Consider the following 55,977-nt stretch of genomic DNA (forward strand, 5'->3'; position numbering starts at 1 on the left):
CCAGAATCCAAAGCGCACTTATGTTTAACGCTGAGCGCTCCGGAGCATCCCGGTCGAATTCATACGCCTGCCCGCGGTCACATCTGATACCACCCGCCACGAGATCCGCTGCCCATGAGTTCGACCAAGAACCCCTGCATCAGCCTGTGCAAATTCGATGATGACATTTGCCTGGGCTGCGGTCGCAGCAAGCGGGAAATCAAAGCCTGGAAGAAGCTGGAGAAGGACGACAAGCGCACGGTACTCGAGGAGTCGGCCAAGCGTCTGGCGAAGCTCAAGACCGCCGGTCGTAAAAAGAAGAAGTGATTCTGGCTATTGCCGCTGCTGCTGGATGCTTAATCCGCCGCAGGGGCGTATGATGGCCGACCCTCGGCGAGCAGTGATCGCCAGGGTTTTCAAGTATTTCGCCTTGCCGCTCTCCACGGCGTGCCGGGCACAGGTCTCACCGGTTCTCGGTCAGCCCTGATTCGACACACCGGGAGGTGCCCAGATGAGTGAAAAAGACAAGCAGGACAGCCAGGAAATCGGACCCGCAGGCGAAAAGCTGCAGAAGGTTCTGGCGCGCATTGGCGTGGGTTCACGCCGTGACGTAGAAGCCTGGATTACCCAAGGCCGTATCAAGGTCAACGGCAAGGACGCGACCCTCGGTCAACGCGTCGACCTGCATGACGCCATCAGTGTCGATGGTCGCGTCATCAAGCGCGAAGAAGCGGCTGAAACAGTCCGCCGCGTCATCATGTACAACAAGCCCGATGGCGAAATCTGCACCCGTGACGACCCGGAAGGCCGTCCGACCGTGTTTGACCGTCTGCCGCGCCCTAAAGAAGGCCGCTGGATCAACATTGGTCGTCTCGACATCAACACCACCGGTCTGCTGATGTTCACCACCGACGGTGAACTCGCCAACCGCTTGATGCACCCGTCGTTCGAGATGGACCGTGAGTACGCGGTTCGTGTGCGTGGCGAAGTGGATGACGACATGCTGCTGCGCCTCAAGAACGGCGTGATCCTCGAAGACGGTCCTGCGCGCTTTACCGATATCAAGCAGGCCCCGGGCGGCGAAGGCTTCAACCACTGGTATCACTGCGTGGTGATGGAAGGCCGTAACCGCGAAGTGCGTCGTCTCTGGGAATCCCAGGGGCTGGTGGTCAGCCGTCTGAAGCGCGTGCGCTACGGGCCGGTGTTCCTCAACTCCGATCTGCCGATGGGCCGCTGGCGCGAAATGAGCCAGTACGAAGTCGACATTCTGGCAGCCGAAGTGGGTCTGCAGCCTGTGGCTCAGCCGCAGATGAACGCCAAGACCAAGGACAAGATGGAGCGTCTGCAACGTCAATCGTCGCGCCCGCTGGGCAAGGGCGAGCGTGTTGTTCGTACCCTGCGCCCTGCTGCGGGTGCCCCGACTGGCGAGCGCGCACCGCGTCAACCGCAGATCACCGGCAGCGAGCGCGATCGTCCGCGTGGCGGCGATTCGACTCAGCGTCCTTCGCCGCGCAAGGATTCGGGCAAGCCTGGATCGCGTGCGCCGCGCCCGGCCGACAACAGCCGTGGCACGCCGGTCGCCGAGCGTCCGAGCGACATGAACAAGCGTCCGGCCAAGCCTGGGCCGAAACGTGTCGGCATCAAGCTGGTCAACGATGACGCTCCGTCAGGCAAGCGTCGTGGTCCACCGGCCGGTTCAGGTCAGCGTCCCGGCTTCGGTCGTCGCAAGCCTGAGTGATTGCGTGGTGTGAATGATCGGCAACGCCAGTCCTCAGGGCTGGCGTTGTCGTTTCTGGCAACGTGAAAAGCGTTGTCACACAGCCGTCGCGCATCCAGCTCTCTGTTTTGAACCTCAATCTGGATGCAGGTGTACAATGCTGCGCTTTTTTCTGTGAATCATTGCTGTTCGACGCTTTGGGCCAACCGCCTCGAGTGCTGCAATTCTGCTGTACCACGAGTGCAGCGGGTTCTATTCCGTCACAGAACAAGAACAATCAGGTGGCTATTGAATGACTGAAACAACCGCACCTTCGGGCGAATTGAAACGCGGCCTGAAGAATCGACACATCCAGTTGATCGCCTTGGGTGGCGCCATCGGTACTGGCCTTTTTCTCGGCTCGGCGGGTGTATTGAAATCTGCCGGGCCGTCGATGATTCTCGGCTACGCCATCTGCGGCTTCATCGCCTTCATGATCATGCGCCAGCTCGGCGAGATGATCGTCGAAGAGCCGGTGGCCGGATCGTTCAGCCATTTCGCCCATAACTATTGGGGCGGTTTCGCCGGCTTTCTGTCGGGCTGGAACTGCTGGCTGTTGTACATTCTGGTGGGCATGTCGGAGCTGACCGCGGTCGGCAAATACATCCATTACTGGTTGCCTGACATCCCGAGCTGGGTGTCGGCAGCAGCCCTTTTCATCCTGATCAATGCCATCAACCTGACCAACGTCAAGGTGTTCGGTGAAACCGAGTTCTGGTTCGCGATCATCAAGGTGGTGGCAATCATCGGCATGATCGCGCTGGGCAGCTACATGCTGGTCAGCGGCAGCGGTGGCCCGCAGGCATCGGTCAGCAACCTCTGGGAGCATGGCGGATTCTTTCCCAATGGCGTCAGCGGGTTGGTGATGGCTCTGGCGATCATCATGTTCTCGTTCGGTGGTCTGGAGATGCTCGGCTTTACCGCTGCCGAGGCCGAACAGCCGAAGACCGTGATTCCCAAGGCGATCAACCAGGTCATCTACCGTATCCTGATTTTCTACATCGGCGCGCTGGTGGTGCTGTTGTCGCTGACGCCGTGGGACAGCCTGTTGGCCAGCCTCAATGCCTCGGGTGATTCCTACAGCGGCAGCCCGTTCGTGCAGGTGTTCTCGATGCTGGGCAGCGATGCGGCGGCGCACATTCTCAACTTCGTGGTGTTGACGGCCGCGCTGTCGGTCTATAACAGCGGCACCTATTGCAACAGCCGCATGCTGGTGGGCATGGCCGAGCAGGGCGATGCGCCCAAGGCGCTGGCGCAGGTCGATAAGCGCGGCGTGCCGGTCAAGGCGATTTTCGCCTCCGCTGCCGTGACGCTGGTGGCTGTGCTGCTCAACTATTTCGTGCCGCATCAGGCGCTGGAGCTGTTGATGTCGCTGGTGGTCGCCACACTGGTGATCAACTGGGCAATGATCAGCTACTCGCACCTGAAATTCCGTCAGCACCTGAACCGCACCGGGCAAGTGCCGCTGTTCAAGGCATTGTGGTATCCGTATGGCAACTACGTGTGTCTGGCGTTCGTGGTATTCATCCTCGGCATCATGCTGATGATCCCCGGCATTCAGATATCGGTCTATGCGATACCGGTATGGCTGGCGGTGATGTGGCTCTGTTATCGGGCCAAAAACAGGCGTAGCGTTGTCGTGCCTGCCGGTTCCGGCAAGTGAATACGCCTGTTCCAGAAAAGAAGATGCCCTGATGCTGGTGATTTCCAACAATGTCCATCTGCCGGACGCCGAGATCGAATTGACTGCCATCCGTGCGCAGGGCGCGGGTGGACAGAACGTCAACAAGGTTTCCAGTGCCGTGCACCTGCGCTTCGATATCAACGCTTCGTCGCTGCCGCCGTTCTACAAGGAGCGGCTACTGGCGCTGAGTGACAGCCGGATTACCAGCGATGGTGTGATTGTGCTCAAGGCCCAGCAATACCGGACTCAAGAGCAGAATCGCGCCGATGCGTTGCTGCGCCTGAGCGAACTGATCGTCAACGCCGCCAAAGTCGAAAAGAAACGCCGCCCGACTCGCCCGACACTGGGCTCCAAGACCCGTCGGCTGGAATCCAAGAGCAAACGCGGCTCGATCAAGGCCGGGCGTGGGAAAGTGGATTTCTAAGGTGTTTTTCGGTCTCGTGCCACGCCGGAGCGCTCAGCGTGATACACAGGTCCTGACAAGCTTGGAAGACGGTGTAGAGCGGACCGGGCGACGCTTCGCTTGTCCGCGAGCTGTGTGTTTTGTAGGAGTGGACTTGTCCGCGAAGAGGGTGGTACATCCTCAAAAAACTTGTCGCTCCCAATAGCCTTCGCGGACAAGTCCGACAAGTCCGCTCCCACACAAGCTAAGCGTCGCCCGGTTGTTCCTGCGCCCTTCGGGCAGAGGCCTGAAAAAATCGCGTTCCGGGCTCTTCAGGACCTGTATGACTATGAGCATGAGGCATCACTGGCGCAGCGCTTGCGCTTGTTTGTACAGATAAACGCTCAGCCCCAGCCCGGTGAGTGACGCCAGCGCCGCAAACAGGAAGATCGAGACAAAGCCAAACCCTGCGGCAATCGCGCCGGCCAGCGGGCCGGTGATGCCCAGTGACAGGTCGATGAACAGCGAGTAGGCGCCTACTGCTGCGCCGCGACTGGAGGCCGGGACCAGGTTCACCGCTTCCACGCCCAGCGCCGGGAATACCAGCGAGAAGCCGAAGCCGGTCAGGGCTGCGCCGGCCAATGCCAGGCCGGGCGTCGGTGCCATCCACAACAGTAGCAGCCCCAGTGTTTCCACCGACAGGCAGACAATCGCCACCCGAAAGCCGCCCAGGCGGTTGATCAGGTTGCCGAACAGCAGGCGTGCAGCGATGAAACTGCCACCAAACAGGGTCAGGCACAGCGCTGCATTCGGCCAGTGATTGCTGGCGTAATACAGGGTGATGAACGTCGCGATGGTGCCGAAACCGATGCCGCCCAGCGCCAGGCCCATGCCATGCGGAAACACCCGCCCCAGCACGTGCATGAACGGCAGCCGTTCGCCTTGCACAATGGGCGCGGCTTGCTTGTGCCAGGTCAGATAAAGCCCCAGTGCGCACAGCAGCATAATGCTCACGCCGACGGTCCACAGGCCGAGCGAGTCAACCATCCAGACGCCCAATGGCGCGCCGATTGCCAGTGCGCCATAACTGGCAATGCCGTTCCAGGAAATCACTTTGGCGGTGTTCTGCGCGCCGACCCGGCCGATGCCCCAGCCAATCGAGCCCGAACCGACCAAGCTTTCTGCGCTGCCGAGAATCACCCGGCCGATCAACAGAATCACCAGGCTTGCCATTGGCCAGCTTTCCAGCCAGATCGGCACCAGCATGAACACGCCGCTCACCCCGCAACCGGTCAGGCCGATCTGCACGGCTTTCTTGCTGCCCAGGTTGTCGATGATGCGGCTCGCCCATGGCCGGCTGATCAGCGTTGCCAGGTATTGCACGCTGATCACCAGCCCGGCGATCACTGCGCCAAAGCCCAGATCGCTGTGCACATAGCCGGGCAGAACGGCAAGCGGAATACCGATGTTCAGATAACCAATGAAGGTAAACATCACGATGGAAACGACGGTACGGGTGACGGCCATCGGGGTTTGCGGCGTGGTGTGCTGTGTCTCGGACATGGGGCAGGCTTTCGTTCTGTGTATGGCTTTCGAGCGGGCAGGGGAAACCCTTAGCAAGCTCTCGAAGTGCTTATCATACCGACGCATCGAGCGGTGCAGGTGCTACCGACGGAAATAAACCAGAAAAGGTCCGATAAGCGAGGGGTTATTCGGACGCTGGCGCCACGAGTTGTGTAGTCACGAGTGCGGCGAGAGCGTTTTCCTGCGTCCCGAAACGTGCGAGCAGGGCGCTCTGTTTTTCCGGGCTGAGGCGTGACCAGATTTCGATCATTTTCTCGGCTGTGCCAATCAGGGCACTGGCCTGGGTTTCGGTGAAGTCAGTCATAAATCTTCGGTTTGCCTGTTGCTGGTGTTCCAGGCGTATTGAAAATCGGCAAAACCGTTTTTCGATACGCCTGAAAACAATCGCCGTCAGTCTTTGCTGCCGGCTTTCTGGCTGTCTTGAGCCGAGGGTGCTGTTTTCATTGCGGCAGGTTGACCGAGCTCTTGCTGAGCCAGAATCGACTGCTGTGGTTCCTGTTGGCCTGGTGGGAAGTTTGGAATTTCATGCATCGTCATCGCTCCTCGCAAGGTATTGCAGAAAGAACCGTGCTTTAAAAAGCAGGGGCAGGATACCCCACTGAAAATGACAATCAGGATATTTTTTTACCCTGATTGCGCCTGTTGCGAAACAAAATCAATTTTTCAATGTCCCGGCTTTCACCTTGCGAGGTGCTGTACGGCTTGATTCTACTGGGCTGGCGCGCCTGAGCGCGGCTCATTGCGCTGAAGAAATTATTTTCGGCCTTCTGCATCTTTGGCCACTTCATCGGTACGCGCGGCCATGATGAAGTCGTTGCGATGCAGCCCTTTGATCGAATGGCTCCACCAGGTCACCGTCACTTTGCCCCATTCGGTGAGCAGGCCTGGGTGATGGCCTTCGGCTTCAGCGATTGCTCCGACAGCATTGGTAAACGCCAGTGCGTACTTGAAATTCTTGAACAGAAACACTTTTTCCAGCTGCATCACACTGTCGCGAACTTCAATGTTCCAGTCCGGGATCTGCTTGAGCAACGCTGGCAGTTCGTTTTCGCTGACCTGCGGGGCATCGGCGCTACAGGCTTCGCAGTGGGCTTGATTCAAGGTGCTCATAAACAGGGGTTCCTTTTCAGATACCTGGCCGCGGTCAGGCCGCGTGGCTTTTGGTTTTCGGTGGAAATTTGGGGGCGTGCAAGCCAGATTGCATACCTTGCTCGACCAGCGCCATGATGTCTTCCCGGGCCAGATCAAACAGACGCTTCAGGTTCGGCAGGACGAAATACAAGGGCTGCAGAATATCGATCCGATAGGGTGTGCGCATGGCTTCCAATGGATCGAAGGGCTGATGCTCCGGCGCTGAAGACACACTGTAAACCGCCTCTTTCGGTGAAGAAAGAATGCCTCCGCCGTAGATTCGCCGCCCTTGGGGGGTATCGACCAGGCCGAACTCGATGGTCATCCAGTACAGCCGCGCCAGATAGACCCGCTGCTCTTTGCTCGCGCTCAGCCCGAGTTTGCCGTAAGTGTGGGTGAATTCGGCAAACCATGGGTTGGTCAGTAGCGGGCAGTGGCCGAAGATTTCGTGGAAGATATCCGGCTCCTGCAAGTAATCCAGCTCTTCTTCGCTGCGAATGAACGTCGCCACTGGAAAGCGCTTGCTGGCCAGCAGTTCGAAAAACGTCTGAAACGGAATCAGCGCGGGCACTCGCTCCACTTGCCAGCCCGTGGCGGCGCCCAGCACGGTATTGATTTCGGCCAACTGCGGGATGCGATCAAGAGGCAGGCCCAGTTGCTCGATGCCGTCCAGGTACTCCTGGCAGGCGCGGCCTTCGATGATCTTCATCTGCCGGGTAATCAGGGTGTTCCAGACCGCGTGCTCGGCCGCAGGGTAATCAATGAAACCCGAGGCGTCCGGCTCGCGTGCCACGTAGTGCGTCTGGGCCATGCTGATGTCCTCGATTAAGGGTGTTGTTCTTGTAAGGCCTGACCTTAGAAATAACTCACTTTGGGCGGAGCTTCAGCGTACAGATGCTTCTGGATCAGCTTCATGGTACCCAATGTCGTAACGAAAACTTTACGAATGCTTTTCTTGAGCGTCGAATCCACGGCCGAACAGTCCTGCATTGAGCTGTGCTGTAACGTAATATTGACGCTAAACTTCAGCGCACGACAAAAAGTCAGAGCGGATCACCCATGCGCATCAAGGTGCATTGTCAAAACCGGATCGGCATCCTCCGCGACATCCTCGATCTGCTGGTCGCCTATGGCGTCAATGTGGCGCGCGGCGAGGTGGGCGGCGAGCATGGCGATGCGATCTATCTGTACTGCCCGAACCTGATCAACCTGCAATTTCAGGCATTGCGACCGAAGTTCGAAGCGATCACCGGCGTGTTCGGGGTCAAGCGTGTCGGGCTGATGCCCAGTGAGCGGCGGCACATGGAGTTGAATGCCTTGCTCGGTGCGCTGGAGTTTCCGGTGCTGTCCATCGACATGGCCGGCGCTATCGTGGCTGCCAATCGTGCCGCTGCGCAGTTGCTGGGCGTGCGGGTCGATGAAGTGCCGGGGATTCCGTTGTCGCGCTACGCCGAAGACTTCGACCTGCCTGAGCTGGTACGCGCCAGCAAGTCGCGCATCAATGGTTTGCGGGTCAAGGTGCGCGGCGATGTGTTTCTGGCCGACATCGCGCCGCTGCAATCCGAGCACGATGACAGTGAGGCCATGGCCGGTGCGGTATTGACCCTGCATCGCGCCGATCGGGTTGGCGAGCGTATCTATCATGTGCGCAAGCAAGAGCTGCGCGGCTTCGACAGCATTTTCCAGAGCTCGAAAGTCATGGCGGCGGTGGTTCGCGAGGCGCGGCGCATGGCACCGCTGGATGCTCCGTTGTTGATCGAAGGCGAAACCGGCACCGGCAAGGAACTGCTGGCCCGCGCCTGTCACCTCGCCAGCCCGCGCGGTCAGTCACCGCTGATGGCGCTCAACTGCGCCGGGCTGTCGGAGTCGATGGCCGAGATCGAGCTGTTCGGCTACGACCCGGGGGCTTTTGAGGGCGCGCGGCCGGAAGGCCGGCTCGGGCTGCTGGAGCTGACCGCAGGCGGCACGCTGTTTCTGGACGGCGTCGGCGAATTGAGCGCGCGGATGCAAGCCAAGCTGCTGCGTTTCATTCAGGACGGCAGCTTTCGTCGCGTGGGCAGCGACGAAGACATGTTTCTCGATGTGCGGGTGGTGTGTTCGACCCAGGTGGATCTGTCAGAGCTGTGCGCCCGAGGCGAGTTCAGGCAGGACCTTTACCATCGGCTCAACGTGCTGTCGCTGCACATACCGCCGTTTCGCGACTGCCTGGACGGCCTGGAACCGTTGATTGAGCACTTTCTCGATCACGCCAGCCGCCAGATCGGTTGCCCGCTGCCGGGCATCTCACCTGCGGCCATCAAGTGCCTGAGCCAATACCACTGGCCCGGCAACGTCCGGCAACTGGAAAACGTATTGTTTCAGGCCGTGTCACTGTGCGAGGGCGGCAAGGTGCAGGCCGAGCATATTCGCCTGCCGGATTACGGCATGCGTCCGGGGCTGGCCGAAGTTTCTCTGGACGGGGATCTCGATGCGATTATCGGGCGCTTTGAAAGGTCGGTGCTGGAGCAGTTATATGCACAGCACCCCAGCAGTCGGCAATTGGCAAAACGCCTGGGCGTGTCTCATACAACCATTGCCAACAAGTTGCGCGCCTATCAAATAAGCCAGGAAGCCAAATAAGCCGAATCAAGCAAAGAAGAAAAAACCGATGAGCAGACTGCCAGTCGAGCACATGACGAACATTGCCCGGCATGCGCCCCGCCACTGGATCTGCGAGGCGTCGTGCATCCGGTACAACGATGCGAACAATCAACCGTTGCTGCAGCCGTTGCCCATTACCTGATAGCTCATGACGTGCCGCGCGCCTTGCGAGTCTTCATAGACCATGCGCGCCGGCACCACTGCGCAGACACTGGGGATCTGGCTGGTGGAGATCACTCGGGCGATGTCCAGATGTGTGCCGTAAGTGTACTGCTCGACGCGGGACTGTTGCGCGGCCACTTTGGTTTGCGATTCTTCGGCCATCGCCAGGCTGCTGATACCGCACAGTGCCAATATCACTAATGTAGCTTTCATTGCGTTTTTACCTTTTTGAAAGTGAGCGCGGCCGCATCACGTTTTTGACGTCATGTGCGAACTCTGTCTGATAAGTTTTCTGATCCAGAACAACGCTGCGTGGGGGGCAACTGATGTTTGCCTTGTTGGCGGAACGAATTCTATGCCTGTTGCAAGACTGCATCTATAAAGGCTTTGGATAAGCGCTTTCATCAAAACGGTAATAATCCGGGAGCAGGTACAAGCCATTAGCTGCAAGCCGCAAGCTTGAAGCTTGCCGCTCACTAGCTTGCCGCTCCGGCCCCGCCCGGTAATACCAACGTCGAATGGTTCCCCGGGGGGTGGCGGGATACAACGTGTGCATAAAACAACAACTATCCACCGAGGTAACCAAGATGAGTGCAGCTTCCCTGTACCCCGTCCGCCCAGAAGTCGCAGCGACTACGCTGACGGATGAGGCGACCTACAAGGCCATGTACCAGCAGTCGGTGGTCAACCCGGATGGTTTCTGGCGTGAGCAGGCTCAGCGACTCGACTGGATCAAACCCTTCAGCGTCGTCAAACAGACCTCGTTCGACGATCACCGTGTCGACATCAAATGGTTTGCCGATGGCACGCTGAACGTTGCCTATAACTGCCTCGACCGCCATTTGGCCGAGCGTGGCGACAGCATTGCGATCATCTGGGAGGGCGATGACCCCTCCGAACATCGCGAAATCACCTACCGCGAGCTGCACGAAGAAGTCTGCAAATTCGCCAACGCCCTGCGTGGTCAGGACGTGCACCGTGGCGACGTTGTCACCATTTACATGCCGATGATCCCCGAGGCTGTGGTCGCCATGCTGGCGTGCGCCCGGATCGGTGCCATTCACTCGGTGGTATTCGGTGGTTTCTCGCCGGAAGCACTGGCGGGCCGCATCATCGATTGCAGCTCCAAAGTCGTTATCACGGCCGACGAAGGGCTGCGTGGCGGCAAGAAGACCGCGCTCAAGGCCAACGTCGACCGCGCGCTGACCAACCCCGAAACCAGCAGCGTGCAGAAGGTCATCGTCTGCAAGCGCACCGGCGGCGAGATCGAGTGGAACCGTCACCGTGACATCTGGTATCACGCTTTGCTCGAAGTGGCTTCCAGCACCTGCGCGCCGAAGGAAATGGGCGCTGAAGAGTCGCTGTTCATTCTCTACACCTCCGGCTCGACCGGTAAACCCAAGGGCGTGCTGCACACCACAGCAGGCTATCTGTTGTACGCCGCGCTGACCCACGAGCGCGTGTTCGACTATAAACCCGGCGAAATCTACTGGTGCACCGCCGACGTCGGCTGGGTCACCGGGCACAGTTACATCGTTTATGGCCCGCTGGCTAATGGCGCGACCACGCTGCTGTTCGAAGGCGTGCCGAACTACCCGGACATCACCCGCGTGTCGAAAATCATCGACAAGCACAAGGTCAATATCCTCTACACCGCACCCACCGCTATTCGCGCCATGATGGCCGAAGGCACCAAGTCCGTCGAAGGCGCTGACGGTTCCAGTCTACGCCTGCTGGGTTCGGTCGGAGAGCCGATCAACCCGGAAGCCTGGGGCTGGTACTACAACACGGTCGGCAAGCAAAACTGCCCGATTGTCGACACTTGGTGGCAGACCGAAACCGGCGGCATTCTGATCAGCCCGCTGCCGGGTGCAACGGCGCTGAAGCCAGGTTCGGCCACCCGGCCGTTCTTCGGCGTGATTCCGGCGCTGGTGGACAACCTGGGCAACCTGATCGAAGGTGCGGCCGAGGGTAACCTGGTGATTCTCGATTCCTGGCCGGGCCAGTCGCGCACGTTGTACGGCGATCACGACCGTTTCGTCGACACCTACTTCAAGACCTTTCGTGGCATGTATTTCACCGGTGACGGTGCGCGTCGCGACGAAGACGGCTATTACTGGATCACCGGACGCGTGGACGACGTACTCAACGTCTCTGGCCACCGCATGGGTACGGCCGAGATCGAAAGTGCGATGGTCGCCCACCCGAAAGTCGCGGAAGCTGCAGTGGTCGGCGTGCCGCATGATCTGAAAGGGCAGGGCATCTACGTTTACGTGACCCTCAACGCTGGCGAAGAGCCGAGCGATGCTCTGCGCACTGAACTGCGCAACTGGGTACGCAAGGAAATCGGCCCGATTGCTTCGCCGGACTTCATTCAGTGGGCACCCGGCCTGCCGAAAACCCGCTCGGGCAAGATCATGCGCCGCATTCTGCGCAAGATCGCGACCTCGGAATACGATGCGCTGGGCGACATCTCCACCCTGGCCGATCCAGGCGTGGTGCAGCACCTGATCGAAACGCACAAAACCATGAACGCTGCCTGATCCATTCAGCGTCAGTTGCGCCCCGTCCGGTGAAAGCCGGGCGGGGCGTTTTTGTATCCGGACGCGGCGCTGGCCGGAAAACGAGATATATATCGGGTTGTTACGGGTTTACACGGTGTGGACAAGGGTTGCTTCCTTGTAGGACGTGTTCCTCGGTTTGTGCGCGAAAAAGCGTCGAATCGAAGTGAATGTTTGTCAGACGAAAGGCCGGGCTTGCCGGATCAGAAGGGTTTGCCAATAATGGGCGCGCTTCTTGCTGCGCTAGCCGGTTAAGTCATCGCTCAAGGATCAGGTGAAACCTTTACCGTCAATAGGGTAAAGTGGCTTTTCCCGTGGTTCTGTAACTAGTTGTCGCATTGAAGAAATATCGACTTCGAGCCTGTCGTTAAAATGCCCCTCATTCGCCGAGGGCTGCGGGCCGCCAATGTGCTGTCCCACGTCTGGCGTCGTTCTCTCCGAGATAGTCCTTTCGCACATTGGGCGCTTGCTCACTTTGCCACTTGTCGTGCTTCACCGATGGAGTTCTTGAAATGAAAAAGCTCATGCTTATTGGCGCGCTGGCGTTGTCCGTGCTTGCCCAGCCGATTTTCGCTGACGAAAAACCGCTGAAAATCGGTATCGAAGCGGCTTACCCTCCATTCGCCTCCAAGGCCCCGGACGGCAGCATCGTCGGTTTCGACTACGACATCGGCAATGCGCTGTGCGAAGAAATGAAGGTCAAGTGCACTTGGGTCGAGCAGGAATTCGACGGCCTGATCCCGGCGCTCAAAGTGCGCAAGATCGACGCCATCCTGTCTTCCATGTCCATCACCGACGACCGCAAAAAGTCGGTGGATTTCACCGGCAAGTACTACAACTCTCCAGCGCGTCTGGTGATGAAGGACGGCACCACGGTCAGCGACAGCCTGGCAGAACTTAAAGGCAAGAAGATTGGCGTGCAGCGTGGTTCGATCCACGAGCGTTTCGCCCGTGAAGTGCTGGCCCCGCAGGGTGTTGTTGTGACCCCTTACGGTTCGCAGAACGAAATCTACCTGGACATCGGTGCAGGTCGTCTGGACGGCACCATCGCTGACGCCACGTTGCTGCAGGACGGTTTCCTCAAAACCGACGCAGGCAAAGGCTATGCATTTGTCGGCCCGTCGTTCGCTGACCCGAAATACTTCGGTGACGGCATCGGCATCGCCGTGCGCAAAGGTGACAAGGCCAACCTTGACCGCCTCAATGCTGCGATTGCCGCGATCCGCGCCAACGGCAAGTACAAGGCCATTCAGGACAAGTACTTCGACTTCGATATCTACGGCAAGTAATTCGCTGCAACGAAATGGCGCAAGCAGACCCTGGCTTGCGCCATTTTCATTCCACGCTTGAGGACCGCACATCATGTTGAAAGGTTACGGGGCTGTCATCCTCGAAGGTGCATGGCTGACATTGCAGCTGGCCCTGTCGTCGATGGCTCTGGCGATCGTTCTCGGTCTGATCGGCGTGGCGCTGCGTCTGTCGCCGGTGCGCTGGATCGCCTGGCTGGGCGATTTGTACAGCACGGTGATTCGTGGGATACCGGATCTGGTCCTGATCCTGCTGATCTTCTACGGCGGTCAGGACTTGCTCAATCGCGTCGCGCCGTTGCTGGGTTTCGACGACTACATCGACCTCGATCCGTTGCTGGCCGGTATCTGCACTCTGGGCTTTATATTTGGTGCGTACCTGTCGGAGACGTTTCGCGGTGCTTTCATGGCGATCCCCAAGGGTCAGGCCGAGGCAGGCATGGCATACGGCCTCAGTGGCGGCAAAGTGTTCTTCCGCATTCTGGTGCCGCAGATGATCCGTCTGGCGATACCCGGTTTCACCAACAACTGGCTGGTGCTGACCAAGGCCACCGCGCTGATTTCCGTGGTCGGCTTGCAGGACATGATGTTCAAGGCCAAGCAGGCGGCCGATGCCACCCGCGAACCCTTCACCTTCTTTCTGGCGGTTGCAGCGATGTACCTGGTGATTACCAGCGTTTCGCTGCTCGCTCTGCGTTATCTGGAAAAACGCTACTCGGTAGGCGTCAGGGCGGCTGACCTATGATCTTCGACTACAACATGATCTGGGAAAACCTGCCGCTGTATTTCGGCGGCCTGCTGACCACCCTCAAGCTGCTGGCGATTTCCCTCGCTTTCGGGCTGCTGGCCGCGTTGCCGCTGGGCCTGATGCGTGTCTCGAAAAACCCGTGGGTGAACCTGCCGGCCTGGCTGTACACCTACGTGATTCGCGGCACCCCGATGCTGGTGCAACTTTTCCTGATCTATTACGGGCTGGCGCAGTTCGACGCGGTACGTGAAAGCGTGTTCTGGCCGTGGCTGTCCAGCGCAACTTTTTGCGCCTGCCTGGCATTTTCCATCAACACCAGCGCTTACACCGCCGAGATCATCGCCGGCAGCCTCAAGGCCACACCGGCGGGCGAGATCGAGGCGGCGCGGGCCATGGGCATGTCGAAAGCCAAGATGTATCGCCGCATTCTGCTGCCGTCGGCCTTGCGCCGGGCGCTGCCGCAGTACAGTAACGAGGTGATCATGATGTTGCAGACCACCAGTCTGGCCTCCATCGTGACCCTTATCGATATCACCGGCGCGGCGCGGACAATCAACGCGCAGTTCTACCTGCCGTTCGAGGCTTACGTCACCGCAGGCGTTTTCTATCTGTGCCTGACCTTCATTCTGGTGCGGCTGTTCAAGATTGCCGAACGCCGCTGGCTGGGTTATCTCGCCCCAAGAAAGGCCTGACATGCAACGAATCGATCATGTATTGCCGTGGAGTACTCTTGGCACCGAGCGCACACTCAGTGTCTTTCGATTTGGTACCGGCGAGCGCAAGACCTATATCCAGGCCAGTCTGCACGCTGACGAGCTGCCAGGCATGCGCACCGCCTGGGAGCTGAAAAAGCGTCTGACCGATCTGGAACGGCAGGGCAGGCTCAAGGGGGTGATCGAGCTGGTGCCGGTTGCCAATCCGCTGGGCCTGGGCCAGTTGCTGCAAGGCGCGCATCAGGGGCGCTTCGAGCTCGGCAGCGGCAAGAACTTCAACCGCGACTTTACCGAGCTGAGCGAGCCGGTTGCCGAGTTGCTGGAAGGTCTGCTGGGCGATGACCCGCGCGCCAATACCCAGTTGATTCGTCAGGCGATGACCACTGCGCTGGAAAATCTGCCCGCAGCGCAATCCGAGTTGCAGGGCATGCAGCGCATTTTGCTCAAGCACGCCTGTATCGCCGATGTGGTGCTCGACCTGCATTGCGATGCCGACGCCGCACTGCACATGTATGCCCTGCCGCAGCACTGGCCGCAGTGGCGTTCGCTGTCTGCGCACCTGAATATTCAAGTGGCGTTGCTGGCCGAGGATTCCGGCGGCAGCTCGTTCGATGAAGCCTGCTCGCTGCCGTGGCTGCGTCTGTCGCGAGTTTTTCCGCAGGCGCAGATTCCGCTGGCCTGCCTATCCACGACCATCGAACTGGGTGGTCAGGCCGATACCGGCAAGCCGCAGGCTGAAGCGCATGCCGAGGGCATTCTGGCGTTTCTGGCCGAGCAGGGCTTCATCAGTGGCGACTGGCCGCAGCCCGCGCACCAAGCCTGCGAAGGCATGCCGTTCGAAGGCACGGAATTGCTTTATGCGCCGCATCCCGGTGTGGTGACGTTCCTGCGTGCTGCCGGCGACCCTGTGGAAGTCGGCGAGCCGTTGTTCGAGGTCATCGATCCGCTGTCCGATCAGGTCAGTACCATTTGCGCGAATACCGCCGGGGTGTTGTTCGCCATCGAGCGGCTTCGCTACGCTCAACCCGGTTTCTGGCTGGCCAAAGTGGCGGGGCGCACCGCGTTGCGTCATGGGCGTCTGCTCAGTGACTGACCGTTCTGTGAGAACCGAAAGCATGAACAAACTGGAAGTGCAGGACCTGCACAAGCGCTATGGCAGTCACGAAGTGATCAAAGGCGTGTCCCTGACTGCCAGGGCTGGCGATGTCATCAGTATCATCGGCTCCAGCGGCTCGGGCAAAAGCACCTTCCTGCGCTGCATCAATCTGCTCGAGCAGCCGCATGCCGGCAAGATTCTGCTCAACAACGAAGAGCTGAAGCTGGTGCCGAACAAGGACGGTGGCCTCAAGGCTGGCGATGCCAAACAGCTGCAGCGCATGCGTTCGCGGTTGTCGATGGTATTTCAGCACTTCAACCTGTGGTCGCACATGACGGCGCTGCAGAACGTCATCGAAGCGCCGGTTCACGTGCTGGGCGTTTCGAAAAAGGAAGCGCTGGAAAAGGCCGAGCACTATCTGGCCAAGGTCGGTGTGTCGCATCGTAAAGACGCTTACCCTGGACACATGTCCGGTGGCGAGCAGCAGCGTGTGGCGATTGCCCGCGCGCTGGCGATGGAGCCCGAAGTGATGCTGTTCGACGAGCCAACCTCGGCGCTCGACCCGGAGCTGGTTGGTGACGTGCTCAAGGTCATGCAGGGCCTGGCGCAGGAAGGCCGGACCATGGTGGTGGTGACCCACGAAATGGGCTTTGCCCGCGAAGTGTCCAACCAATTGGTGTTTCTGCATCAGGGCGTGGTGCTGGAGCGCGGTGATCCGCGTGAAGTGCTGGCTAACCCGCAAACCGAGCGTTTGCAACAGTTTCTGTCCGGCAGCCTCAAGTGACGGTCGGCATCGCCTGGCGGTGCCTTTTTACGGCAGAACAGGGCATGCTGCGCGGCGCGCAACCTGACCTGGATGTTCCAGATCGAGCCCTTTATCGCGGGCTTGGCTTTTGCGGCAATACGTAGCGGATGTTCCAATGACTGCCCATCGAATCGGTTTCCTTGTCTGGCCCGGCACCAAAGCCCTGACCCTGGCGCTTGCCGAGGAAGCCTTGCGCGTCGCTCAGCGGGTTCATCCTGAGGTGGTCTACGAGCTGGCGTTTCTGCAGGCCGAGGCGGGCGAGTCTGCGGCGCAGGCCGGTGCCTGGCAATTGCCGGGCAAACCCTGGGCAGGCCAACTGGACGGGTTTCAAAAGCTGTTTCTGCTGGCCGACGAGCCACCCGCATCAGTGGCCCCGGCGCTAGGCAGTGCGATCAAGCAATTGGTGCGCGCAGGCTGTTCGATTGGCGGGCTGTCGGCGGGCGTTTATCCGCTCGCGCAATTGGGCCTGCTGGATGGCTATCGCGCTGCCGTGCACTGGCGCTGGCAGGATGACTTCGCCGAGCGTTTCCCCAAAGTCATTGCCACCAGCCATCTGTTCGACTGGGATCGCGACCGCCTCACCGCCTGCGGTGGCATGTCGGTGCTCGACCTGCTGCTGGCGGTATTGTCTCGCGATCATGGCGCGGAGCTGGCCGGTGCGGTGTCTGAAGAGCTGGTGGTCGAGCGCATACGTGAAGGTGGCGAGCGGCAGCGCATTCCGCTCCAGAACCGTCTGGGCTCCAGCCATCCGAAGCTGACGCAGGCCGTGCTGTTGATGGAAGCCAACATCGAAGAGCCGCTGACCACCGACGAAATCGCCCAGCATGTGTGTGTGTCGCGCCGCCAGCTGGAGCGCATTTTCAAGCAGTACCTCAACCGCGTGCCCAGCCAGTACTACCTGGAACTGCGCCTGAACAAGGCGCGCCAGATGCTGATGCAGACCAGCAAATCGATCATCCAGATCGGCCTGTCCTGCGGATTTTCGTCAGGGCCGCATTTCTCCAGCGCCTACCGCAACTTCTTCGGTGCCACACCGCGTGAAGACCGCAACCAGCGACGCAGCAGCAGCCCGTTCGAGCTTTCGCCGGTGCCTGCCGAGCGCGGTTGATCTCGCCGTTGCAACAGATGCGTTGCCTCGGCAGTGCAGGTCCAGACACCCACGTTCAATCTGTTTAAACTGCGCCTTTGTGACGCAATATGTCGCATTGCCGAAAACCTTGAAAAAAACCGGTTTTGCGCTGTAACAAGTTGTCGCCTGGCGGCAAGGCCGAACAGAATTCAGTCCTTACAATCTTCCCATCGCTCGCCAGTTTCAGGCAGGCGTTCCTCATCAGGAGACTCCGATGTCCGTTGAGCATGCTGCGGTGCAACGCGCCGATTTCGACCAGGTAATGGTCCCCAATTACGCTCCAGCCGGGTTCATCCCTGTGCGCGGTGCGGGCTCCCGGGTCTGGGATCAGGCGGGGCGCGAACTGGTGGATTTCTCGGGCGGTATCGCCGTCAACGTTCTGGGCCACTGCCACCCGGCGCTGGTCGGTGCCTTGACCGAGCAGGCCAATAATCTCTGGCATGTGTCTAACGTGTTCACCAACGAGCCGACCCTGCGGCTGGCGAAAAAACTGGTGGACTCGACCTTCGCCGAGCGTGTGTTCTTCTGTAACTCCGGTGCCGAAGCCAACGAAGCCGCCTTCAAGCTGGCGCGCCGCGTGGCGCATGATCTGTACGGTCCCGACAAATACGAAATCATCGCTGCCGTGAACAGCTTTCACGGCCGCACCTTGTTCACCGTGAGCGTAGGCGGCCAGCCGAAGTACTCCGACGGTTTCGGGCCGAAGATCACCGGTATCAGCCATGTGCCGTACAACGATCTTGAAGCGCTGAAAGCGGCCGTGACCGACAAGACCTGCGCCGTGGTGCTCGAGCCGATTCAAGGCGAAGGCGGCGTGTTGCCGGGCCAGCTCGACTACCTGCAAGGTGCACGCAAATTGTGTGACGAGCACAACGCGCTGCTGGTGTTCGACGAAGTGCAGAGCGGTATGGGCCGTAGCGGCCATCTGTTTGCTTACATGCATTACGGCGTGACCCCGGACATTCTTTCCAGCGCAAAAAGCATCGGCGGCGGTTTCCCGCTGGCGGCCATGCTGACCACCGAAAAGCTCGCCAGGCACTTCGCTGTCGGCGTGCACGGCACCACGTATGGCGGGAACCCGCTGGCCTGTGCAGTGGGTGAAGCAGTGATCGACGTCATCAACACACCCCAAGTGCTGGCTGGCGTACAGCGCAAGCATCAGCAGTTCAAGACCCGTCTGGAACGCATCGGCCAGCAATACGGCGTGTTCACCGAAGTGCGCGGCCTGGGCCTGCTGATCGGTTGCGTGCTGTCCGAGCCCTGGAAAGGCAAGGCCAAGGACATCTTCAACGCCGCAGAAGCCCAGGATCTGATGATTCTGCAAGCCGGTCCTGACGTGATTCGTTTCGCGCCGAGCCTGGTGATCGAAGACGCGGACATCGAAGAAGGCCTGAACCGCTTCGAGCGCGCCATCGTCAAGCTGACGTCCTGATTCATCGGTTGTATTCCGGTGTCTGCCCCGTCGGGCGGCACCGGACATTTTTTCTGCGCTGTGCAGCCTTGACGCTGCCTGGCGCGTTTATCAGAGCCGGTCGTAGCGTCCGGTCGATCTACAAGGAGTGGCACCATGCTGATAATGCGCCCTGCGCAAATGGCTGATCTGGCCGAGGTCCAACGCCTCGCTGCCGACAGCCCTATCGGTGTCACATCCTTGCCCGACGATGCTGGCCGCCTGACCGACAAGATCAGCTCGTCGGAGGCATCGTTCGCCGCCGAAGTCAGCTTCAATGGCGAAGAAACCTACTTCTTCGTCCTGGAAGACAGCGAAAGCGGCAAGCTGGTGGGCTGTTCGGGCATCGTCGCGTCGGCGGGCTATTCCGAGCCGTTCTACAGCTTTCGTAACGAAACCTTCGTGCACGCTTCTCGCGAACTGAAGATCCACAACAAGATCCACGTCCTGTCGCAGTGCCACGACCTGACCGGCAACAGTTTGCTGACCAGCTTCTACGTGGTCCCGGAGCTGGTAGGCACGTCCTGGTCGGAACTCAATTCGCGCGGCCGTCTGCTGTTTGTCGCCAGCCACCCGGAGCGCTTTGCCGATTCAGTGGTCACCGAGATCGTCGGTTACAGTGACGAGCAGGGCGACTCGCCGTTCTGGGATGCCATCGGGCGCAACTTCTTCGACCTCAATTACGCCGCCGCCGAGCGCTTGTGCGGGCTGAAAAGCCGGACCTTTCTCGCCGAGCTGATGCCGCATTACCCGATCTACGTGCCGTTGCTGCCCGATGCTGCGCAGGAGGCCATGGGCCAGGTGCATCCGCGTGCGCAGATCACCTTCGACATCCTGATGCGCGAAGGTTTTGAAACCGATCATTACATCGACATCTTCGACGGCGGCCCGACCCTGCATGCCAAGGTGTCGGGGATTCGTTCCATCGCGCAGAGCCGTCTGGTGCCCGTCAAGATCGAGACTGCGAAAAGCAGCGACGTCGGCACAGGCGGACGGCTGTATCTGGTCGCCAATGGCCTGCTGCAGGATTACCGCGCTGTGCTGCTGGAACTCGACTGGGCGCCCGGCCGGCCGGTGGTGCTGAGCCTGCCGGCTGCCGACGCACTGGGCGTCGGTGAAGGTGCCAGCGTGCGGATCGTCGCGGTCTGAGCCTGACGTTCGATTGCTGATTAGCCAGTTTCAAGGCTCTCGATGAGCCGCTGAGGAGATACCATGATCGTTCGTCCCGTACGCAGCAGCGACCTGCCCGCGTTGATCGAACTGGCGCGCAGCACCGGTGCCGGTCTGACCACCCTGCCTGCCAACGAGCAGCGTTTGGCGCATCGCGTCGGCTGGGCTGAAAAGACCTTTCGCGGGGAGGCCGAGCGCGGCGACGCCGATTACCTGTTCGTGCTCGAAGATGACGACGGCAACGTGGTGGGCATTTCTGCCATCGCGGGCGCGGTCGGCCTGCGTGAGCCCTGGTACAACTACCGGGTCGGGCTGACGGTCAGCGCCTCGCAGGAACTGAACATCTACCGGGAAATCCCGACGCTGTTTCTGGCCAACGACCTGACCGGCAATTCCGAGTTGTGCTCGTTGTTCCTGCACAGAGATTCACGCAATGGCCTCAATGGGCGTTTGCTGTCGAAAGCGCGCATGTTGTTCATCGCCGAATTTCCCACGCTGTTCGGTAACAAAATCATTGCCGAAATGCGCGGCATGTCCGACGAGAGCGGCCGCTCGCCGTTCTGGGAAAGTCTTGGGCGGCATTTCTTCAAGATGGAATTCAGCCAGGCCGATTACCTTACCGGCGTCGGCAACAAGGCCTTCATCGCTGAACTGATGCCCAAGTTTCCGCTGTACAGCTGCTTTCTGTCCGAAGACGCGCGCAACGTGATCGGTCGTGTGCACGCCGACACCGAACCTGCGCTGGCCATGCTCAAGGCCGAGGGTTTCTCGTATCAGGGCTACGTCGACATCTTCGATGCGGGGCCGGCCATCGAGTGCGAGACCGGCAAGATCCGTGTGGTGAAGGACAGCCAGACCCTGGTGCTGGCCATTGGTACACCGGGTGACGATGCTCCGCAATTTCTGATTTACAACCGCAAGCGTGAAGACTGCCGGGTGACCGTCGGTGCTGCGCGCTTTGCCGCCGGTACGCTGGTGGTCAACCCGCAAACGGCCAGACGCCTGCGCATGAGTGCCGGTGACAATGTGCGCGCGGTGCCGCTGTCTGCGGCGCGGGAGGGCATTTGATGAGTACGCTCTATATCGCAGGTACCTGGCAGGCCGGGCAGGGCGAGCCGTTCAATTCGTTGAATCCGGTGACCCAGCAAACGCTGTGGTCCGGGCAAGGCGCGACGGCCGAGCAGGTCGAACAGGCAGTACAGGCAGCACGTCAGGCGTTTCCTGAGTGGGCACTTCGCTCGCTGGATCAGCGCATCGCCATGCTGGAAGCGTTCGCGACCAGCCTCAAGCAGCACGCTGACGAACTGGCACAGTGCATCGGTGAGGAAACCGGCAAGCCTTTGTGGGAATCGGCGACGGAAGTGACCAGCATGGTCAACAAGATCGCTATTTCAGTGCAAAGCTATCGTGAAAGAACCGGCGAGAAGAGCGGTCCTTTGGGCGACGCTACGGCAGTGCTGCGCCACAAGCCGCACGGCGTGGTCGCGGTGTTCGGACCGTACAACTTTCCCGGTCACCTGCCTAACGGTCATATCGTTCCCGCGCTGCTGGCCGGTAATACCGTGCTGTTCAAACCCAGCGAACTGACGCCGAAAGTCGCTGAACTGACGGTCAAGTGCTGGATCGAGGCCGGGCTGCCCACCGGCGTGCTGAACCTGCTGCAGGGTGGTCGCGAAACCGGTATCGCGCTGGCGGCCAATGCGGGTATCGATGGGCTGTTCTTTACTGGCTCGAGCCGCACCGGCAACGCGCTGCATCAGCAGTTCGCCGGGCGCCCGGACAAGATTCTCGCCCTGGAAACGGGGGGCAACAATCCGCTGGTGGTCGATCAGGTTCAAGACATCGAAGCGGCGGTATACACCATCATCCAGTCGGCTTTTATTTCGGCTGGCCAGCGTTGCACCTGTGCGCGTCGTTTGCTGGTTCCCGAGGGTGACTGGGGTGATGCCTTGCTGGCGCGACTGGTGGCGGTGAGTGCGAGCATTGAGGTGGGCGCGTTTGACCAGCAGCCTGCACCGTTCATGGGCTCGGTGATTTCGCTTGAAGTGGCGCGCGCTTTGCTCGACGCGCAGCGCGACCTGCTCGCCAACGGTGCCGTGACGTTGCTGGAAATGCGCCAGCCACAGGTTGGCGCCGCGTTGCTGACGCCGGGCATCGTCGATGTCAGCGCGGTGCCCGACAGGCCTGACGAAGAGCTGTTCGGTCCGTTGCTGCAGGTGATCCGCTACGCCGATTTCGATGCGGCCATCGCTGAAGCCAATGCCACTCGCTATGGGCTGGCGGCCGGTCTGCTCTCCGATTCCGCAGCGCGCTATCAGCAGTTCTGGCTGCAAAGCCGCGCCGGGATCGTCAACTGGAACAAGCAATTGACCGGAGCTGCCAGCAGCGCGCCGTTCGGCGGCGTCGGGGCCTCGGGCAATCACCGTGCGAGCGCCTATTACGCGGCCGATTATTGCGCGTATCCGGTCGCTTCGCTGGAAACCGGCAGCCTGACCTTGCCCGCGACCTTGACTCCCGGTATCAGGCTGAACTGACAGTGCGCGCCACGATTGCTTATAAAAACAGATCCACGGAGCCTTGCCGATGAAGTCCTGTGAAGTGAATTTTGACGGTCTGGTCGGGCCAACCCATAACTACGGCGGGTTGTCCTACGGTAACGTCGCCTCCCAGAGTAACAGCCAGCAGAGTGCGAACCCGCGCGAGGCGGCGCTGCAAGGCCTGGCAAAAATGAAAGCGCTGATGGACCTGGGTTTTACTCAGGGCGTGCTCGCGCCGCAGGAGCGCCCCGACGTTGCCGGTCTGCGGCAGCTGGGTTTCACCGGCAGCGACGCACAGGTGATCGAAAAAGCGGCCCGTCAGGACATGCCGTTGCTGGTCGCCAGTTGCTCGGCGTCGAGCATGTGGGTGGCCAATGCGGCGACGGTCAGCCCCAGCGCCGACACTGCCGATGGTCGCGTGCATTTCACCGCCGCCAACCTCAATTGCAAATACCACCGCAGCATCGAGCACCCGACCACCAGCCGCGTGCTGGGGGCGATGTTTGCCGATGCGCAGCATTTTGCCCATCACCCGGCGTTGCCGCCCGTGGCGCAGTTTGGCGACGAAGGCGCTGCCAACCACACGCGTTTCTGTCAGGACTACGGTCAGGCCGGGGTGGAGTTTTTTGTGTTTGGCCGCAGTGCTTTCGACACCCGTTACCCCGCGCCGCAGAAGTATCCCGCGCGCCAGACGCTCGAGGCGTCACGCGCCGTCGCGCGCCTGCACGGCTTGAGCGAAGAGGGTGTGGTCTACGGCCAGCAGAACCCTGCGGTTATCGACCAAGGCGTGTTTCACAATGACGTGATCGCGGTCGGTAATGGCGAGGTGCTGTTCTATCACGAGGATGCGTTTCTCCATACTGAGAAAATGCTCGGCGAGCTGCGCGATAAACTCGGCCGGGTGGGCGGCCAGTTGCAGGCGATCTGCGTGCCGCGTGCCGACGTCTCGGTTCAGGATGCAGTGCGTACGTACCTGTTCAACAGTCAGTTACTGTCGCGTGCTGATGGCTCGATGCTGCTGATCGTGCCGCAGGAATGCCAGGCCAACACCACTGTCTGGGGCTACCTGCAACGTTTGATCGCCGATGAAAGCCCTGTGGCCGAGGTCAAAGTATTCGACCTCAAGCAAAGCATGCAGAACGGTGGCGGTCCGGCGTGCCTGCGCTTGCGTGTGGCGCTCAATGAAGCCGAGCTGGCGGCGGTGAATCCGGGCGTGATCATGACCGCACCGTTGTACGAAACCCTGACGCAGTGGGTGGACCGGCATTACCGTGATCGCATGAGTGAAAACGATCTGGCCGACCCCCGATTGTTGACGGAATGCCGGACGGCATTGGATGAACTGACGCAAATCCTTAAACTGGGCTCCGTTTATCCGTTTCAGCTGAATTGAAATACCCTGCGCGCCGGGCAACTGCCCGGTGCACGATTTTCTTGATAGAGAGCATTCCGATATGAGCGACGCCCTGCAACTGATCCTTGAAGACACCGATGGCACCCAGCTGGAAACATCCTGCACCCGCGTTGCCATCATCTGGCAGGGCAAAGAGCTGTGGATTCAGCAAGACGGCCGTGGCCAGTTGCTGATCGGTGTTGACGTCGAAGAAGACGATGCCGAATACGCCAACCTGCTGTTGCGTCCGCTGGCGACTAATCTGGTCAGCCTGCAACTGGAAATGGAACCGGCCGATATCGGCGTGGAAGAAGATGATCACGTCCACGGTCCTGACTGCAATCACTGAGGAAACCCAGCATGCTCGCCCTCGGCAAACTGCTTGAACTGACCCTGGCTGGACGTGAGCCAGCGGAAAAGACTCAACTGACCGTCGACGGCGTGCGGATGCGCTGGCTGGGAGAGGGGGCTCTGGAAGTCCGCCCGCCGGAGGCTCGTGGCAATGGCAATGACCTGCTGCTGTCGGCCGGTATTCATGGCAACGAGACTGCACCTATCGAGCTGCTGGACGAACTGATCCGCAGCATCGCGCGCGGCGATCTGAAACCGCGCGCACGTATTCTGTTTCTGTTCGGCAACCCCGCCGCCATTCGGGCTGGCACGCGGTATGTCGAGCAGGACGTCAACCGGCTGTTCAACGGTCGGCACGAGCAAAGTGATGGCGCGGAAGCCCTGCGCGCTGGCGAACTGGAACGCCTGGCGGCGAGTTTTTTCATCCTGCCGGGCCGCTATCGCCTGCATTACGACCTGCACACTGCGATTCGTGGCTCGAAGATCGAGCAGTTTGCGCTGTACCCCTGGAAAGAGGGGCGCCAACACTCGCGTCGCGAACTGGCGCGGCTGCGCGCTGCGGGCATGAGCGCGGTACTGTTGCAGAACAAGCCGTCCATCGTGTTCAGCGCCTACACCTACGAGCAGTTGGGGGCCGAGGCGTTCACGCTGGAACTGGGCAAGGCGCGGCCGTTCGGCCAGAACCAGCAAGTGAACCTGGCGCCGTTGCGTCTGTGTCTGGAGCAGATCATCGAAGGCACCGAGCCTGAGCCGGATGAGCGCCTGGAGGGGCTGCAATTGTTCAGCGTCGCCCGGGAAGTGATCAAGCGCAGTGATGCGTTCACCTTCAACCTGGCCGATGACGTGGAAAACTTTTCCGAACTGGAAAAAGGCTACGTGCTGGCCGAAGATGTCAGCGATTCACGCTGGGTGGTGAAAGAAGAGGGCGCGCGAATCATCTTCCCCAACCCGAAGGTTAAAAACGGCCTGCGGGCGGGGATCGTGATTGTGCCGGCTGATGCGAACGGGCTTGGCTGACGCTTCGCCTGTGTGGGAGCTGACCGGGCGACGTTCCGCTTGTCCGCGAACTGCCTGTTTTTGCGGGAGCGGACTTGTCCGCGCACTGCCTGTTTTTGTGGGAGCGGACTTGTCCGCGAAGAGGTCCGGCCTGCCGCCCTCTGATGCGCAGCATGTGAGCAATATGTTTCTGGGTTTATGCCTGAACAGGTCTCTTCAATGACCCAGTCGGTGTTTGATAGTCAGTCTTCGTGGACAAGTCCACTCCCACAGGTGCGCGAACTGCCGGGAACCTGCAGCAAAGCCAGCACATGCGGTCCAACAGGTACAGCCGAAATGACCTGTTTCAGGGCCGCTTCGCAGCCCATCTCAGCCGTCGTAACCTCCTGAATCTCCCACGCCCTTCGGGCAGAAGCCCAGTTCTGCGCGCTCATCTGGAATTGTGCATACCGACGAGCGCGCAGGGTCTATACCTTAGCAGGCCGCTTTGTGCTGTGCTTCCAGGCGGCGCAGGCTGCGTACTTTATTCAAGGTATCCGCGCAGGTTTTGGCCGCTTCTTCGCCTTTGTGCGAGAAGTGATCGAAGAAGAATTTCTGGTGCTCTTCGCCTGCGTGGAAGTGGTGTGGTGTCAGGACTACCGAGAAGACCGGTACTTCGGTTTCCAGCTGGACCTGCATCAACGCGCTGACGACTGATTGCGCAACGAATTCGTGACGATAGATACCACCGTCCACCACCAGCGCGGCGCCAACGATGCCTGCGTAACGACCGGTGTTGGCGAGCAGTTTTGCGTGCAGCGGGATTTCGAAGGCGCCGCCGACTTCAAAGATGTCGATGTCACTTTCGGCATAGCCCTGATTGGCCATTTCAGCGATGAAGCCTTTACGGCTCTGGTCGACAATATCCTTGTGCCAGCAGGCCTGGATGAAAGCGACGCGTTCGTTCGAATGGCTTTTGCTTTTGCTGTCGATTGCAGTTGGTTGCACGTGTTCTGACTCCTGTTTATGAAAAAAACAGGGCATTCTGGATCGAAAGGGATTCAAGTCGCGTAGGAAAGCCTCCTGAACGATGTCGTTCATGATGAGGTTTTGCAGACGTTCTTGCAGACACCAATCCCGCTCTCTCTTCATCCGGACTATGACCGTCGGCCCCGGAATCACACCGGGTCTGCTGACCTTGCCGATCGCCAGCCAAAGCCGCGACCCCCAAGCGCTCGCGGGCTAGACGCATTGCGCGCCATTACCGCCGGTGGGGAATTGCACCCCGCCCTGAGAACGTTGCCGTCACTTTACGTGGCCGGCGGAGGATTTTTATCACAGATCCTCGTCACATGCTTGGACACTTTCGTACGGTGCACCTGCCTTTTTCTTCTAAGTGAACGGTGTATCGGCAGCGGCGGCGCTTGATTATCATGTGCTGCGGCTTGAGTAATGCCTTGTTGCAAGCCAAAGGTTGCATGCATTATCGACCTTCGAATTCAGGGAGCTTTCTTGTGACTGTCATCGATCTGCGCAGCGACACAGTGACTCTGCCTACGCCGGGCATGCTTCACGCCATGGCGAATGCGCCCGTGGGCGATGATGTGTACGGGGAAGACCCGACGGTCAACCTGCTCGAAGCGACCCTGGCCGGACGCCTCGGGTTTGACGCTGCGCTGTTCGTGCCTTCCGGCACCATGAGCAATCTGCTGGCGTTGATGGCGCATTGTGAGCGCGGCGATGAATACATCGTCGGCCAGCAGGCGCATACCTATAAATACGAAGGAGGCGGCGCGGCGGTGTTGGGGTCGATCCAGCCACAGCCGCTGGAGGTGCAGGCTGACGGTTCGCTCGACCTTCAGCATGTACTCGACACCATCAAGCCCGACGATTTTCACTTTGCCCGCACACGCTTGCTGGCACTGGAAAACACCATGCAGGGCAAAGTGCTGCCTCAGGCTTATCTGGCCGCAGCGCGCAAACTGACGCTGGATAATGGCATCGCGCTGCATCTCGACGGTGCCAGGCTGTATAACGCAGTGGTCAAACTGGGCGTCGGTGCGCGCGAGATTACCCGGCACTTCGATTCTGTGTCCGTGTGCCTGTCCAAGGGCCTGGGTGCGCCGGTCGGTTCGGTGCTGTGCGGCTCGCAGGCGCTGATCGCCAAGGCGCGGCGTTTGCGCAAGATGCTTGGCGGCGGCATGCGTCAGGCTGGCAGCCTTGCGGCGGCAGGGCTGTACGCGCTGGATCATCAGGTCGAGCGGCTGGCGGACGATCATGCCAACGCAGCACTTCTGGCCGAGGGCCTGAGCGAGCTGGGTTATAGCGTCGAGCCCGTACAGACCAACATGGTCTATGTGCAGATCGGTGATCGCGCCGCAGCGCTCAGGGCGTTTTGCGCCGAGCGTGGCATCGTGCTCACCGCAGCGCCGCGGCTGCGCATGGTCACTCACCTGAATGTTTCACGTGCTCAGACAGAGCAGGTGATTGCAGCATTCGCAGCCTTTGAACACCCATGACATGCCGATAATCCAGTTACTTGTTTCTATCGCACAAACACACTGTACCGAGGGCGCAACGCCTATATAATGCGGCCCTTTGCCGTTGCGACGTCAGTTGACGTCATGCACTAGCCTCTGGCCGCAGTCTCCGTGGAAGAACCTATGAAAAGCGCAGAAATCCGTGAAGCCTTCCTTGGCTTCTTCGAAGAGCAAGGCCACACCCGTGTCGCTTCAAGCTCCTTGATTCCGGGCAATGACCCGACCCTGCTGTTCACCAACGCAGGCATGAACCAGTTCAAGGACTGCTTCCTGGGCCAGGAAAAACGCGCCTACACCCGCGCAGTCACCAGTCAGAAATGCGTGCGCGCCGGTGGCAAGCACAATGACCTGGAAAACGTCGGCTATACCGCTCGTCACCACACTTTTTTCGAAATGCTGGGCAATTTCAGCTTCGGTGATTATTTCAAGCGTGACGCCATTACCTACGCCTGGACCTTCCTGACCTCCGAAAAGTGGCTGAACCTGCCCAAGGAAAAGCTCTGGGTCACGGTCTACGCGACTGACGATGAAGCCTACGATATCTGGACCAAAGACATCGGCGTGCCTGCCGAGCGGATGGTGCGTATCGGCGACAACAAAGGCGCGCCTTACGCTTCCGACAACTTCTGGACCATGGGCGACACCGGCCCGTGCGGTCCTTGCAGCGAGATCTTCTTCGACCACGGCCCAGACATCTGGGGTGGCCCGCCGGGCTCGCCGGAAGAAGACGGCGACCGTTACATCGAAATCTGGAACAACGTGTTCATGCAGTTCAACCGCACTGCCGATGGCGTGCTCCACCCGCTGCCAGCGCCGTCGGTTGACACCGGCATGGGCCTTGAGCGGGTCAGTGCCGTTTTGCAGCACGTGCATTCCAACTACGAAATCGACCTGTTCCAGAGCCTGCTGGCTGCTTCGGCCAAGGCCATCGGCTGCAGCAACGACAACCAGGCTTCGCTGAAAGTCGTGGCTGACCACATCCGTTCATGCGGCTTTCTGATCGCCGATGGTGTGCTGCCCTCCAACGAGGGCCGTGGCTATGTGCTGCGCCGCATCATTCGTCGCGCTTGCCGTCACGGCAACAAGCTCGGAGCCAAAGGCAGCTTCTTCTATCAGGTCGTGGCTGCGCTGGTTGCCGAGATGGGTTCTGCGTTCCCTGAGCTGGTGCAACAGCAGTCGCACATCGAACGTGTGCTGAAAGGCGAAGAAGAGCAGTTCGCCAAGACCCTTGAGCAGGGTCTGAAAATTCTTGAGCAGGACCTGGCGGATCTTCAGGGCACTGTGGTGCCCGGCGAAGTTGTGTTCAAACTGTATGACACCTACGGTTTCCCGATGGACCTGACCGGTGACATTGCCCGTGAGCGTAATCTGACCCTGGACGAAGAAGGTTTCGAGCGCGAAATGGAAGCGCAGCGTGTGCGCGCCCGTTCGGCAAGCTCGTTCGGCATGGACTACAACAGCCTGGTCAAGGTCGATGTGGCCACGCAGTTCACCGGCTACTCGGCGACCACTGGCAGCGCCACCGTCGTTGCTCTGTATAAAGAAGGCCGGTCGGTTACGCACCTGAACGAAGGCGAAGAGGGCGTTGTGATCCTCGACACCACGCCGTTCTATGCGGAATCCGGCGGCCAGATCGGCGACAGCGGCTTCCTGCTGGCCGGTGAAACACGTTTTGACGTCAGCGACACCACCAAGACTGGCGGCGCATTCCTGCACCACGGCGTGGTCGCCGCTGGCAGCCTGAGTGTGGGTGCTCAGGTGGATACACAAGTGTCCGATGAAGTGCGCAAAGCAACCGCATTGAACCATTCGGCCACTCACTTGCTGCACGCTGCACTGCGTCAGGTGCTGGGCGATCACGTTCAGCAGAAAGGCTCGTTGGTCGACAGTCAGCGTCTGCGCTTTGACTTCAGCCACTTTGAGGCCATCAAGCCCGAGCAGTTGCGTGCGCTGGAAGATATCGTCAACGCCGAAATTCGCAAGAACACGCCGGTGGTCACCGAAGAAACCGACATCGAAACCGCCAAAAAGAAAGGCGCCATGGCGCTGTTTGGCGAGAAGTACGGTGACAGTGTTCGCGTACTGAGCATGGGCGGCGAGTTTTCCGTCGAGCTGTGCGGTGGTATTCACGCCAGCCGCACCGGTGATATCGCGCTGTTCAAGATCGTCAGTGAAGGCGGCGTCGCTGCTGGCGTGCGTCGTATCGAAGCGGTGACCGGCGCGGCGGCGCTGGCCTGGCTGAATTCGGCCGAAGATCAACTCAAGGAAGCCGCGACGCTGGTCAAAGGCAATCGCGACAACTTGCTGGACAAGCTGACGGCGGTGCTCGAGCGCAATCGTCTGCTGGAAAAACAACTGGAACAGCTGCAAGCCAAGGCAGCCAGTGCCGCCGGTGACGATCTGTCTTCGGCCGCGCAGGATGTCAAGGGGGTCAAGGTTCTGGCCACGCGCCTGGATGGTCAGGACGGCAAAGCGCTTCTGGCGCTTGTCGACCAGTTGAAGAACAAACTCGGCCGCGCAGTGATCCTGCTCGGCAGTGTTCATGAAGACAAGGTTGTCTTGGTCGCAGGCGTGACCAAGGACCTGACTGGCCAACTCAAAGCCGGTGATTTGATGAAGCAGGCGGCCGCCGCAGTCGGTGGTAAAGGCGGTGGTCGTCCTGATATGGCTCAAGGCGGTGGTGTCGATGCAGGTGCGCTGGATGCAGCATTGGCACTGACCGTTCCTTTTGTAGAGCAAGGAATCTGATTCGAATCTGCCGGGCCGCTGCGATTACCTAGGGCAGCCCGGCGACGGATTCGAATATCAATGGGTGCTCTTAACGGGTTCTGAGGCGGCTTTGAGATGGCTTTAATCGTACAGAAATTTGGCGGCACCTCCGTGGGCTCCGTAGAGCGCATCGAGCAGGTGGCCGACAAGGTCAAGAAATTCCGCGAGGCGGGCGACGATCTGGTGGTCGTGCTGTCGGCCATGAGCGGCGAAACCAATCGTTTGATCGAACTGGCCAGGCAGATCAGTGATCAGCCGGTTCCCCGTGAGCTGGATGTTATTGTCTCGACGGGCGAGCAGGTCACCATCGCGCTGCTGGCGATGGCGCTGATCAAGCGTGGCGTGCCTGCGGTTTCCTACACCGGCAACCAGGTGCGGATTCTCACCGACAGCGCGCACAACAAGGCGCGTATTCTGCAAATCGACGATCAGAAAATCCGCACCGACCTGAAAGCAGGCCGTGTGGTGGTGGTTGCGGGTTTCCAGGGCGTCGACGAGAACGGCAACATCACCACGCTCGGTCGTGGCGGCTCTGATACCACCGGTGTGGCGCTGGCCGCCGCGCTGAAGGCGGACGAGTGCCAGATCTACACCGACGTCGATGGTGTCTACACCACCGATCCGCGTGTCGTGGCGCAGGCTCGGCGGCTGGACAAGATCACCTTCGAAGAGATGCTGGAAATGGCCAGCCTCGGTTCCAAGGTGCTGCAGATCCGGGCGGTCGAGTTTGCCGGCAAATACAACGTCCCGCTGCGCGTTCTGCACAGCTTCAAAGAGGGGCCGGGCACCCTTATTACCATTGATGAAGAGGAAACCATGGAACAGCCGATCATTTCCGGCATCGCTTTCAACCGCGATGAGGCCAAGCTGACCATCCGTGGTGTGCCAGACACCCCCGGTGTGGCGTTCAAGATTCTCGGCCCTATCAGTGCGGCAAACATCGAAGTGGACATGATCGTGCAGAATGTTTCGCACGATAACACCACCGATTTCACCTTCACGATCCACCGCAACGACTATCAGGCGGCCTTGCAGGTGCTGGAGACGACCGCGCGCGAGATCAGCGCTCGTGAAGTGTCCGGCGACACCAAGATTGCCAAGGTATCGATCGTCGGTGTTGGCATGCGTTCTCATGCAGGCGTTGCCAGCCGCATGTTCGAAGCACTGGCCAAGGAGAGCATCAATATCCAGATGATCTCCACGTCGGAGATCAAGGTCTCTGTGGTCATCGAGGAGAAGTATCTGGAGTTGGCTGTGCGCGCATTGCACACGGCATTCGAGCTGGATGCTCCTCGGCAGGGTGAATGACCCTGCCGTCTGAAGGTGCGGTCTGACCGTGTCTTCTGGATACTGCGCAGAAAGGCTGATGTTTTCTTTGCGTAAGTCGATACATCGGTAATGGCCATGGCGTTTTGCCACTTGCTATTGCTTATAGGTTTTGCAGACTGTTGTCCCTGAATAAAGGCGTAAGGAGAAAAGTATGCTGATTCTGACTCGTCGGTGCGCAGAAAGCCTGATCATCGGTGACGGTGAAATCACCGTCACTGTGCTGGGTGTGAAGGGTAATCAGGTGCGTATTGGTGTCAATGCGCCCAAGGAAGTCGCGGTCCATCGTGAAGAGATTTACCTGCGGATCAAGAAAGAGAAGGACGAAGAACCAAGCCATTAATTTTTATTGAATTTTTGGTTTGCAAACGGGGAAAAGGGTGGTTATTATACGCCCCGTGTTGCGGAGAGCTGGCCGAGTGGCCGAAGGCGCTCCCCTGCTAAGGGAGTACACCTCAAAAGGGTGTCGGGGGTTCGAATCCCCCGTTCTCCGCCATTATTTATGTAGTGCGTCAGATTGGGCTTGCTCTGTAAGTTGTTGAATTTACTAGAAAAAGCGCTTGACTAAACAATCTGACGACCTATAATGCGCGGCACCAACACATGCACTCGTAGCTCAGCTGGANCGAATCCTGTCGAGTGCACCATACATCGAAAAGCCCACATCGAAAGATGTGGGCTTTTTGCTTTTCTAGCGTTTTCCTTTAACGCATCCGTCTTCATCGAATGTCACGCTGTTGCTGCGGCCTTTTTTCTGCTCGTAGACATAGCGCAATTCGCCGTTGCGATTGGTGATCTTGTCCGGGCGGCCCAGCAGGCTTTCCACATCACGTTTTGTCATGCCTGGCGGGGTACGCTGGTTGATGATTGCCGCACGTCGCTGCTCTGCGCTGAGACGATTGCCACAGCCGTCGTCGCGTGTGCCGACCACGACCAGTTCCCTGGGTAAGGTTTTTCGCCGTTCGGCCTCTCGGCTATGGGCAGGCGCAGGCGGAAGCAATTCGATCCGCGTCCCGGGCGGAGCGTTGAAGGCTCTTTGCATCTGGGTGCTGTGGCCTTCGGGGCAGCCAAGGGTGGTGAAGGTGACTTTTCCTGCCGCATCCTCGCAACGCTGCACGGTGCTGGCCGCGACGTGAGCAGGCAGGTAGAGCAGGGCGCTGAACAAGGGTAAATGAATGATCAAACGCATGATCGAGTCCTCCATGACGGGGTGTTGTGAAAGCCTAACTGTGGTCTTTTCCGCAGGCGAGCGTGTTTTCTTGGCGGGATGTGACGTCGAACCTTTATCGCTTCATTTAACCTTGCAGCTTTGCGTTGCAAACGATTGTTATAAGCTGAATTTCTCGCGTGCGCTTCGCCCAAAGCGGTGTATCATTGCGCCCGTCAGCCCCGCCGGGGCTTGTGGAAAACCTCCATGGACTTACCCAGTCGTTACTCAATAGTGTTTTTTGACAATCATGACTTAACTGATTGATCTCCCGGCGTGCTCCGCTGCTGGGAGTGGAGTTCGCCTATGACCGAAAGAGAAGTAAAAAAAACGCAGGAAAGCTTGCAGGATCGCCTGGCTCAGGTCGTCGATCTGCTGCAGCGCCAGCGTATTGTTGAAGACCTGACCCATCGTCAGGAAGGTCAACACCAGGATCGGGTCGAAAACCTGGTTCATCGGCAGAACCTCGTCGAATTGCAGCGCAAGCTCGATGACCTCCACTCTGCCGACGTCGCTTACATCCTCGAAGCCCTTCCTCTGGAAGACCGTCTGACGGTCTGGCAGTTGGTTCAGGCTGATCGCGATGGCGACATTCTTCTCGAAGTATCCGATTCCGTTCGTGAAACCCTGATCGCTGACATGGACGATCACGAGTTGCTCGCGGCGGCACGGGACATGGACGCCGACGAATTGGCCGACCTTGCTCCCGAATTGCCCCGCGACGTTGTTCATGAGCTGATGGAAGCGCTGGATTCACAGCAGCGCGAGCGTGTGCGATCTGCCCTGTCCTACGACGAGGATCAGGTGGGTGCGCTGATGGACTTCGAGATGGTGACGATCCGTGAGGATGTCAGCCTTGAAGTGGTATTGCGCTACCTGCGTCGGCTCAAAGAGCTGCCGGGTCATACCGACAAACTGTTTGTGGTCGATTCTGAAGGCGTGCTCAAGGGTGTGCTGCCCATCAAGCGTCTGCTGGTCAATGACCCGGAGAAGCAGGTTGGCGAAGTCATGGCCAACGATCCCGTCAGCTTTCACCCTGAAGACGACGCTTACGAAGCCGCCCAGGCCTTCGAGCGCTATGACCTCATTTCCACTCCTGTCGTGGACAAGAACGGCAAACTGATCGGTCGACTGACCATCGATGAAATTGTCGACCTGATTCGTGAGGAAAGTGAAAACGAAGTCCTCAACATGGCCGGTCTGCGCGAAGAGGAAGATATCTTCGCCTCGGTCTGGCGCTCGCTGCGTAACCGCTGGGCCTGGCTGGCAGTCAACCTGGTGACAGCGTTTATGGCATCGCGCGTGATTGGCCTTTTCGAAGGCTCGATCGAGAAACTGGTGGCGCTCGCCGCACTGATGCCGATCGTTGCGGGCATTGGTGGCAACTCAGGTAATCAGACCATCACCATGATTGTTCGCGCCATGGCGCTGGATCAGGTCAATACCGGCAACACCTCGCGATTGTTGCGTAAAGAGCTGGCGGTAGGGCTGATCAACGGCTTGATCTGGGGAGGAGTGATCGGTGTGGTCGCCTACCTGCTTTACGGCAGTTGGTCGCTGGGTGTGGTGATGACCGCCGCAATGACGCTCAACCTGCTGCTCGCTGCCTTGATGGGGGTTTCCATCCCTATGGTGCTGGCACGCCTGGGGCGCGATCCGGCGATGGGGGCCAGCGTGATGATCACCGCCGTAACAGACAGCGGGGGGTTCTTCATCTTTCTTGGCCTGGCGACAATCTTTCTGCTCTAGACCTGCAAAGGGTCACACATAAAAAACCGCCTTGACCGGCGGTTTTTTATTGATGAATTAATCTTCATTTTTTTAAGCTGTCATTTGCTCATAACAGCATAGAAAGCGGACGCAAATAAAAAGGCCAGCTTTCGCTGGCCCTGGTCTTTAACACTAACGTTCAGTCTTCGGAAGCCATTTCCGTGTCGTGAGCAATCAGTGAAACAAGAGCGTTCTGTTGACGATGCGAAAGGTGACGAAAACGTTGCAGCAGCTCGCGCTCGTTCAGAGACAGCTCAGGGCTATCAAGGCGCAGGTTTGGCTCATCGCCAAGTGCACCCTCCTGGGTCAGACTCTGCTCAAGACGAGCAATAATCTCCGAGTTCATGCTGCGATGATGATTTTTGGCTACTTCTTGCACGCGATTACGCATGCCGTCTGGTAGGCGAACGACGAACTTGTCAGCCGTGCGGCTGGAATAGATAGCCTGTTTCATAGGGCTCATATATTTAACCGGTTAGTTCAGGGGAAGCGGTTCTAGCAAGTGGCCGCAAGATTGTGATTCTCAGACAATCGTTTTGGCCAAATGTTCAACCGCGAATCCAAGGGCCGACATAATGCCGTAATCCGTCGAATCCTTGGCGCCAATTCTGTGACAAATATTGACTCAGGTAGAGGCTATTTGCCAGCACCAATGATCAGAAATGCGACCGGCTTTGCAAATAACCCGTTTTTGCTCAGCCACAGACGAAGAACGGCTACCTGACAGGCTTTCGGCTGTCATGTCTATATATGAGTCCAAGCTTAGGCACTAATTCAACAAGGGCAGGCAGAAGCCGACCAGCGTGATGCTGGCAGGTGAAACAATGGCTCGGAGGTGACTGATGAGGGCGGAAACTGACTGGTTGGTCTAGCGGGATATCTGCAAATGACGATTGGGTCTAAGCACAATTCAACGCAAGACCGGATCGAACTTGAAGCGGCGGCCGACGAACAGGGCGACCAAAAAAAGACCGGCGAACAGACCCGCAATAATATTCGCGACGACGCTCACAACCTGTTCCTGCGGGGGCAGCAGGAGGCCGACAACCAAGGCCATGATTGCCAGAACAAGGAATGACAATGCGGGTTTGGACATGGCGACTTTCTTCTCTCAGGATTTGATAACGGTCAGGCAAGACGTTTTTAAAAAACCCAGCGTTGCTCGGCACGAGGTGCCTGCAAATCGGCTGCGTTTTCAGTCGCCAGAATAGCCGCGCTTTCGCTGCGGTCGGTCATCACCGCAAGCTTTGGCGCGTGACTGATGTGATGCTGCACGGACGTCTGAACGCTCACCTGAGCGCTCTGAGCACCGGAATCCTGAAAATGGAATGCAACCAGAGCCACCAGAGCCACCGCATTCAACGCTGTGAGAGTCTTGTTCATTTTCCAGTACCTGTGCCCGACCGTTTGGGATGAGATGTGTTCACTGCTACTGGTAATGCAGTCTGCATGCCAACGGTAAAATGTAATAAATTCCTTATAAATCAATAATTTAAATATCATAAAAAATGTGCTGGCAGTGCGTTTTGCAATGATGGCTTTTTGGTGTATTGCAAAATGCATGATGGGTTCACTGATTGGTGTCTTTCAGCGAAATCGGCTACAGCTTTAGAGGGCAATGACAACATGACAAGCGCGGCGCATCTCGCTAAGATGCACGCCGTCCTCGCTGGCACCGAACGGTGTGCCGGCACGCAGTGTCTCAGTAGCTCAATTGGATAGAGCATCCCCCTCCTAAGGGGAAGGTTGCAGGTTCGAACCCCGCCTGGGACACCATATTTTGTTTGGCTGACTCATCGCCTTGTTCGGCGTGGAAGTTAGCTGCCAAACGCTCACATCAGACCCAGACGCATCTCCCGCCTCAGTCCGTATTCGAAGCGAGCCGCCAGCTATTTGCTGACCTCGTTCCAGTCTTTCATCCATCCCTCACAACCTACCTGCCTGCACATCACTGCAATCAACCCTCTACAGGAACACCGGCCAGCTTCTGTCGAAGTAACTCAATCGCCTGTGCCTGGACTTCACCTTGCTGTCGTATATCGGACACGATCTCTTTTTCGCGCTTATACCCCGTCCACACCGGGGTCAACGTTCGACGTATGATACTTTTCACTGTTCCAAGATATTGATGATCTGCTGTATAATATTCTAACGCAAGATAAGAGGCGGGCTGCGAAGATCGGTCGTTGATAAGCCGCGCTTGCATATCCAGTTCTACAACGAGCTTGTTACCGCTGCGCGACGCTTCTTCAAATGACTGGAAGCGTTGTACCTTGCCTAATCGTGCCTCCAGCATTCGGGTGACCGCTGCGACACTGAGTTCCGGATCTGATGTTTCGACGTAGGCCCGGCGTATGGACTCGATATACAGGCTGCCAATCAACCCTGATGTGTAGCGACGATTATAGGCATCCAGCTCCTGAGCTGTTTCGGTCGCGGAAGGGCTCATTACAAGAGCGATCGGGCCTTTCGGCAGACTGGCAGGGGCCGTGGTATCAGCGAGTGTGTTATCGCCAAATTTATCGGTCGCACAGCCTGAAATTAATATCAGAAAGACTGCGATGCCTATGTTTTTTAAATGGCCAGGCAAGAAGTCAGCTTGCCACGAGCCCGGTGATCGCTGGGGGGTTACCATTCAAGAACTCCTGGTCATAAAGACAGTGAATTAAAAACTTCCAAGGCGGGCAAATAACAATTTCTGAATTTTGCAGTCGCTGTAATTATCGTAATCGAGGGTGCCGGGGAGACACTGCCAAAACGTTGATGATTTACGCCAAAAACCGCCCTCCCTATTGAGTCTGGAAACTAAGCTGCCTGTGACAAAATGGCGCACCCGTTTAAAATTTACAGACCTCGATATAACGGGCTAAATGGCAGCCCCTTTGCGGCGATTTCATTTATGAGTTCGTTGAAACGCATCAGCCCCTGGATTGCCTGTCTTGCGGTCTTGCTGAACATGTTCGCCATGCCGCTGAGCCGCGCGATGCAGTCGCCGGACCTGCGCCTGATGCTTTCGGGTGGGTTCTGCTCGAACGGGGGCTCGAAAGCGCTGCCTCAAGAATTCAGCAATATGCTGGATGCCTTGCAGCTACCCCAGTCCAAATCCGTCATGCAACACGGCGACTGCTGCTGTGGTCATGCGGGGTTGGTAGCATTACCTTCTAGCTACTACCGGCCTTTCCTGCCGCAGTACCCATCCAGTATCACTCTCGAAAACCCTGAACTGCCGACGCTGCATCCAAGGATTCGTTGGCCCAGCCTAAGTCCACGCGCCTCTCCTGTCGCCTGATCACAACACCGTTGAAATTGTGCGGTGCTGCTCTCTTTAAAACTTTTTAGCGGCCTGTGTCGGACGCTAAACGCCTTTGAAGTTTCTTGATCATCAGGAAGTGCGTGCTATGCCTGCTCCGTTTACTTTGCGTCACGCAAAGCGTTTGTCCGTGCCCCGTTCCATGTGGCCTTTTATGTCGGCTGGTCTATTCGCAATGAGCCCTTTGTGCTCTGCATTGGCCGACGCCGTTAAAGTCGAAGACTCGATGTTGACGCTTGGTACGGTCAATGTTCAGGGTGCGACCAGTGGTCCATTGAGCACCAGCAGCGTACTCAGCTCAGTGGATATCCTGGGGGGAGACATACTTAAAAAGATGCCGGTCAATTACAGCTGGGAGCTGTTCAGGCGCGCCCCGGGGGTGATGTTGGCCGAGTTCAATCAAGGCACCACATCCGGCAAAATCTCCTTTCGGGGCTTTAATGGCGAAGGGGAGGTGAACGCTGTCAAATTGTTGGTTGATGGAATTCCAGGCAACAGCAACGACGGCAACATGCCTTACATGGACATGATTTTCCCGATGGAGCTGGACAGCATTGAGGTTGTACGTGGCACCAGTGATGCGCGCTATGGGCTTAACAATATCGCCGGTAACGTCAACATGCTGACCCGAACGGGTGGCGACTACAACAAGGCGCGGCTTCGTTACGGCAGCTTCAATACTCAGGAAACCCAGCTCGCCAAGGGCATTGAGAGCGGCAACTGGACTCAGAATTACTTCTTCGCCTATCAAAAAACAGACGGCTACCGGGATCACGCCGAAGCAGACAAATTTTCAATGTCAGGCAAATGGTTTTTCACTCCGGACGATGACAGCTACCGAATCGGCCTGATCGCTCGTCATTATGAAACCGAGGCCCAGGAGCCGGGGTATCTGACCGAGGACGATGCACGTCATCATCCCGAAATGACCAATAGTTTCAACGCGACTGACAAAGGCACGCGACGCATGAATCAGGTCAGTCTGCATTTCGATACAGACCTGACTGATACACTCGCCTGGTCAGCGAAGGCCTATGTAAACACCCTCGATGACAGGCGCTGGACGCAATATTGGCGCACAAGCTCACAACAGGAGCGCGATACTTACGAGACTCAATACGGCGCCCTTACTTCATTGACTTGGCGTCCGGAAATCAGCGGGCTATACGATTTCGCTCTTGAAGGTGGTACGGACGTACAACAGCAGCAAAACAAGAGTGAGCGCTATCGCACCAGAAGCCGTGCGCGTCTGGCGACCACTCGCGACCAGCAGTTCGATTTAGATACCTATGGTGCTTATGTCCAAGCCGAAATCAAACCGTTCGAATCGTTGAAGATCGTACCGGCTTACCGGGTCGACAAGATTCAGGGCGACTTCACTAACGAAATGACTGGCACGGATTACGACATCAACGACTACGGTCTGATCAAGCAGCCGAAAATCAGCGTTGTCTATTCCCCTTGGGACGCCGCCAGCTTCTACGCGAACTGGGGGCGTACCTTTCAAGTGGCTACAGGTGCTGCTGCCTATAAAGTTCCGCCCAGGAATACAGACCTGGCGCCGTCGATCAATGAAGGTTGGGAAACCGGAATCAAGTTCACGCCAGCTGACTGGGTAGATGGTCGAGTCGCCTATTGGCAGCAAGAGGCCTCGGGGGAAGTCAGTCGCAGGCTGAACGACCCAAGTGGCGAGTCCGATAATGTTGGGGAAACCCGGCGGTGGGGCTACGACGTGCAAATGAATCTGCACCCTGACGAGCGCACCGAGATATGGCTGGCCTATTCTTGGCAGTATTCGAAAATACTCCAGCCGAGTGCTACGTTACCAGGCAGTAAAGGTCGGGAAATCGACCATATCCCGCATCACCTTTATAACGCCGGCATCAGCTATGACGCGACACCAGCGTTACAGTTGACTGCGTGGATGAACGGCCAGACCCACTATTATCTGGAGCGGGAAAATACCAAGGGGACTTACGGCGGTTACGTGCTGATGAACCTCGGTGCAACCTACAAGGTGACGCAGTCAGTGAGTGTCGACCTACAGCTGAAAAATCTCACGGATCGATACTATGAATACGTCTGGTACGACCCGGACGGTGCCCAGGGGTCTCTGCATTCCCCAGGTGATGGTCGCGCACTTTATACCGGTGTGACGGTGGACTTCTGATGGGAAAAATTGCTGAGGCCTTTCGGGCCTCGGCAGTTCGCAGGTCAAGCTGCTCCACTAAAGGCTTATGGAGAAGCAGCAAATCAGCGGAGGCTCATTTGCTATCGCACTCAAACGCAATCTTGCGCGATCTGGAAATCAGTAGCGCTATCAGGTCTTGCAGTTGGCAGGACAAGAAATGAGCATGCATGGCTTGTTGGTCATGCCATAAACACTCAATTATCCAGCTGTTGGTTTCAGGCACTCTCCTTAGCTCACAGTTGGCAATGCCCGAAGCGTTGCGTTCTACCAGGCCAAGAATAATGGAAATCCTGCCCTCAAAATCATCGTCCATGTTAACTTCGAAACCCATAGCGCTTTTTACAAGGCTCGACATTGACCTGACTCCACAGTGGATTTTAAATCACGTTACTGCCAACGCTGGATACAAGAAGCCTCTTCGTGCCCACGCGCTCTACAGCGTTCAATATAAAAACTACAATAGCCGGAAAATGGCCAAAAATAATGACAAAACGTTGATGAATCCTGCCAAAATCACCAGAACCCGGCAGGTATTCTTCCGGGAGGGATCGCTCTAAATGCCAGTAAAATCGATACAATTCATGACCTACCCTGAAGTAAGCCTGCTGGACTTAGCCGGTCCTCTGGATGTGTTTATTGCGGCTAACCATTTTGCGCACCCCGGTCATCCGCCATACTCTTTATCCATCCTCGCATTAAACCCGACGACGGAGATATTCTCTGATTTCTCGTTGAACGCTGCGGTTTTGCTAGAGGAGACGCCTGCAGCGCACACACTTATCGTGCCGGGCGGGCCCGGAATACATAAGTTTTGTGATCACCCCCAGTTTTTTTCACATTTTGTAAAACATACTGAAAAGGTCACGCGCCTGGTCTCTGTTTGCACGGGGATATTTGCGCTGGCCACCGCTGGAAAGTTGAATGGGCGAAACGTTACTACCCATTGGTCGGCCTATGACAAGCTGGAAAGTGACTTTCCTTCTGTCAAGGTGAGGCGCGGTCCTATATTCATAAATGATGGGGAGTTATGGACTTCAGCAGGTGTCACTTCTGGGATCGATTTGGCTCTTGCAATCGTTGAGGCGGATTTGGGTCATGCTGCTGCGCTCGAGGTTGCACGGCATCTGGTTGTGTTTCTGAAACGCCCCGGGGATCAGAACCAGTTCAGCTCATCATTGACTCTGCAATCCAAGAGCAGTCAGTTTTCAGACCTTCATGCTTGGTTGAACAACAACCTTAGTGGAGATTTATCCGTATCAGCGCTAGCAGATTTCATGAACATGAGCGAAAGAACATTTGCGCGAAAATACAGTGAAATCACAGGCAGTACGCCAAGCAAAATGGTCGAGCAACTCCGCCTGGAAGCGGCTCGCCATTTGCTGGTCACTTCAAGTGCTCCGCTCAAGACAGTCGCCAGCAAGTGCGGTCTGGGCAATGAATCAACCTTTATCCGTAGTTTTGTAAAAAGCTACTCTGTCACGCCCAGAGAATATAGAGAACGCTTCAAGTCACAGCGCTGAACGAATACCTGGATCCAGGTCAGCGGCAAAAAAGAACATTTATAAATGGCTGATGACGCATGTTTTCTGACGCAAGACCTGATAAGACCCACCGCTTTTTACGCCTTTTCATCTGACTTGATTTGACGAAAAAACATTCGCCGATACTCCGAAGGCGAAGTGCCAAGATGAACAGAAAACTGCTGTCTCAAGGATAAAGGCGTCCCAAAACCTGCCTCACCGGCAACGCACTCGATAGGTAAATCAGTCGTCTCCAGCAGCGCTTGCGCTCTGATGACTCGCTCGGCGTTCAGCCATCTGGAGACGGTGCTGCCGGTGGCCTCCCGAAAGCGCCGAGTAAACGTGCGCCTGCTCATTTTCGCCTTCTCGGCCAGGACGTCGAGTGACAGGTTACTGGACAGGTTCATCCTGGCCCACGCCAGCACATCAGACAAATGCGTCTCGCTGGACAGTTGCGGCACTGGACGCTCTACATATTGAGCCTGGCCGCCTTGCCTGTGCGGCGGCGTCACCAGCATCTTCGCGGTGCGATTCGCTACATCGGCACCGAGCCGCTGGCGTATCAAATGCAGGCAACAATCGATGGCCGCCACGGTTCCTGCAGAGGTCATGATGTTGCCATCACTGACATAGAGCACTTCTGGCCTGAAACGAACGTAAGGGAAGCGTCGAGCAAACTCTTCTCGCGCTGCCCAGTGAGTGGTTGCTTCTCTGCCATCAAGCAGCCCGGCATCTCCGAGCACAAATGCTCCCAGGCACAACCCGACCATGAGCTTGCCTTGCGCGTTGGCAAGCTGAAGGGCTTCGATAAGCGGTGCAGATGCAGCAACCGATTGATCACCCCACGCCGGAATGACAACGACGTCGCACGCCTCCATCAGTTCCAGGCCATGAGTGACTTGCAGTCCGATGCCTTGGTCGCTGCTTATCATTCCCGGCGACTCGGCGCAGTAACTGATCTCGTAGTGAGGCTCATCAGGTGCGGACTGAGCCGTTCCCAGCACTACGCCCGGCACAGAAAGATGGAACAGGCTGACGCCGTTGAACGCCAGAACAGCAACACGGATGGATTGCATCAGACAGCCTCGGATTTGCTGTGTACTTGCTATGGCGTGCGCAGGAACCATGAGTAAGCGCTCACAGTAACTTGTTTAGAGGGTCGGGGAGGTAAGGGGATATCTCCGCCTCATCTCACATTTCCGGCAACACAGACACTTGGCCCGATTATATCGAAATATGTCATTCAGGCCACTGTCTGGCCTCAAGGCATTGGGCAAGAATGATGTCCTCGATGTATCGACAGGATAACCCCCATGAATTTCACAATACTTCCTCTTGCGCTCAGCATTGCTTGCGCTGCGGCCACCACACCTGCCTTTGCGGGCGCAAGTGCCTCTGAGGCATCACACAAAGTGAATGTGCAGCAAGTTCGTAACGCGACGGTGAAAATCTCCTACGGCGATACGACCTTTCTGATCGACCCGATGCTGGCAAAAAAGGGAACCTACCCAGGGTTTGAAAATACCTATCGAAGCAATCTGCGCAATCCACTGGTTGATCTGACCGAGTCGCCCACCGAAGTTATCGCGGGTATCGACGCCGTCATCGTCACTCATACGCACCTTGACCACTGGGACGATGCCGCACAAAAAGCGCTGCCTAAAGACATCCCTCTGTTTACCCAGCATGAAGAAGACGCGCAGCTGATTCGCTCTCAAGGTTTCAAGAACGTACGCGTATTGACTGATGAAGCCGAATTCGGCGGCGTCAAAATCACCAAGACCGGTGGGCAGCATGGCACCGACGAGATGTATGCCGTGCCAGCCCTCGCCAAACCGCTGGGCGAAGCAATGGGCGTTGTGTTTCAAGCCCCGGGCTACAAGACCCTCTACCTCGCGGGTGACACTGTATGGCGTAAAGAGGTCGATCAGGCTATCGAGAACTACCATCCCGAAGTCATCGTCCTCAATGCCGGCAAAGCAAAAATGACGGGGTATGAGGGGGCGATCATCATGGGGGAGGAGGATGTACTGCGCGCTTCACAGGTCGCGAAGAACGCGAAAATCGTCGCGGTACACATGAATGCAATCAACCATATGTCCCTGACCCGTGAGCAATTGCGCGCTTACGTCAAGCAGCAGGGTATCGAGAGTCGTGTAGACATACCAGAAGATGGCGCTGCGCTAGAGTTCTGACTTAAACCCTTTGGGGTCGCAATAACAGCAGGTGCTCTGCCTCTCGACCTCAGCGTTCATTACCTTGTTATTAGGCTCGGATAATCCGATCGGAGATCTTTCATGAAATGTGGCCTCGTCGTAGTTGATCTGCAAAACGAATACCTGCCCTTCGGCAAATTGCCGTTAACCGGCATCGAAGCGGCTGTCGCAAATGCTGTGAGAGTTATCAGTCACGCGCGGGATACAGGCGTTCCGGTTTTTCATATACGGCATGAATCCGATAATGAAGGCGCCACGATATTTATCAAGGGGTCTGGCGGTGCTCAGATACAGCCCGCTGTAGCGCCTGCTGGCCAAGAACCTGTGATCGTTAAAAAACACATTAACGCCTTCCGAGGAACTGATCTCAAGCAGCAGTTGGAAGCCGCTGAGATCCAGGAGCTCGTGGTAATAGGCGCCATGAGCCACATGTGCATCGACGCTGTAGTGCGTGCTGCGGCGGACATGGGTTATCCGGTTACTGTGCTGCATGATGCGTGCGCTACTCTGGATCTCACTTTTCGCGGAGTCACCGTGCCTGCCGCCCAAACGCATGCGGCGATGATGGCCGCATTTGAGTTCGGCTACGCCACCGTTAAATCGGTGGACGAGTACCTCTCGGCTTGAACGCCCGACGCTCGGATTTTCGGAGCCCATGCGGGCTCCTTCCTGTTTCTGGCAAACGCGACGTCTTCCATCACCGAATCGCGCGGCCGCGCTTTATTGATCAATGATAGCCGCTGACCCCAATACTTGAAGTTGCGCGGATTCAGAGTCAGCCGTGCTGAACATTGACGCAGGCCGCAGCACTTAGAGGTCGTGCAAACAATCCCCTCAGCAGTCGCTCAGATGTCAGATGTTCTCCCATGCCGGCCTATGCAGATGGGGTGGTGCCAATTCGAGCTTCTTATACCCAATACTCGAAGAGCAGCTGCCGAGCTGGAATCTATAAAATCTTTTTCTTTGCCGACGCTTCGCTTTTCACCGCCACCGATTCCGCAACCGTGCAACTGCCCTCGCTACAGCGACGGCCACCATCAGGATGAGGCAGCCAGGCGAGGTGAGGGCGCAGGCGGCAAAAAAGACGATACAAGACGGTAAATAGCGGCCTGAGAATCGGCCAGGACAGCGGCGCGACCCACTTGCCGAGACTCGCTGCCCGCCAGCTCCAGAGCGTGGCGTCCAGCCCGGTTACCCAGGTTCCATCGTCAAACCGGGCATGCAGTGACGACTCCATTTTTGTAAGTGTCAGCCCGAGCGAACTGGCGTCGAACGCGTCGTCACTGATATCAACAAACAAAAGACGATCCGCTGTAGCCCGCGCCCGCAGAACTTTGATTTCTCGAGCGCAGAGTGGGCACTCGCCGTCAAAGTAGAGCGTCAAAGGCCATTGGGGTTTCTTGTACACGGTTTGATACCTTGTATAGGTTTTCTACAAGGTATTCGCAAAAACACGTGCTGACAATGGTTGCCCACACTGGCCGCTGAAAGAGAAACCTGTTCATGGCCGCACGCACGGCGCCTTAAACCGGCAAACGAAGTTGCTTGCGCAAGCTCTTGTCAAACGCAGCTGCCGGCACAAACCGGCGCAGCAGGCTGATTTGTCGAGCGGTCTTGCCGGCCGTGTAGCGATGCTTTGGCTGGGTGTCGCTTGCTGCTTTCAGCACGACCGCTGCCACGACTTCTGGCAGGTCAGCGGTGGGCATCACGTCGGCTAACAGTGCCTTGAACCCGGCTCGCGCCTGATCGTAATCCGGCAATGGCGAATCCGGTTCGATGCCATTTTGATCGAAGACGGTCCGTACAAACCCTGGCTCGACGACAGAGACGCGTATACCGAAGGCGCGGACTTCGTGATCGAGCGATTCCGAATAGCCTTCAAGCGCATGTTTGACCGCCGAGTAATGAGACGAATAAGGCGCGGGTATCAATCCCAAAATCGACCCGATATTGATGATGCGCCCTTGGCCATTTTGTCGCATCGACGGTAATACCGCGTTGGTCATACGGATCACACCGTACAGGTTGACATCGAACAACGCCTGTACCTGAGCAATAGAGAACTCTTCCGCCCCTCCAACCAGACCGACACCGGCATTATTGACCAAGAGGTCGATTCGTCCAGTTTGGGCGAGCACGGTGGATATCAAGTGACTGACCGCTTCATCGTTCGTCACGTCGCATGTGAGCATCGACACTTGCGACGTGCTGAGGCCTGTCTTGCGGCTTGTGCCGAATACCGTGAAACCTGCGTGCGCAAGAGCTTCTGCAGTCGCACGACCAATACCTGAGGAGGCGCCGGTGACTATCGCGGTTTTTCCGGAAAATTTACTCATGTGATACTCCAATGCTCGGCAAGTTGGGCGCTGCCACCCCTTCAGTGGCAGCCTCGAGCTGCCACTGAACTAAGTGTGAATAGAGTGTTTTGACGTTAAGCGTTGATCGGCAACTTCAAAGACGTCCGCTGACCGCTAACGTCATGACTTGATTCTGATAACGACTTTGCCCTTGGCGCGGCCTTTACCGAGATACTCAAGCCCTTCTTTAGCCTGTTCAAACGGAAATACCTTATCCACCACGGGCTTGATGCGCTCTCTTTCCAGCAACTTGCCAATTTCCTCTAGCTGTTCACCGTCCGGGCGAACAAACAGGAACGAGTAAGTCACGTTGTTTTTGTTCGCCAGTCGCCTGATCTTCCGGCTCATCAAACCAAACACAAACCTGAAAAAGAAATTCATTCGTCTGGCCTGCGCGAAGGCTTTATCCAGCGGGCCGACCAGGGAGACGATTTTGCCTCCGGGTTTGAGGATGCCGACCGCTTTTTCAATCGTGTCGCCACGAGTAGTGCCAAGCACCACATCGTAACCGTGCAGTACGTGATCGAATGCCTGCTTTTTGTAATCCACGACCTCATCTGCACCCAGGCTGCGAACCAGAGGGATGTTGCCTGTGCTGGTGGTCGTTGCGACGTTGGCGCCGAGGTTTTTTGCCAATTGAATGGCGAAAGTGCCGATGCCTCCCGACCCGGCGGGTATGAATACTTTTTGACCTGATCTAAGGTTGGCGCGCTCTTTCAAGGCTTGCCACGCGGTAAGTCCCACCATCGGAATGGAGGCTGCTTGCACGAAGTCCAGGTTGGCGGGCTTCAGTGCCGCAGCGCTTTGCGGCACGGCGACGAACTCGGCGATGGAGCCTCTGCCGAGGTCAAAAACGCTGGCGTATATGGCATCACCCGTCTTGAAACGAGTGACTGCGCTGCCAACCTGTACGACGACGCCAGCCAGGTCGCTGCCCATCGTGGCGGGCAGTTGAAACTTCAAGACAGGTTTGAAGGTGCCCGTGGTAATCATGTTGTCGATGGGGTTCAGCCCGGCAGCATAAACTTCCACCAAAAGTTCGTCAGGCTTGATGGCCGGGCGAGGAACATGGTTAATCGCAATGTGAGGCGACTTGCCATAGTTTTCGAATGTCAGTGCTTTCATAATGCGCTCATTTCAATGTTGCCAAACTTCAGGAACGCCAGCGCTTTCGACACAAAGTCAGTGTGATACTGAAATACGCTGCCATGTCCGGCGTCCGGATAGATGACGAGGTGCGCTTGCGGAATACGCCTTGCCATCGTGCGGCTCAGGCTGCTCGATATCATGATGTCGCTGTCCCCGGCGACAATCAGTACCGGCATCCGTAAACGTGCAAGGTCTTGTTGTTGCTGATTGCCCCAGGCTTTGATCGCCTTGAGTTGACGGAACAGCAGGCGCGGCGTCGGTCCCTTATCGCGGTCAGTAGCGCGTTCCTTCACTCTCTTCAGGTAGCCTCTGGCAGCGTTTTGGCCATTGAGTGTCGGGGTGAAAAACATGTGCAGCTTTGGATCGCGCAGCGTCAGCAGGCCTTTGAGAATAAGCGGCCAGGACAAGGCACCTATGCGCTCAATGCCCGGGCCGCCTGCCGGGCCAGTACCGGTCAGGATCAACGTGCGGACCCGCTCGGGTGCTTTCAACGCCAGGTCCTGGGCCACGAACCCGCCCATTGAAAAACCGATCAGATCAACGCGCTCATAGCCCATGGTGCGGATCAGTTCGAGAGTGTCCCGAGCCATTTCGTCTATGGTCAGTGGCGCAATGCCGTCGGATAAACCAGCCCCTTGATAGTCGATAGCGATAACGTGGTGTTCCCTGGCAAGGCCATCGACTATGCGTGGGTCGAAATCATCCAGTACCGCGCCCCAGTAATTGAGCAGGAAAACAGGCACGCCGCCGCGTAAACCTGTTTCGCGGTAGGCGAAGGCAATGCCGGCAACGTTCACTGTTTTATTGGGAGCCTGAGCAAACGACTGCGCCAGTTGAGCGTCCGGTTTCGAGAGACTCATCATTGATACCTATGTTTCGGGACAGACCGCAGCAATGGCTGGAGCAGTGGGTTGAATGCGACACGAGGCGCAATTCATTCAGGCTTGGGTTGATAGCGCTCTGCAGCCTGAGCCTGTCGAATGTCCGACATCAATCCTTGGCGCGCCTGATCCAGTGAATCCCAACGGCCCGCGACGTGCAGGGGGGGAATCGTCACCTGCTCGCGACGATCAAAGCCGATCAGTGCCGCATCGACCAGTTCGTCGACATCCATCACCTCGGAAAGGGTATTGAGGTCGATCCCGGCGCGCTCCCAGATTTCAGTGCGGGTGGCCGCCGGTAAAACGGCCTGGACGTACACGCCCTTGGGCGACAGTTCCAGGTGCATGCCTTGTGACAGGTACAGCACGAAAGCCTTGGTCGCGCCATAAACGGTCATGCCGAACTCCGGCGCAAAGCCCACCACCGAGCCGAGGTTGACGATAGAGCCCGTGCCCGATTGCGCAAAGCGCGGGGCCACGGCCGCCGCGAGACGCGTCAGGGCGCTGACGTTCAGGGCGATCATGGTGTTGATGGCCTCGGCGCTCTGTTGAGGGAACGCGCCGGATTGCGCTATGCCGGCGTTGTTGATCAGAACGCCGATGTTGGCATCGTCACGCAGGCGGCTTTCGAGCGCGGTGAGGTCGGCAGGATCGGTCAGATCGGCCTGAAGCACTTCGACAGCCACGTCGTGTTCTGCACGCAAGCGCGCTGCCAGCGCCTCAAGGCGCGCCTTGTCACGCGCGACCAGCACCAGGTCATGACCGCGACGGGCAAATCGATCGGCATAGACGGCACCGATACCGCTGGAAGCGCCGGTGATGAGCACAGTGGAAAGCGTTGTCATGGAGTGTTTCCTTGAAAAATGTGCCGAGGGCAGGGGGGTGGGGCGTTTCAGCCGTTGAGCGTCGTATAGTCGGTGTAGCCTTCAGCCCCGCCGCCATAGAGCGTCGCCTGGTCGAGCGGTGCCAGCGATGCGCCGGTTTTCAAGCGTTCGATCAAGTCAGGGTTACTGATGAACGGACGGCCGAAAGCGACCAGATCGGCCTTGTTCGCGTTGATTCGCGCCGTTGCAAGTTCAAGGTCATAGCCGTTGTTGGCCAGGTAGGTCTGCTTGAATCGTTGGCGCAGTGCGTCGTAATCGAATGGCGCAACATCACGTGGGCCGCCAGTAGCGCCTTCCACCACATGGAGAAAAACAATCCCCAGCGCACTTAACTGCTCGGCGATGTATTCGAATTGCGGTTGTGGATCGCTGCTGGAAACGCCGTTGGCGGGAGAAACCGGCGAGATTCGCACCCCCGTACGATGCGCCCCGATTTCCTTCTTCACTGCGGTGACGACTTCCAGCAGAAGGCGCGCACGATTTTCTATCGAACCGCCATAGGCATCCGTGCGCTGATTGGCGTTGTCCTTGATGAACTGATCGAGCAGATACCCGTTGGCACCGTGAATTTCCACGCCGTCAAAACCTGCGGCCATCGCGTTCGCCGCAGACTGGCGGAAGTCGTTGACGATGCCGGGCAACTCCTCCAGTTCCAGCGCGCGTGGCTCGGATACGTCGGCAAAACTGTTGTTGACGAACGTTTTCGTTTGCGCCCGGATTGCCGAAGGCGCGACCGGCGCTGCGCCGTCTGGTTGCAGGTCAACATGAGAGACCCGGCCCACGTGCCAAAGCTGCACAAAAATGCGCCCGCCCTTGGCATGCACCGCATCCGTGACTTTGCGCCAGGCAGCGATCTGCTCTGACGTGTACAGCCCCGGCGTGTCCTGATAACCCTGTGCTTGTGCAGAAATTTGCGTGGCTTCAGTGATGATCAGCCCGGCAGAGGCGCGTTGCGCGTAGTAGGTCGCCGTCAGGTCTGTAGGGGCCAGACCTGCGCCAGCGCGGTTGCGGGTGAGGGGCGCCATGACGACACGATTTGCGAGTGTCAGCTGGCCCAGCTCAAAAGATTCGAAAAGCGCTTGCTCGGACATGTTTGCAGATTCCGGATGGGGGGATGGCGCTTATGATTACGATCAAAATCTAAAATGTCAACGCATTGATGTTGATCGACATCAAAGTGATCGATGCCGGTGGTGCTCAGCGTTTTAAGGGACATGAGCAGCGTGATCTGTAAAAAACACACGCGCACCGGCGCGACTGCTGCTTCGCAAGCACGTCGATGTATGGATCGGATGGGGGGGACGTGCGCCTGTTTTCAGGTTTGAGGCATCAGCACACATCTGGTCATCAGCTGGAGTATCGATTCGGCGGAGGGAATAGGCGGTTGATCTGTCTTTCTGTCGATCGTCAGTGAGGCATAGCCGTGCGCGGTGCTCCAGGCGAGAAAAGTGCGTTCTTGAAGCACTGCCGGCTCGGGTTCGCTGCCGTATTTCTCTATCCACGCGTGGCGTATTGTCTGGCTGAGCACTTGCAGCGCCCGTTCACCCGACTCGAGCAGCCTGGGCAGCGTGCGATTGACGCCTGAACCGAACATCAGGCGGAAATGCTCCGGGTAACTTTTGGCGAAATTGACATAGCCAATGCCGCAGCCAAGGAGAGTGTTATCAAGTTCCTGCTGGGTAGTGAGGATGACATCGGCCATGCGCTCATACCCATCGGCCACCACTTCCGCCAGCAGGTTTTCCAGAGAACCGAAATGGTGAGCGGGGGCGGCGTGAGAAACATTTGCCCGTCTGGCGCACTCACGCAGCGACATGCCGCGCACGCCTGCTTCGCCGACAATATCCCAGGCGGCCTGGCGCAGGGCGGCTGGCAGATTGCCGTGGTGGTAGGCCCGTGGCGTGTCTGACGTCGACATGTGCTGCTCCCTATCATGAAATAAAAGTTATAAGCCCATCGGGTCAGTCTATCTTGTCAGTGACAAGATAGACTGTTTTAATGGCGCCAGGTCATTTGACTGGCGCGGAGAATACCGATGAGCAAAATCATCAACAGGCTTCGACTAATGGCACTACGGGGCGTTTTCACGCTGGCCAGCCGTATTGTACCGGGCATCACCGGAAGATATCTCGCTCAACGTTTCGTTACGCCGCAGGCTGCTGAACGTGCCAAGGCCGCAGCTATTCTGAGCGCAGCGCCGGATGTGCAGACCAGTACCCTCGATCTGGACGGAATCAAGGTTTCTACCTATGTGTGGGGAGACCCATCGAGCCAGCCCTATGTGTTGCTGGCTCACGGCTGGTCCAGTTATGCGATGCGCTTCGTCGAGTGGGTGCCGTTGTTGCGTTCGATGGGTTACGCGGTGGTGGGTTTCGATCAGCCTGCACATGGACTGAGCGCCGGCAACATCAGCCACATGACGCAATTTGTGAAAGTGCTTCGGCACGTTGGGCGCCACTTTGGAAAACCAGCGGCCGTGATTGGCCACTCGATGGGCGCCTCAGCCATCGTGTTCGCTCAGGAAGAACAATGGCGTCCCGAGCGCTTTGTGTTGATTGCCCCGTTTCTGGTTGCGGCAGAGGGCGTATTCAAACAGTTTGACAGCGTCGGTATTGCACACAAAGTCTTCGTTCCTTTTGAAGCGTACGTGCATTCGCTGACGGGCGAGCGCTTTGCGGACTACGACGCCCGTTTGCGGCTGCCTTTGCTGGATCGTCCTGCCCTGATTATCCATGACCGGCGGGATCGCGAAACGCCTTGGGAAAATGGCGCGCGGTTTGCAGCGTTATGGCCTGGAGCACGTCTCTTTACTACTGACGGGCTGGGTCACAATCGGTTGATTGACCATCCTTCGGTCACCGCTGAAGTCATGAAATTTCTGAAACCGGATGCTCACTAAGTACCTCCGGTTAAGCATCAAAGTTGACAGTGTCATTCACGTAATGCCGCTCCGGCGTTTACACCCAGCGTTATAAATCCGTGCTTGCCAACTGGATCTGGCTCGTTGAATTGCAAGATGAATACGGGGACAAGTTGCGTTTCCGATCATCACGAGCTGTGCTTCATCCAAAGACCTCTGACCAGTATGTCAGGGTCTTTGAATGTTGGAGGCCGCTGTGGGTTTTAATCATCTTTCCAATGAGCTGGCTGTGCTGGAAATAGTGCAAAGCTCTAACTTCGTCTGTCCAAGAAAGTTGACGTCTGGCCAACTTTACATGGCATTGATACGTCTTAAGTCTGACGTTCCGGTTGTCGGAAGTTTCATGGCGATGATTGATGAGCTAGTAAAAGAGGGGCTTTTGATTTCAGCCGCCGTGCTGGATCACGACCCCTCATTTCCCTGCGTGCAACATATTATCCTCGGCCTCACCGAAATAGGTGCGGCTGCGCTGCAAGAAAGAAGATGTCAGGCCGACCTCTTTTACACCTGATCTCAAGCGCTGCATCTTGTGGCGCGCAGACAGGATCATCTGCTTTGCTCATGCAGCCGTAAAATGCCCGAACTGCCAAGGGTCGGCATCAAAAGCACCGGGCTTGCGGAATAGCGCATTAGCGGTATGCAGTGGTGTCCAGTCGGTCAGCACGCCTCCGAGTCTGCCCAAAAAAGGCAGGGCGATCTCCATCACTCGCTGGTGATCCATCTGTTCGGGTTCGACAATCCCTCGATTCGGGTTTTCAATGGCCCAGACAATGCCCGAATATACGCCTGCCGCAACTTGCAGGCTGGTGGCGTTATTGAAGGGCGCAATGTGGCGAGCCTGATCGACGCTCAAGATCGAACCGTACCAATAAGCGTTGAGTTTATGCCCCATCATCAACACACCTAGCGCATCAATACCGCCTGAGGTAATTTCATCCAGCATGATCCGTTTACTGTCCTGCGCGTGCCACCCTCGACCGGTATATTCGTTGATTGAAAGCAGTGCATCGTCACAAGGATGGTAGGCGTAATGCACGGTGGGGCGGTATCGCAGCGCTCCGTCGTCCCTGACTGTCAACAATTCAGGGATGGATATCGCCTCGTTGTGAGTGATCAACATTCCGTTACAAGGTCCGCCGTTGGGGGTCCAGGTCTTGACTGACACCGAAGCGCCGGGCCGATCAAGGTAGATAGCGTTGTCAGAGCCATAAAGATGATGGTGAGCGAAGGGCGGCCAGGTTTTTTCGTGGGTGCCCCAGCCAAGTTCGGCCGGTTGTCCCGCCTCGCTGACAAATCCATCGACTGACCAGGTGTTGACGAATTCGCCATCGGACTTGATACGCGCAGAGCGTTGAGTATCACGCTCTGCAATGTGGATGACCTTGACGTTCAGCTCCATCGACAAAACGCCCCAATTTATGTGGCCTTGATGCCGAGGTACAGGAACCGAGAGTTTTGCAGCCAGCTCGGATAACGCACACTTCAAAAAATGTGATATCAGGCCCGGATTGGCACCATGGGTCACCACTGCGGTTGGCCCTGTACCCAGTTCTGCACCCAGCGTGAGCAGCTGATCACGAAGTGCATAGTTGGAGCGTTGCGAGGCCGTCAGATCGGGTGAGATATACGTGCCCTCCCAAGGCTCGATGCAGGTATCGAGATACAGCGCTTGGTGGGCATGGGCAAATCTGATCAGGTCTGCGCTGGAGACATTGACTGAAAGATTAACGATGAAGTCGCCGCGCGCTACGACGTTGCCCAGCACACCTTCCAGATTGTCTGGTGTCAGTGCTTGATCGATAAACGTCACCCCGGACGCTACGAACAGCTCGGAGTCCTTGATGCCTGGTGCGATTATTACAATCCGCGACATGTCGAATGTCAGGGCCGTGCCAAGCAACCCGATAGTGGCTTTGGTGATAGAGCCAAAACCGATAAACACCAGTTTCACAGAGAATGTAGCGTCGCTGCTCATTTCAGGGTCTCCCGCTGATGGTGAACGTCTGGCTGGATGGGGCATATAACTGTCGACGTACTTCTGGACAGGTTCTATAGTTCGAAACCCGTAGATGACGGGGCTGTCTGACAGGTTTTCTTCCAGGTATTCGACGCAAACGATCTAAAAACCGATCCGACGTTTTTCCTGTAATAACGATATCGTCCATGAGTTGTCATTCTATGGAATAAAATGAGGTGCGACGTCACACGCCAGGCTCCACAAGTAAAGTATTAGCGTGATGGTTGATGTTTACAGCTTTTCATTACTCAGTACAAATGCTCATATTTTATATGGGGCATTGTTATTGGTTGAATGCGTACTATCGCGCTGGACGGTGTGCGAGTCCAATCGGAATGCTCATTTACACTACGTAGCGTCGGACGCGACCCCGGCCGTTCCTCGCTTGTTTTTGCCTTGCCTGACCTTCGCTCGCCGATTTATCTTGCTGTGCTCAGCGCGCGCTTCGGGCCATCACGTCGGCCGCGCCGATCAGCCCGGTCACCCGCCCGGCCAGGGTGTCCAGCCCGAAGGGTTTGGTCAGCACCTGAGTGCACGGGCGCAGGTGGCAGCCGTCCAGCACCGAGGTCTTGGCGTAGCCGGTGATAAACAGCGTCGGCAGCCCGGGGCGATAGTCGCAGGCGGCATCGGCCATTTCCCGGCCGTTCATGCCGCCGGGCAGGCCGATGTCACTGATGAGCAGATCGATGCGAGCGTCCGACCTGAGAATCTGCAAACCGGACTGCGCGTCGGCCGCTTCAAGGCAAGTGTAGCCAAGGCCGGTGATCACTTCGGTGACCAGCATGCGCACAGACGGTTCGTCATCGACCACCAGCACGGTTTCGCCCGAGCGGTGTGCAGGCTCTTCCACGTTCTGCGGCCCGGCGTCGAGAGGCGCGAGCGCGGAGGTATGACGCGGCAGGTGCATCACCACGCTGGTGCCTTGGCCTACGGCCGATTCGACCCTGATCTGCCCGCCGGACTGGCGCACGAAACCGTAAACCATCGACAGCCCGAGACCGGTTCCAGCACCGATCGGTTTGGTGGTGAAGAACGGTTCGTAAGCCTTCGCCACGACCTCCGGGCTCATGCCGCTGCCGGTGTCGGTGACGCGGATACTCAAGTGTTCGCCCGCTGCGACACCGTGATCCGGGTCGACGCATTCATCCAGCGAAGCGTTTGCAGTTTCGATGATGATGCGCCCGCCATTCGGCATCGCGTCGCGCGCGTTCAGGCACAGGTTCAGCAGCGAGCTTTCCAGCTGCGCATGATCGATCAGCGCGGGCCACAGGTCAGGTTGAGCAACGACCTTGATGTCGATTTCCGGACCGACCGTGCGTGCAATCAGCTCTTCCATGTCCTTGATCAGCGCATTCACATCGGTCACC

At 57.7% G+C, this 55,977-nt stretch carries 54 protein-coding genes, 2 tRNA genes and 1 riboswitch (1 of these 57 cut by a window edge); of the genes, 33 read left to right on the forward strand and 23 right to left on the reverse strand.

Annotated elements, in window-relative coordinates:
- Window positions 1-114: 114 nt before the first annotated feature.
- The 4 genes from ABJ99_RS09180 to arfB all read left to right on the forward strand — a co-directional run bounded on the left by ABJ99_RS09180 (window position 115) and on the right by arfB (window position 3,843).
- Window positions 115-306: a DUF1289 domain-containing protein gene (locus tag ABJ99_RS09180; RefSeq protein WP_024673636.1), complete on the forward strand. Its 192-nt coding sequence runs from the start codon at window positions 115-117 to the stop codon at window positions 304-306.
- Window positions 307-490: 184 nt separating this feature from the next.
- Window positions 491-1,717: a 23S rRNA pseudouridine(2605) synthase RluB gene (gene rluB / locus ABJ99_RS09185; protein ID WP_054085550.1), complete on the forward strand. Its 1,227-nt coding sequence runs from the start codon at window positions 491-493 to the stop codon at window positions 1,715-1,717.
- A gap of 271 nt (window positions 1,718-1,988) precedes the next feature.
- Window positions 1,989-3,398: an amino acid permease gene (locus ABJ99_RS09190; RefSeq protein ID WP_054085551.1), complete on the forward strand. Its 1,410-nt coding sequence runs from the start codon at window positions 1,989-1,991 to the stop codon at window positions 3,396-3,398.
- 31 nt (window positions 3,399-3,429) lie between these two features.
- Window positions 3,430-3,843 carry an alternative ribosome rescue aminoacyl-tRNA hydrolase ArfB gene (gene arfB, locus ABJ99_RS09195; RefSeq protein ID WP_003314723.1) on the forward strand — a complete coding sequence of 138 codons (414 nt, stop codon included), beginning with the start codon at window positions 3,430-3,432 and terminating at the stop codon, window positions 3,841-3,843.
- A 321-nt stretch (window positions 3,844-4,164) separates the two neighbouring features.
- Here arfB and ABJ99_RS09200 read toward each other — a convergent pair whose 3' ends face one another.
- The 5 genes from ABJ99_RS09200 to phhA form a co-directional block, all read right to left on the reverse strand.
- On the reverse strand, window positions 4,165-5,364 hold the full coding sequence (locus tag ABJ99_RS09200; protein ID WP_054085552.1) for an MFS transporter: 1,200 nt from the start codon (window positions 5,362-5,364) through the stop codon (window positions 4,165-4,167).
- Window positions 5,365-5,509: 145 nt separating this feature from the next.
- Entirely contained in the window at window positions 5,510-5,689 is a 180-nt protein-coding gene (locus ABJ99_RS09205) for a hypothetical protein (protein ID WP_054085553.1), read from the reverse strand.
- Window positions 5,690-5,996: 307 nt separating this feature from the next.
- On the reverse strand, window positions 5,997-6,158 hold the full coding sequence (locus tag ABJ99_RS28165; RefSeq protein WP_154864404.1) for a hypothetical protein: 162 nt from the start codon (window positions 6,156-6,158) through the stop codon (window positions 5,997-5,999).
- Window positions 6,139-6,495: a 4a-hydroxytetrahydrobiopterin dehydratase gene (locus ABJ99_RS09210; RefSeq protein WP_054085554.1), complete on the reverse strand. Its 357-nt coding sequence runs from the start codon at window positions 6,493-6,495 to the stop codon at window positions 6,139-6,141. Before ABJ99_RS09210 ends, ABJ99_RS28165 begins: the two co-directional genes overlap by 20 nt.
- 34 nt (window positions 6,496-6,529) lie before the next feature.
- Window positions 6,530-7,327, reverse strand: coding sequence for a phenylalanine 4-monooxygenase (phhA, locus tag ABJ99_RS09215; RefSeq protein ID WP_054085555.1), 798 nt, complete (start codon window positions 7,325-7,327; stop codon window positions 6,530-6,532).
- A 248-nt stretch (window positions 7,328-7,575) separates the two neighbouring features.
- Between phhA and ABJ99_RS09220 the strand changes: the two genes are divergently transcribed.
- Window positions 7,576-9,135, forward strand: a complete 1,560-nt coding sequence (locus ABJ99_RS09220; protein WP_054085556.1) for a sigma-54-dependent transcriptional regulator — start codon at window positions 7,576-7,578, stop codon at window positions 9,133-9,135.
- Between the two features lie 129 nt (window positions 9,136-9,264).
- Here ABJ99_RS09220 and ABJ99_RS09225 read toward each other — a convergent pair whose 3' ends face one another.
- A complete protein-coding gene (locus ABJ99_RS09225) occupies window positions 9,265-9,531 on the reverse strand; it encodes a DUF2790 domain-containing protein (protein ID WP_054085557.1) in 267 nt (88 codons plus the stop codon).
- 374 nt (window positions 9,532-9,905) lie between these two features.
- On the opposite strand from ABJ99_RS09225, the gene acs reads away from it, so the two are divergent.
- The 14 genes from acs (at window position 9,906) to astE (ending at window position 25,595) form a co-directional block, all read left to right on the forward strand.
- The gene (gene acs / locus ABJ99_RS09230) at window positions 9,906-11,861 is read left to right on the forward strand and encodes an acetate--CoA ligase (RefSeq protein ID WP_007251367.1); all 1,956 of its coding nucleotides are present in this window, start codon (window positions 9,906-9,908) and stop codon (window positions 11,859-11,861) included.
- A gap of 530 nt (window positions 11,862-12,391) precedes the next feature.
- A complete protein-coding gene (locus ABJ99_RS09235) occupies window positions 12,392-13,168 on the forward strand; it encodes an ABC transporter substrate-binding protein (RefSeq protein ID WP_007251366.1) in 777 nt (258 codons plus the stop codon).
- Window positions 13,169-13,241: 73 nt separating this feature from the next.
- Window positions 13,242-13,931: an ABC transporter permease gene (locus ABJ99_RS09240; RefSeq protein WP_054085558.1), complete on the forward strand. Its 690-nt coding sequence runs from the start codon at window positions 13,242-13,244 to the stop codon at window positions 13,929-13,931.
- Complete coding sequence (locus ABJ99_RS09245; protein WP_054085559.1) at window positions 13,928-14,626, forward strand: ABC transporter permease; 699 nt, start codon at window positions 13,928-13,930, stop codon at window positions 14,624-14,626. Before ABJ99_RS09240 ends, ABJ99_RS09245 begins: the two co-directional genes overlap by 4 nt.
- Window position 14,627: 1 nt before the next feature.
- Entirely contained in the window at window positions 14,628-15,740 is a 1,113-nt protein-coding gene (locus ABJ99_RS09250) for a succinylglutamate desuccinylase/aspartoacylase family protein (RefSeq protein ID WP_054085560.1), read from the forward strand.
- Window positions 15,741-15,762: 22 nt separating this feature from the next.
- Entirely contained in the window at window positions 15,763-16,527 is a 765-nt protein-coding gene (locus ABJ99_RS09255) for an ABC transporter ATP-binding protein (protein WP_054085561.1), read from the forward strand.
- Between the two features lie 136 nt (window positions 16,528-16,663).
- Window positions 16,664-17,656 (forward strand): transcriptional regulator ArgR, encoded by a 993-nt coding sequence (argR, locus tag ABJ99_RS09260; protein ID WP_054085562.1) that lies wholly within the window; start codon window positions 16,664-16,666, stop codon window positions 17,654-17,656.
- Window positions 17,657-17,891: 235 nt separating this feature from the next.
- Entirely contained in the window at window positions 17,892-19,109 is a 1,218-nt protein-coding gene (locus ABJ99_RS09265; RefSeq protein WP_054085563.1) for an aspartate aminotransferase family protein, read from the forward strand.
- A gap of 135 nt (window positions 19,110-19,244) precedes the next feature.
- Complete coding sequence (gene aruF, locus ABJ99_RS09270; protein ID WP_054085564.1) at window positions 19,245-20,276, forward strand: arginine/ornithine succinyltransferase subunit alpha; 1,032 nt, start codon at window positions 19,245-19,247, stop codon at window positions 20,274-20,276.
- Between the two features lie 63 nt (window positions 20,277-20,339).
- Window positions 20,340-21,365: an arginine N-succinyltransferase gene (astA, locus tag ABJ99_RS09275; RefSeq protein WP_054085565.1), complete on the forward strand. Its 1,026-nt coding sequence runs from the start codon at window positions 20,340-20,342 to the stop codon at window positions 21,363-21,365.
- Window positions 21,362-22,831, forward strand: coding sequence for a succinylglutamate-semialdehyde dehydrogenase (gene astD / locus ABJ99_RS09280; protein ID WP_162491560.1), 1,470 nt, complete (start codon window positions 21,362-21,364; stop codon window positions 22,829-22,831). The genes astA and astD overlap by 4 nt, the downstream gene beginning before the upstream one ends.
- Before the next feature lie 49 nt (window positions 22,832-22,880).
- The gene (gene astB / locus ABJ99_RS09285) at window positions 22,881-24,227 is read left to right on the forward strand and encodes an N-succinylarginine dihydrolase (protein ID WP_054085567.1); all 1,347 of its coding nucleotides are present in this window, start codon (window positions 22,881-22,883) and stop codon (window positions 24,225-24,227) included.
- A 61-nt stretch (window positions 24,228-24,288) separates the two neighbouring features.
- Window positions 24,289-24,576, forward strand: a complete 288-nt coding sequence (locus ABJ99_RS09290; RefSeq protein ID WP_054085568.1) for a topoisomerase II — start codon at window positions 24,289-24,291, stop codon at window positions 24,574-24,576.
- Between the two features lie 11 nt (window positions 24,577-24,587).
- On the forward strand, window positions 24,588-25,595 hold the full coding sequence (gene astE, locus ABJ99_RS09295) for a succinylglutamate desuccinylase (RefSeq protein WP_054085569.1): 1,008 nt from the start codon (window positions 24,588-24,590) through the stop codon (window positions 25,593-25,595).
- Window positions 25,596-26,048: 453 nt separating this feature from the next.
- Here astE and ABJ99_RS09300 read toward each other — a convergent pair whose 3' ends face one another.
- A complete protein-coding gene (locus ABJ99_RS09300) occupies window positions 26,049-26,561 on the reverse strand; it encodes a 6,7-dimethyl-8-ribityllumazine synthase (protein ID WP_054085570.1) in 513 nt (170 codons plus the stop codon).
- Between the two features lie 127 nt (window positions 26,562-26,688).
- Window positions 26,689-26,855: riboswitch (FMN riboswitch) on the reverse strand.
- Between the two features lie 212 nt (window positions 26,856-27,067).
- On the opposite strand from ABJ99_RS09300, the gene ltaE reads away from it, so the two are divergent.
- The 5 genes from ltaE to ABJ99_RS09325 all read left to right on the forward strand — a co-directional run bounded on the left by ltaE (window position 27,068) and on the right by ABJ99_RS09325 (window position 32,684).
- Window positions 27,068-28,072: a low-specificity L-threonine aldolase gene (gene ltaE, locus ABJ99_RS09305; protein ID WP_054085571.1), complete on the forward strand. Its 1,005-nt coding sequence runs from the start codon at window positions 27,068-27,070 to the stop codon at window positions 28,070-28,072.
- A gap of 144 nt (window positions 28,073-28,216) precedes the next feature.
- Complete coding sequence (gene alaS, locus ABJ99_RS09310; RefSeq protein ID WP_054085572.1) at window positions 28,217-30,841, forward strand: alanine--tRNA ligase; 2,625 nt, start codon at window positions 28,217-28,219, stop codon at window positions 30,839-30,841.
- 96 nt (window positions 30,842-30,937) lie between these two features.
- Window positions 30,938-32,170 (forward strand): aspartate kinase, encoded by a 1,233-nt coding sequence (locus ABJ99_RS09315; RefSeq protein ID WP_007251349.1) that lies wholly within the window; start codon window positions 30,938-30,940, stop codon window positions 32,168-32,170.
- Between the two features lie 172 nt (window positions 32,171-32,342).
- On the forward strand, window positions 32,343-32,531 hold the full coding sequence (csrA, locus tag ABJ99_RS09320; RefSeq protein WP_002554426.1) for a carbon storage regulator CsrA: 189 nt from the start codon (window positions 32,343-32,345) through the stop codon (window positions 32,529-32,531).
- Between the two features lie 62 nt (window positions 32,532-32,593).
- Window positions 32,594-32,684, forward strand: a tRNA-Ser gene (locus ABJ99_RS09325).
- 195 nt (window positions 32,685-32,879) lie between these two features.
- Here the strand turns inward: ABJ99_RS09325 and bamE are convergent.
- Complete coding sequence (gene bamE / locus ABJ99_RS09330; protein ID WP_054085573.1) at window positions 32,880-33,377, reverse strand: outer membrane protein assembly factor BamE domain-containing protein; 498 nt, start codon at window positions 33,375-33,377, stop codon at window positions 32,880-32,882.
- Between the two features lie 324 nt (window positions 33,378-33,701).
- Here bamE and mgtE point away from each other — a divergent pair, with 324 nt between their 5' ends.
- Entirely contained in the window at window positions 33,702-35,144 is a 1,443-nt protein-coding gene (gene mgtE / locus ABJ99_RS09335; RefSeq protein WP_054085574.1) for a magnesium transporter, read from the forward strand.
- 160 nt (window positions 35,145-35,304) lie between these two features.
- Here mgtE and ABJ99_RS09340 read toward each other — a convergent pair whose 3' ends face one another.
- From ABJ99_RS09340 to ABJ99_RS09350, 3 genes are all read right to left on the reverse strand, one after another.
- Window positions 35,305-35,628, reverse strand: a complete 324-nt coding sequence (locus tag ABJ99_RS09340) for an Arc family DNA-binding protein (RefSeq protein WP_007251346.1) — start codon at window positions 35,626-35,628, stop codon at window positions 35,305-35,307.
- Between the two features lie 447 nt (window positions 35,629-36,075).
- Complete coding sequence (locus tag ABJ99_RS09345) at window positions 36,076-36,261, reverse strand: PA3371 family protein (RefSeq protein ID WP_054085575.1); 186 nt, start codon at window positions 36,259-36,261, stop codon at window positions 36,076-36,078.
- A 47-nt stretch (window positions 36,262-36,308) separates the two neighbouring features.
- The gene (locus tag ABJ99_RS09350; protein WP_054085576.1) at window positions 36,309-36,548 is read right to left on the reverse strand and encodes a hypothetical protein; all 240 of its coding nucleotides are present in this window, start codon (window positions 36,546-36,548) and stop codon (window positions 36,309-36,311) included.
- A gap of 316 nt (window positions 36,549-36,864) precedes the next feature.
- Here ABJ99_RS09350 and ABJ99_RS09355 point away from each other — a divergent pair.
- Window positions 36,865-36,941, forward strand: a tRNA-Arg gene (locus ABJ99_RS09355).
- 181 nt (window positions 36,942-37,122) lie between these two features.
- Here the strand turns inward: ABJ99_RS09355 and ABJ99_RS09360 are convergent.
- A complete protein-coding gene (locus tag ABJ99_RS09360) occupies window positions 37,123-37,800 on the reverse strand; it encodes a hypothetical protein (RefSeq protein WP_054085577.1) in 678 nt (225 codons plus the stop codon).
- Between the two features lie 264 nt (window positions 37,801-38,064).
- On the opposite strand from ABJ99_RS09360, the gene ABJ99_RS09365 reads away from it, so the two are divergent.
- Window positions 38,065-38,454 carry a DUF2946 domain-containing protein gene (locus ABJ99_RS09365; RefSeq protein WP_054085578.1) on the forward strand — a complete coding sequence of 130 codons (390 nt, stop codon included), beginning with the start codon at window positions 38,065-38,067 and terminating at the stop codon, window positions 38,452-38,454.
- 163 nt (window positions 38,455-38,617) lie between these two features.
- The gene (locus ABJ99_RS09370; RefSeq protein WP_054085789.1) at window positions 38,618-40,645 is read left to right on the forward strand and encodes a TonB-dependent receptor; all 2,028 of its coding nucleotides are present in this window, start codon (window positions 38,618-38,620) and stop codon (window positions 40,643-40,645) included.
- Between the two features lie 94 nt (window positions 40,646-40,739).
- Here ABJ99_RS09370 and ABJ99_RS09375 read toward each other — a convergent pair whose 3' ends face one another.
- Window positions 40,740-41,021, reverse strand: a complete 282-nt coding sequence (locus ABJ99_RS09375; RefSeq protein ID WP_054085579.1) for a hypothetical protein — start codon at window positions 41,019-41,021, stop codon at window positions 40,740-40,742.
- A gap of 202 nt (window positions 41,022-41,223) precedes the next feature.
- Here ABJ99_RS09375 and ABJ99_RS09380 point away from each other — a divergent pair, with 202 nt between their 5' ends.
- A complete protein-coding gene (locus ABJ99_RS09380) occupies window positions 41,224-42,186 on the forward strand; it encodes a GlxA family transcriptional regulator (protein ID WP_054085580.1) in 963 nt (320 codons plus the stop codon).
- 98 nt (window positions 42,187-42,284) lie between these two features.
- Here ABJ99_RS09380 and ABJ99_RS09385 read toward each other — a convergent pair whose 3' ends face one another.
- On the reverse strand, window positions 42,285-43,262 hold the full coding sequence (locus ABJ99_RS09385; protein ID WP_054085581.1) for a GlxA family transcriptional regulator: 978 nt from the start codon (window positions 43,260-43,262) through the stop codon (window positions 42,285-42,287).
- Window positions 43,263-43,499: 237 nt separating this feature from the next.
- Between ABJ99_RS09385 and ABJ99_RS09390 the strand changes: the two genes are divergently transcribed.
- Window positions 43,500-44,381, forward strand: a complete 882-nt coding sequence (locus ABJ99_RS09390) for an MBL fold metallo-hydrolase (protein WP_054085582.1) — start codon at window positions 43,500-43,502, stop codon at window positions 44,379-44,381.
- 102 nt (window positions 44,382-44,483) lie between these two features.
- Window positions 44,484-45,029, forward strand: a complete 546-nt coding sequence (locus ABJ99_RS09395; protein WP_054085583.1) for a cysteine hydrolase family protein — start codon at window positions 44,484-44,486, stop codon at window positions 45,027-45,029.
- Window positions 45,030-45,348: 319 nt separating this feature from the next.
- On the opposite strand, the gene ABJ99_RS09400 is transcribed toward ABJ99_RS09395, so the two are convergent.
- The 7 genes from ABJ99_RS09400 to ABJ99_RS09430 form a co-directional block, all read right to left on the reverse strand.
- Window positions 45,349-45,810 (reverse strand): thiol-disulfide oxidoreductase DCC family protein, encoded by a 462-nt coding sequence (locus ABJ99_RS09400; protein ID WP_054085584.1) that lies wholly within the window; start codon window positions 45,808-45,810, stop codon window positions 45,349-45,351.
- Window positions 45,811-45,925: 115 nt separating this feature from the next.
- Window positions 45,926-46,738 carry an oxidoreductase gene (locus ABJ99_RS09405; protein WP_054085585.1) on the reverse strand — a complete coding sequence of 271 codons (813 nt, stop codon included), beginning with the start codon at window positions 46,736-46,738 and terminating at the stop codon, window positions 45,926-45,928.
- Between the two features lie 141 nt (window positions 46,739-46,879).
- Window positions 46,880-47,884, reverse strand: coding sequence for an NADP-dependent oxidoreductase (locus tag ABJ99_RS09410; RefSeq protein ID WP_054085586.1), 1,005 nt, complete (start codon window positions 47,882-47,884; stop codon window positions 46,880-46,882).
- A complete protein-coding gene (locus ABJ99_RS09415; RefSeq protein WP_054085587.1) occupies window positions 47,881-48,768 on the reverse strand; it encodes an alpha/beta fold hydrolase in 888 nt (295 codons plus the stop codon). Before ABJ99_RS09415 ends, ABJ99_RS09410 begins: the two co-directional genes overlap by 4 nt.
- Window positions 48,769-48,842: 74 nt before the next feature.
- Entirely contained in the window at window positions 48,843-49,634 is a 792-nt protein-coding gene (locus tag ABJ99_RS09420) for an SDR family NAD(P)-dependent oxidoreductase (protein ID WP_054085588.1), read from the reverse strand.
- Window positions 49,635-49,681: 47 nt separating this feature from the next.
- Window positions 49,682-50,764, reverse strand: a complete 1,083-nt coding sequence (locus ABJ99_RS09425) for an alkene reductase (protein ID WP_054085589.1) — start codon at window positions 50,762-50,764, stop codon at window positions 49,682-49,684.
- 224 nt (window positions 50,765-50,988) lie between these two features.
- The gene (locus tag ABJ99_RS09430) at window positions 50,989-51,591 is read right to left on the reverse strand and encodes a TetR/AcrR family transcriptional regulator (RefSeq protein ID WP_054085590.1); all 603 of its coding nucleotides are present in this window, start codon (window positions 51,589-51,591) and stop codon (window positions 50,989-50,991) included.
- Window positions 51,592-51,708: 117 nt separating this feature from the next.
- Between ABJ99_RS09430 and ABJ99_RS09435 the strand changes: the two genes are divergently transcribed.
- Window positions 51,709-52,572 carry an alpha/beta hydrolase gene (locus ABJ99_RS09435; RefSeq protein ID WP_054085591.1) on the forward strand — a complete coding sequence of 288 codons (864 nt, stop codon included), beginning with the start codon at window positions 51,709-51,711 and terminating at the stop codon, window positions 52,570-52,572.
- 202 nt (window positions 52,573-52,774) lie between these two features.
- Window positions 52,775-53,104 carry a hypothetical protein gene (locus ABJ99_RS09440; protein ID WP_054085592.1) on the forward strand — a complete coding sequence of 110 codons (330 nt, stop codon included), beginning with the start codon at window positions 52,775-52,777 and terminating at the stop codon, window positions 53,102-53,104.
- A gap of 48 nt (window positions 53,105-53,152) precedes the next feature.
- Here the strand turns inward: ABJ99_RS09440 and ABJ99_RS09445 are convergent, their stop codons facing one another.
- On the reverse strand, window positions 53,153-54,568 hold the full coding sequence (locus ABJ99_RS09445) for a saccharopine dehydrogenase C-terminal domain-containing protein (RefSeq protein WP_054085593.1): 1,416 nt from the start codon (window positions 54,566-54,568) through the stop codon (window positions 53,153-53,155).
- A gap of 475 nt (window positions 54,569-55,043) precedes the next feature.
- On the reverse strand, window positions 55,044-55,977 hold the 3' end of the coding sequence (locus ABJ99_RS09450; RefSeq protein ID WP_054085594.1) for a PAS domain-containing hybrid sensor histidine kinase/response regulator. Its footprint extends 1,145 nt past the window's final position; 934 of the gene's 2,079 nt are visible here — the last part of the coding sequence; its start codon lies beyond the right edge, outside the window; its stop codon occupies window positions 55,044-55,046.

This window comes from Pseudomonas syringae pv. cilantro (assembly GCF_001293775.1).
Classification (GTDB): Bacteria; Pseudomonadota; Gammaproteobacteria; order Pseudomonadales; family Pseudomonadaceae; genus Aquipseudomonas; species Aquipseudomonas syringae_P.

What these genes read in the sequence shown, in the direction of transcription:
- ABJ99_RS09265 (WP_054085563.1), top strand. Translation starts at nt 17,892, where the DNA reads ATGTCCGTTGAGCATGCTGCGGTGCAACGCGCCGATTTCGACCAGGTA.
- mgtE (WP_054085574.1), top strand. Translation starts at nt 33,702, where the DNA reads ATGACCGAAAGAGAAGTAAAAAAAACGCAGGAAAGCTTGCAGGATCGC.
- ABJ99_RS09365 (WP_054085578.1), top strand. Translation starts at nt 38,065, where the DNA reads ATGAGTTCGTTGAAACGCATCAGCCCCTGGATTGCCTGTCTTGCGGTC.
- csrA (WP_002554426.1), top strand. Translation starts at nt 32,343, where the DNA reads ATGCTGATTCTGACTCGTCGGTGCGCAGAAAGCCTGATCATCGGTGAC.
- alaS (WP_054085572.1), top strand. Translation starts at nt 28,217, where the DNA reads ATGAAAAGCGCAGAAATCCGTGAAGCCTTCCTTGGCTTCTTCGAAGAG.
- ABJ99_RS09360 (WP_054085577.1), bottom strand. Translation starts at nt 37,800, where the DNA reads ATGGTAACCCCCCAGCGATCACCGGGCTCGTGGCAAGCTGACTTCTTG.
- ABJ99_RS09350 (WP_054085576.1), bottom strand. Translation starts at nt 36,548, where the DNA reads ATGAACAAGACTCTCACAGCGTTGAATGCGGTGGCTCTGGTGGCTCTG.
- acs (WP_007251367.1), top strand. Translation starts at nt 9,906, where the DNA reads ATGAGTGCAGCTTCCCTGTACCCCGTCCGCCCAGAAGTCGCAGCGACT.
- astE (WP_054085569.1), top strand. Translation starts at nt 24,588, where the DNA reads ATGCTCGCCCTCGGCAAACTGCTTGAACTGACCCTGGCTGGACGTGAG.
- arfB (WP_003314723.1), top strand. Translation starts at nt 3,430, where the DNA reads ATGCTGGTGATTTCCAACAATGTCCATCTGCCGGACGCCGAGATCGAA.
- astA (WP_054085565.1), top strand. Translation starts at nt 20,340, where the DNA reads ATGATCGTTCGTCCCGTACGCAGCAGCGACCTGCCCGCGTTGATCGAA.
- rluB (WP_054085550.1), top strand. Translation starts at nt 491, where the DNA reads ATGAGTGAAAAAGACAAGCAGGACAGCCAGGAAATCGGACCCGCAGGC.
- ABJ99_RS09225 (WP_054085557.1), bottom strand. Translation starts at nt 9,531, where the DNA reads ATGAAAGCTACATTAGTGATATTGGCACTGTGCGGTATCAGCAGCCTG.
- ABJ99_RS09420 (WP_054085588.1), bottom strand. Translation starts at nt 49,634, where the DNA reads ATGACAACGCTTTCCACTGTGCTCATCACCGGCGCTTCCAGCGGTATC.
- ABJ99_RS09380 (WP_054085580.1), top strand. Translation starts at nt 41,224, where the DNA reads ATGCCAGTAAAATCGATACAATTCATGACCTACCCTGAAGTAAGCCTG.
- ABJ99_RS09200 (WP_054085552.1), bottom strand. Translation starts at nt 5,364, where the DNA reads ATGTCCGAGACACAGCACACCACGCCGCAAACCCCGATGGCCGTCACC.
- ABJ99_RS09375 (WP_054085579.1), bottom strand. Translation starts at nt 41,021, where the DNA reads ATGTCGAGCCTTGTAAAAAGCGCTATGGGTTTCGAAGTTAACATGGAC.
- bamE (WP_054085573.1), bottom strand. Translation starts at nt 33,377, where the DNA reads ATGCGTTTGATCATTCATTTACCCTTGTTCAGCGCCCTGCTCTACCTG.
- ABJ99_RS09395 (WP_054085583.1), top strand. Translation starts at nt 44,484, where the DNA reads ATGAAATGTGGCCTCGTCGTAGTTGATCTGCAAAACGAATACCTGCCC.
- ABJ99_RS09220 (WP_054085556.1), top strand. Translation starts at nt 7,576, where the DNA reads ATGCGCATCAAGGTGCATTGTCAAAACCGGATCGGCATCCTCCGCGAC.
- ABJ99_RS09340 (WP_007251346.1), bottom strand. Translation starts at nt 35,628, where the DNA reads ATGAGCCCTATGAAACAGGCTATCTATTCCAGCCGCACGGCTGACAAG.
- astB (WP_054085567.1), top strand. Translation starts at nt 22,881, where the DNA reads ATGAAGTCCTGTGAAGTGAATTTTGACGGTCTGGTCGGGCCAACCCAT.
- ABJ99_RS09245 (WP_054085559.1), top strand. Translation starts at nt 13,928, where the DNA reads ATGATCTTCGACTACAACATGATCTGGGAAAACCTGCCGCTGTATTTC.
- ABJ99_RS09205 (WP_054085553.1), bottom strand. Translation starts at nt 5,689, where the DNA reads ATGACTGACTTCACCGAAACCCAGGCCAGTGCCCTGATTGGCACAGCC.
- ABJ99_RS09345 (WP_054085575.1), bottom strand. Translation starts at nt 36,261, where the DNA reads ATGTCCAAACCCGCATTGTCATTCCTTGTTCTGGCAATCATGGCCTTG.
- ABJ99_RS09370 (WP_054085789.1), top strand. Translation starts at nt 38,618, where the DNA reads ATGTGGCCTTTTATGTCGGCTGGTCTATTCGCAATGAGCCCTTTGTGC.
- ABJ99_RS09415 (WP_054085587.1), bottom strand. Translation starts at nt 48,768, where the DNA reads ATGAGTCTCTCGAAACCGGACGCTCAACTGGCGCAGTCGTTTGCTCAG.
- ABJ99_RS09240 (WP_054085558.1), top strand. Translation starts at nt 13,242, where the DNA reads ATGTTGAAAGGTTACGGGGCTGTCATCCTCGAAGGTGCATGGCTGACA.
- ABJ99_RS09180 (WP_024673636.1), top strand. Translation starts at nt 115, where the DNA reads ATGAGTTCGACCAAGAACCCCTGCATCAGCCTGTGCAAATTCGATGAT.
- ABJ99_RS09410 (WP_054085586.1), bottom strand. Translation starts at nt 47,884, where the DNA reads ATGAAAGCACTGACATTCGAAAACTATGGCAAGTCGCCTCACATTGCG.
- ABJ99_RS09235 (WP_007251366.1), top strand. Translation starts at nt 12,392, where the DNA reads ATGAAAAAGCTCATGCTTATTGGCGCGCTGGCGTTGTCCGTGCTTGCC.
- ABJ99_RS09405 (WP_054085585.1), bottom strand. Translation starts at nt 46,738, where the DNA reads ATGAGTAAATTTTCCGGAAAAACCGCGATAGTCACCGGCGCCTCCTCA.
- ABJ99_RS28165 (WP_154864404.1), bottom strand. Translation starts at nt 6,158, where the DNA reads ATGCAGAAGGCCGAAAATAATTTCTTCAGCGCAATGAGCCGCGCTCAG.
- ABJ99_RS09190 (WP_054085551.1), top strand. Translation starts at nt 1,989, where the DNA reads ATGACTGAAACAACCGCACCTTCGGGCGAATTGAAACGCGGCCTGAAG.
- ABJ99_RS09315 (WP_007251349.1), top strand. Translation starts at nt 30,938, where the DNA reads ATGGCTTTAATCGTACAGAAATTTGGCGGCACCTCCGTGGGCTCCGTA.
- aruF (WP_054085564.1), top strand. Translation starts at nt 19,245, where the DNA reads ATGCTGATAATGCGCCCTGCGCAAATGGCTGATCTGGCCGAGGTCCAA.
- ABJ99_RS09425 (WP_054085589.1), bottom strand. Translation starts at nt 50,764, where the DNA reads ATGTCCGAGCAAGCGCTTTTCGAATCTTTTGAGCTGGGCCAGCTGACA.
- ABJ99_RS09445 (WP_054085593.1), bottom strand. Translation starts at nt 54,568, where the DNA reads ATGAGCAGCGACGCTACATTCTCTGTGAAACTGGTGTTTATCGGTTTT.
- ABJ99_RS09430 (WP_054085590.1), bottom strand. Translation starts at nt 51,591, where the DNA reads ATGTCGACGTCAGACACGCCACGGGCCTACCACCACGGCAATCTGCCA.
- argR (WP_054085562.1), top strand. Translation starts at nt 16,664, where the DNA reads ATGACTGCCCATCGAATCGGTTTCCTTGTCTGGCCCGGCACCAAAGCC.
- ABJ99_RS09440 (WP_054085592.1), top strand. Translation starts at nt 52,775, where the DNA reads ATGTTGGAGGCCGCTGTGGGTTTTAATCATCTTTCCAATGAGCTGGCT.
- ABJ99_RS09290 (WP_054085568.1), top strand. Translation starts at nt 24,289, where the DNA reads ATGAGCGACGCCCTGCAACTGATCCTTGAAGACACCGATGGCACCCAG.
- ABJ99_RS09385 (WP_054085581.1), bottom strand. Translation starts at nt 43,262, where the DNA reads ATGCAATCCATCCGTGTTGCTGTTCTGGCGTTCAACGGCGTCAGCCTG.
- ABJ99_RS09435 (WP_054085591.1), top strand. Translation starts at nt 51,709, where the DNA reads ATGAGCAAAATCATCAACAGGCTTCGACTAATGGCACTACGGGGCGTT.
- ABJ99_RS09250 (WP_054085560.1), top strand. Translation starts at nt 14,628, where the DNA reads ATGCAACGAATCGATCATGTATTGCCGTGGAGTACTCTTGGCACCGAG.
- ABJ99_RS09210 (WP_054085554.1), bottom strand. Translation starts at nt 6,495, where the DNA reads ATGAGCACCTTGAATCAAGCCCACTGCGAAGCCTGTAGCGCCGATGCC.
- phhA (WP_054085555.1), bottom strand. Translation starts at nt 7,327, where the DNA reads ATGGCCCAGACGCACTACGTGGCACGCGAGCCGGACGCCTCGGGTTTC.
- ABJ99_RS09255 (WP_054085561.1), top strand. Translation starts at nt 15,763, where the DNA reads ATGAACAAACTGGAAGTGCAGGACCTGCACAAGCGCTATGGCAGTCAC.
- ABJ99_RS09390 (WP_054085582.1), top strand. Translation starts at nt 43,500, where the DNA reads ATGAATTTCACAATACTTCCTCTTGCGCTCAGCATTGCTTGCGCTGCG.